The sequence below is a fragment of the Faecalibacterium sp. OF03-6AC genome (assembly GCF_003478175.1).
GTDB classification, from domain to species: domain Bacteria; phylum Bacillota; class Clostridia; order Oscillospirales; family Ruminococcaceae; genus Faecalibacterium; species Faecalibacterium taiwanense.
Genome location: NZ_QUEN01000005.1, coordinates 170,440 through 228,110 on the forward strand (window position 1 = coordinate 170,440; position 57,671 = coordinate 228,110).

At 58.6% G+C, this 57,671-nt stretch carries 51 protein-coding genes and 1 other RNA gene (1 of these 52 running past the window's edge); 15 read left to right on the forward strand and 37 right to left on the reverse strand.

The window, feature by feature from the left end; all coding sequences use genetic code 11:
• The 8 genes from DXA66_RS07740 to DXA66_RS07775 all read right to left on the reverse strand — a co-directional run.
• On the reverse strand, positions 1–817 hold the 5' portion of the coding sequence (locus tag DXA66_RS07740; protein ID WP_118527999.1) for an ABC transporter permease. 101 nt of this gene lie to the left of the window's left edge; only the first 817 of its 918 coding nucleotides appear in the window; the start codon lies at positions 815–817; the stop codon falls past the left edge of the window.
• 1 nt (position 818) lies between these two features.
• Entirely contained in the window at positions 819–1,988 is a 1,170-nt protein-coding gene (locus DXA66_RS07745; RefSeq protein WP_118528001.1) for an ABC transporter permease, read from the reverse strand.
• Positions 1,989–1,991: 3 nt separating this feature from the next.
• Positions 1,992–3,506, reverse strand: a complete 1,515-nt coding sequence (locus DXA66_RS07750; RefSeq protein ID WP_158576349.1) for an ABC transporter ATP-binding protein — start codon at positions 3,504–3,506, stop codon at positions 1,992–1,994.
• 295 nt (positions 3,507–3,801) lie between these two features.
• Positions 3,802–4,977 (reverse strand): BMP family protein, encoded by a 1,176-nt coding sequence (locus DXA66_RS07755; RefSeq protein WP_118528005.1) that lies wholly within the window; start codon positions 4,975–4,977, stop codon positions 3,802–3,804.
• A 280-nt stretch (positions 4,978–5,257) separates the two neighbouring features.
• The gene (locus DXA66_RS07760; protein WP_005940064.1) at positions 5,258–5,704 is read right to left on the reverse strand and encodes a cytidine deaminase; all 447 of its coding nucleotides are present in this window, start codon (positions 5,702–5,704) and stop codon (positions 5,258–5,260) included.
• 90 nt (positions 5,705–5,794) lie between these two features.
• Positions 5,795–6,514: a purine-nucleoside phosphorylase gene (deoD, locus tag DXA66_RS07765; RefSeq protein ID WP_118528007.1), complete on the reverse strand. Its 720-nt coding sequence runs from the start codon at positions 6,512–6,514 to the stop codon at positions 5,795–5,797.
• A gap of 78 nt (positions 6,515–6,592) precedes the next feature.
• Positions 6,593–8,476, reverse strand: a complete 1,884-nt coding sequence (locus DXA66_RS07770) for a M23 family metallopeptidase (RefSeq protein WP_243089056.1) — start codon at positions 8,474–8,476, stop codon at positions 6,593–6,595.
• A gap of 174 nt (positions 8,477–8,650) precedes the next feature.
• The gene (locus tag DXA66_RS07775; protein ID WP_118528009.1) at positions 8,651–9,577 is read right to left on the reverse strand and encodes an RluA family pseudouridine synthase; all 927 of its coding nucleotides are present in this window, start codon (positions 9,575–9,577) and stop codon (positions 8,651–8,653) included.
• Between the two features lie 110 nt (positions 9,578–9,687).
• On the opposite strand from DXA66_RS07775, the gene rnpB reads away from it, so the two are divergent.
• The 4 genes from rnpB (at position 9,688) to DXA66_RS07795 (ending at position 14,256) form a co-directional block, all read left to right on the forward strand.
• Positions 9,688–10,025, forward strand: an RNA gene (gene rnpB, locus DXA66_RS07780) — RNase P RNA component class A.
• 216 nt (positions 10,026–10,241) lie between these two features.
• Positions 10,242–12,167 (forward strand): NAD(+) synthase, encoded by a 1,926-nt coding sequence (locus DXA66_RS07785; protein WP_118528011.1) that lies wholly within the window; start codon positions 10,242–10,244, stop codon positions 12,165–12,167.
• Between the two features lie 3 nt (positions 12,168–12,170).
• Positions 12,171–12,524: a NusG domain II-containing protein gene (locus tag DXA66_RS07790; protein WP_097774802.1), complete on the forward strand. Its 354-nt coding sequence runs from the start codon at positions 12,171–12,173 to the stop codon at positions 12,522–12,524.
• 19 nt (positions 12,525–12,543) lie between these two features.
• Complete coding sequence (locus tag DXA66_RS07795; RefSeq protein ID WP_118528013.1) at positions 12,544–14,256, forward strand: LCP family protein; 1,713 nt, start codon at positions 12,544–12,546, stop codon at positions 14,254–14,256.
• A 189-nt stretch (positions 14,257–14,445) separates the two neighbouring features.
• Here DXA66_RS07795 and DXA66_RS07800 read toward each other — a convergent pair whose 3' ends face one another.
• Positions 14,446–15,624, reverse strand: a complete 1,179-nt coding sequence (locus tag DXA66_RS07800; protein WP_118528015.1) for a phosphopentomutase — start codon at positions 15,622–15,624, stop codon at positions 14,446–14,448.
• Between the two features lie 78 nt (positions 15,625–15,702).
• Between DXA66_RS07800 and DXA66_RS14125 the strand changes: the two genes are divergently transcribed.
• Genes DXA66_RS14125 through DXA66_RS07810 form a run of 3 tightly spaced genes read left to right on the forward strand, consistent with a single transcriptional unit; the run spans position 15,703 to position 18,280 of the window.
• The gene (locus DXA66_RS14125; RefSeq protein WP_158576345.1) at positions 15,703–16,020 is read left to right on the forward strand and encodes a hypothetical protein; all 318 of its coding nucleotides are present in this window, start codon (positions 15,703–15,705) and stop codon (positions 16,018–16,020) included.
• A 36-nt stretch (positions 16,021–16,056) separates the two neighbouring features.
• Complete coding sequence (gene pyk, locus DXA66_RS07805) at positions 16,057–17,811, forward strand: pyruvate kinase (RefSeq protein ID WP_118528017.1); 1,755 nt, start codon at positions 16,057–16,059, stop codon at positions 17,809–17,811.
• 16 nt (positions 17,812–17,827) lie between these two features.
• The gene (locus DXA66_RS07810) at positions 17,828–18,280 is read left to right on the forward strand and encodes an S-ribosylhomocysteine lyase (protein ID WP_005940027.1); all 453 of its coding nucleotides are present in this window, start codon (positions 17,828–17,830) and stop codon (positions 18,278–18,280) included.
• A 78-nt stretch (positions 18,281–18,358) separates the two neighbouring features.
• Here the strand turns inward: DXA66_RS07810 and DXA66_RS07815 are convergent, their stop codons facing one another.
• The 13 genes from DXA66_RS07815 to DXA66_RS07875 form a co-directional block, all read right to left on the reverse strand.
• Positions 18,359–19,135: a copper homeostasis protein CutC gene (locus DXA66_RS07815; protein WP_097778172.1), complete on the reverse strand. Its 777-nt coding sequence runs from the start codon at positions 19,133–19,135 to the stop codon at positions 18,359–18,361.
• A 139-nt stretch (positions 19,136–19,274) separates the two neighbouring features.
• Positions 19,275–20,123 carry an HAD family hydrolase gene (locus tag DXA66_RS07820; RefSeq protein WP_118528019.1) on the reverse strand — a complete coding sequence of 283 codons (849 nt, stop codon included), beginning with the start codon at positions 20,121–20,123 and terminating at the stop codon, positions 19,275–19,277.
• Positions 20,124–20,147: 24 nt separating this feature from the next.
• Positions 20,148–21,137: a LacI family DNA-binding transcriptional regulator gene (locus DXA66_RS07825; RefSeq protein ID WP_118528021.1), complete on the reverse strand. Its 990-nt coding sequence runs from the start codon at positions 21,135–21,137 to the stop codon at positions 20,148–20,150.
• Positions 21,138–21,319: 182 nt separating this feature from the next.
• Entirely contained in the window at positions 21,320–22,120 is an 801-nt protein-coding gene (locus tag DXA66_RS07830; protein WP_179859703.1) for a hypothetical protein, read from the reverse strand.
• 70 nt (positions 22,121–22,190) lie between these two features.
• Positions 22,191–23,225: a hypothetical protein gene (locus DXA66_RS07835; protein ID WP_118528023.1), complete on the reverse strand. Its 1,035-nt coding sequence runs from the start codon at positions 23,223–23,225 to the stop codon at positions 22,191–22,193.
• A gap of 29 nt (positions 23,226–23,254) precedes the next feature.
• On the reverse strand, positions 23,255–25,426 hold the full coding sequence (gene ftsH, locus DXA66_RS07840) for an ATP-dependent zinc metalloprotease FtsH (RefSeq protein ID WP_118528025.1): 2,172 nt from the start codon (positions 25,424–25,426) through the stop codon (positions 23,255–23,257).
• 33 nt (positions 25,427–25,459) lie between these two features.
• Positions 25,460–26,008, reverse strand: coding sequence for a hypoxanthine phosphoribosyltransferase (gene hpt / locus DXA66_RS07845; protein ID WP_118528027.1), 549 nt, complete (start codon positions 26,006–26,008; stop codon positions 25,460–25,462).
• The gene (gene tilS, locus DXA66_RS07850) at positions 26,005–27,462 is read right to left on the reverse strand and encodes a tRNA lysidine(34) synthetase TilS (RefSeq protein WP_118528029.1); all 1,458 of its coding nucleotides are present in this window, start codon (positions 27,460–27,462) and stop codon (positions 26,005–26,007) included. Before tilS ends, hpt begins: the two co-directional genes overlap by 4 nt.
• On the reverse strand, positions 27,462–28,862 hold the full coding sequence (gene dnaB / locus DXA66_RS07855; protein WP_005939997.1) for a replicative DNA helicase: 1,401 nt from the start codon (positions 28,860–28,862) through the stop codon (positions 27,462–27,464). Before dnaB ends, tilS begins: the two co-directional genes overlap by 1 nt.
• Positions 28,863–28,942: 80 nt before the next feature.
• On the reverse strand, positions 28,943–29,398 hold the full coding sequence (gene rplI, locus DXA66_RS07860) for a 50S ribosomal protein L9 (protein ID WP_005939994.1): 456 nt from the start codon (positions 29,396–29,398) through the stop codon (positions 28,943–28,945).
• Between the two features lie 502 nt (positions 29,399–29,900).
• A complete protein-coding gene (glf, locus tag DXA66_RS07865) occupies positions 29,901–31,004 on the reverse strand; it encodes a UDP-galactopyranose mutase (protein WP_118528031.1) in 1,104 nt (367 codons plus the stop codon).
• Positions 31,005–31,027: 23 nt separating this feature from the next.
• Positions 31,028–33,007, reverse strand: a complete 1,980-nt coding sequence (locus tag DXA66_RS07870; protein ID WP_243089057.1) for a DHH family phosphoesterase — start codon at positions 33,005–33,007, stop codon at positions 31,028–31,030.
• A 46-nt stretch (positions 33,008–33,053) separates the two neighbouring features.
• Positions 33,054–34,880 carry a ribonuclease J gene (locus DXA66_RS07875; protein WP_118528035.1) on the reverse strand — a complete coding sequence of 609 codons (1,827 nt, stop codon included), beginning with the start codon at positions 34,878–34,880 and terminating at the stop codon, positions 33,054–33,056.
• A 399-nt stretch (positions 34,881–35,279) separates the two neighbouring features.
• Between DXA66_RS07875 and rnhA the strand changes: the two genes are divergently transcribed.
• Together rnhA and DXA66_RS07885 are read left to right on the forward strand one after the other, a co-directional pair.
• Complete coding sequence (rnhA, locus tag DXA66_RS07880; protein ID WP_005939979.1) at positions 35,280–35,744, forward strand: ribonuclease HI; 465 nt, start codon at positions 35,280–35,282, stop codon at positions 35,742–35,744.
• The gene (locus DXA66_RS07885) at positions 35,741–36,271 is read left to right on the forward strand and encodes a hypothetical protein (RefSeq protein ID WP_118528037.1); all 531 of its coding nucleotides are present in this window, start codon (positions 35,741–35,743) and stop codon (positions 36,269–36,271) included. The genes rnhA and DXA66_RS07885 overlap by 4 nt, the downstream gene beginning before the upstream one ends.
• Before the next feature lie 274 nt (positions 36,272–36,545).
• On the opposite strand, the gene mgsA is transcribed toward DXA66_RS07885, so the two are convergent.
• From mgsA to DXA66_RS07930, 9 genes are all read right to left on the reverse strand, one after another.
• The gene (gene mgsA / locus DXA66_RS07890; RefSeq protein WP_005939970.1) at positions 36,546–36,950 is read right to left on the reverse strand and encodes a methylglyoxal synthase; all 405 of its coding nucleotides are present in this window, start codon (positions 36,948–36,950) and stop codon (positions 36,546–36,548) included.
• Between the two features lie 194 nt (positions 36,951–37,144).
• A complete protein-coding gene (locus tag DXA66_RS07895) occupies positions 37,145–39,448 on the reverse strand; it encodes a penicillin-binding protein 2 (protein ID WP_118528039.1) in 2,304 nt (767 codons plus the stop codon).
• Positions 39,449–39,467: 19 nt separating this feature from the next.
• On the reverse strand, positions 39,468–40,001 hold the full coding sequence (gene mreD, locus DXA66_RS07900) for a rod shape-determining protein MreD (RefSeq protein ID WP_118528041.1): 534 nt from the start codon (positions 39,999–40,001) through the stop codon (positions 39,468–39,470).
• 14 nt (positions 40,002–40,015) lie between these two features.
• Positions 40,016–40,846, reverse strand: coding sequence for a rod shape-determining protein MreC (mreC, locus tag DXA66_RS07905; RefSeq protein ID WP_243089058.1), 831 nt, complete (start codon positions 40,844–40,846; stop codon positions 40,016–40,018).
• 149 nt (positions 40,847–40,995) lie between these two features.
• Positions 40,996–42,018, reverse strand: coding sequence for a rod shape-determining protein (locus DXA66_RS07910; RefSeq protein WP_005939954.1), 1,023 nt, complete (start codon positions 42,016–42,018; stop codon positions 40,996–40,998).
• Positions 42,019–42,178: 160 nt separating this feature from the next.
• Positions 42,179–42,733, reverse strand: coding sequence for a nucleoside triphosphate pyrophosphatase (locus tag DXA66_RS07915; protein ID WP_179859704.1), 555 nt, complete (start codon positions 42,731–42,733; stop codon positions 42,179–42,181).
• Positions 42,734–42,742: 9 nt separating this feature from the next.
• Entirely contained in the window at positions 42,743–43,189 is a 447-nt protein-coding gene (dut, locus tag DXA66_RS07920) for a dUTP diphosphatase (RefSeq protein WP_005939948.1), read from the reverse strand.
• A 77-nt stretch (positions 43,190–43,266) separates the two neighbouring features.
• Entirely contained in the window at positions 43,267–45,342 is a 2,076-nt protein-coding gene (locus DXA66_RS07925; protein ID WP_118528045.1) for a U32 family peptidase, read from the reverse strand.
• Between the two features lie 25 nt (positions 45,343–45,367).
• Positions 45,368–45,799 carry a cell division protein ZapA gene (locus DXA66_RS07930; RefSeq protein WP_118528047.1) on the reverse strand — a complete coding sequence of 144 codons (432 nt, stop codon included), beginning with the start codon at positions 45,797–45,799 and terminating at the stop codon, positions 45,368–45,370.
• A 426-nt stretch (positions 45,800–46,225) separates the two neighbouring features.
• Between DXA66_RS07930 and DXA66_RS07935 the strand changes: the two genes are divergently transcribed.
• The 6 genes from DXA66_RS07935 (at position 46,226) to DXA66_RS07960 (ending at position 53,073) form a co-directional block, all read left to right on the forward strand.
• Positions 46,226–48,631, forward strand: a complete 2,406-nt coding sequence (locus DXA66_RS07935; protein WP_118528049.1) for a glycogen/starch/alpha-glucan phosphorylase — start codon at positions 46,226–46,228, stop codon at positions 48,629–48,631.
• A gap of 75 nt (positions 48,632–48,706) precedes the next feature.
• On the forward strand, positions 48,707–50,563 hold the full coding sequence (locus DXA66_RS07940) for a glycoside hydrolase family 13 protein (protein ID WP_118528051.1): 1,857 nt from the start codon (positions 48,707–48,709) through the stop codon (positions 50,561–50,563).
• Between the two features lie 189 nt (positions 50,564–50,752).
• Positions 50,753–51,202 (forward strand): NfeD family protein, encoded by a 450-nt coding sequence (locus DXA66_RS07945; protein ID WP_118528053.1) that lies wholly within the window; start codon positions 50,753–50,755, stop codon positions 51,200–51,202.
• Between the two features lie 50 nt (positions 51,203–51,252).
• Positions 51,253–52,158, forward strand: a complete 906-nt coding sequence (locus DXA66_RS07950) for an SPFH domain-containing protein (RefSeq protein ID WP_005939926.1) — start codon at positions 51,253–51,255, stop codon at positions 52,156–52,158.
• Between the two features lie 179 nt (positions 52,159–52,337).
• Positions 52,338–52,814, forward strand: coding sequence for a YhcH/YjgK/YiaL family protein (locus tag DXA66_RS07955; RefSeq protein ID WP_118528055.1), 477 nt, complete (start codon positions 52,338–52,340; stop codon positions 52,812–52,814).
• Positions 52,815–52,833: 19 nt separating this feature from the next.
• The gene (locus tag DXA66_RS07960) at positions 52,834–53,073 is read left to right on the forward strand and encodes a hypothetical protein (protein ID WP_118528057.1); all 240 of its coding nucleotides are present in this window, start codon (positions 52,834–52,836) and stop codon (positions 53,071–53,073) included.
• Between the two features lie 59 nt (positions 53,074–53,132).
• On the opposite strand, the gene DXA66_RS14390 is transcribed toward DXA66_RS07960, so the two are convergent.
• From DXA66_RS14390 to dapF, 6 genes are all read right to left on the reverse strand, one after another.
• Positions 53,133–53,291, reverse strand: coding sequence for a hypothetical protein (locus DXA66_RS14390; protein ID WP_187119387.1), 159 nt, complete (start codon positions 53,289–53,291; stop codon positions 53,133–53,135).
• A gap of 1 nt (position 53,292) precedes the next feature.
• On the reverse strand, positions 53,293–53,937 hold the full coding sequence (locus DXA66_RS07965; RefSeq protein WP_118528059.1) for an ABC-2 transporter permease: 645 nt from the start codon (positions 53,935–53,937) through the stop codon (positions 53,293–53,295).
• Positions 53,934–54,779, reverse strand: a complete 846-nt coding sequence (locus DXA66_RS07970; protein WP_118528061.1) for an ABC transporter ATP-binding protein — start codon at positions 54,777–54,779, stop codon at positions 53,934–53,936. The genes DXA66_RS07965 and DXA66_RS07970 overlap by 4 nt, the downstream gene beginning before the upstream one ends.
• A 2-nt stretch (positions 54,780–54,781) precedes the next feature.
• Positions 54,782–55,153: a GntR family transcriptional regulator gene (locus DXA66_RS07975; protein WP_005939906.1), complete on the reverse strand. Its 372-nt coding sequence runs from the start codon at positions 55,151–55,153 to the stop codon at positions 54,782–54,784.
• A gap of 133 nt (positions 55,154–55,286) precedes the next feature.
• The gene (locus DXA66_RS07980) at positions 55,287–56,474 is read right to left on the reverse strand and encodes an LL-diaminopimelate aminotransferase (RefSeq protein WP_097774778.1); all 1,188 of its coding nucleotides are present in this window, start codon (positions 56,472–56,474) and stop codon (positions 55,287–55,289) included.
• A gap of 69 nt (positions 56,475–56,543) precedes the next feature.
• The gene (gene dapF, locus DXA66_RS07985; RefSeq protein WP_097778195.1) at positions 56,544–57,383 is read right to left on the reverse strand and encodes a diaminopimelate epimerase; all 840 of its coding nucleotides are present in this window, start codon (positions 57,381–57,383) and stop codon (positions 56,544–56,546) included.
• Between the last annotated feature and the right edge of the window lie 288 nt (positions 57,384–57,671).

Below are 57,671 nucleotides of genomic sequence, written 5' to 3' on the forward strand. Positions count from 1 at the left end.
TGTTGTAGATGTTGCTGGACCAGTGCAGTTGTGCCAGGAAGGTGGAGTCTGCAATGTTTGCCAGACTCTTGAACACAGCAAAGAACATGGCTGCGCCAAAGATGTTGAAGGGCTTCCACTGGCCAAAAATCATAACAGCCATGGCAAGGAAGCCTGCGCCGGCCACACCCACCTCAAAGTTCCAGGTCTGCACCGGGGGCACGATGTAGGCCATACCGCCGATCGCGCCCAGTGCACCGGAAATGACAACACCGGCATAGCGCATCTTGTAGACATTGATGCCCACAGAGTCCGCTGCCTGCGGATGCTCGCCGCAGGCACGCAGGCGCAGGCCAAAGCGGGTCTTGTACAGCACCACATAGCTGATGATCAGCAGAATGATGCCCAGCGGCACAAAAATGCTCAGTTCCAGCCCGCCGATGCTGAACAGGAAAGGCTTGTTGGAGTAGTTCAGCTTTGCACTGCCGCTCTCGCTGAAATACTTTGCAATGACCACCGCAATAGCAGTAGCCAGCAGGTTCAGGGCTGTGCCGCCAATGGTCTGATCCGCCTTCAGGTTGATGGAGGCAAAGGCCAGCAGCAGACTGTACACCATACCGGCCAGTGCCGCCACCAGAACAGAGATCAGCACCACGAGGAAGACCGGCATACTGGAGGGCAGCATGGTCAGGGTGAGAACACCTGCCACACCGCCAATGACCATGATACCTTCCAGTGCAATGTTGATGATGCCGGAGTGCTCGCTGAACATACCGCCCAGTGCCACCAGCATCAGAACGATGCCATACAGCAGTGTATATTTGATCAGAAGCAGCATATCACTTGCCCTCCTTTTCGGTTGCAGATTTTGCAGGAGCAGCAGGCTCTGCGTTCACATTGGTCTTGTCGGCATTCCTGAACAGCAGTGCGTGGATCTTGCCGCGGAACAGCATGGAGAATGCGCACAGGTAGATGATGATGCCGCTGATCAGGTCCGAGATCTCAGTGGGGTAATACTTGGTGGAAAGGAAGGAGCCGCCCACCGAGATATGGGAAATGAAGATCGCCGAGAAAATGGTGCCAATGGGGTTGGAGCTTGCCAGCAGTGCAACGGAAATGCCGTTGAAGCCCATTGTCGGCAGGCTGGTGGAGTTCAGCGGGTTCCACTGGGACACATTGGACAGATAGTACAGGCCCGCACCAAAACCGGCCAGCGCACCGGCAATGGCCATGGAGAGGATGATGTTCTTCTTCTCGTTGATGCCGGCGTAGCGGGCAGCGCTCTTGTTCAGGCCCACAGCCTTGAGCTCGTAGCCGAAGGTGGTCTTGTTCAGCACCACCCAGATCAGAACTGCCACTGCTGCCGCCAGGAAGATGGCGATGGTGGTGCTGTTGGTCTGGAACAGCTTGTTCAGGCCGAAATCCGGGATGATGGACTGAGCGTAATCGGCGTTCTTGCTGATGTTGATGGTACGGGTGTTGCGCACATCGTACATGGGGCCGGTGCCGTTCTGGTAAATGAGCTCATTGACCAGATACAGGCCGATCCAGTTGAACATGATGGAGGTAATGACCTCGTTGATGTTGAAGTAGGCCTTGAAGAAGCCGGGGATTGCACCCCAGATGCCGCCCAGAATGGTGGCTGCGATCAGACAGACGAACCACGGCAGCTTGAGCATGATGGCGCAGTACAGAGCGCCGTAAGCGCCCAGCGTATACTGACCCGCCGCACCGATGTTGAACAGGCCGGTCTTGAAGGCAAAGGCCACGGACAGACCGGTCATAATGAGGGGAGCCGCATTTGCCAGTTCCTTGCCGACACCGTAGGGCGCGTCATGGAAGCCGCCCTTCAGGATGCGCACAAAGCCGTCACCCCATGCGTGGGCCGGGTTGATGGCCAGCAGCACCAGAAAACCGACCACAAGGCCAATCAGGATGCACAGCAGAGCAGCCAGCACACTGGTGATGGAGCTGTTCAGACTGCTGTGGGAAAGTTTTTTCTTATTCATGTGTTATTTGCTCTCCTTTCCCTGCTTGCGTGCGCCTGCCATATACAGGCCCAGCTCCTGCACGGTGGTGGTCTTGGGGTCAAATTCGCCCACGACCTCGCCCTCGTACATCACAAGGATGCGGTCGGACAGGTTCATCACCTCGTCCAGCTCCAGACTGACCAGCAGCACAGCCGTGCCCTTATCGCGCTCGGCCACGATCTGACGGTGGATGTATTCAATTGCACCAACGTCCAGACCGCGAGTGGGCTGGACTGCCACCAAGAGCTTCGGGTCCTTATCGATCTCACGGGCAATGATGGCCTTCTGCTGGTTGCCGCCGGACATACTGCGCACGGTGGTCACACTGCCCTGACCGCTGCGCACATCGTACTGGGCAATGAGCTTATCGGAATATTCGCGCACCTTATCGCTGCGGATAAAGCCGCCCTTCTGGAATTCGGGCTGCCAGTAGCGCTGCAGCACCATGTTGTTTTCCAGACTGTAGTCCAGCACAAGGCCGTGCTTGTGGCGGTCCTCCGGGATATGGCTCATGCCGTCCTTGGAGCGCTGACGGATGGACTCGTTGGTGATGTCCTTGCCGTCCAGCGTGATCTTGCCGCTGCTGATCTTTTCCAGACCAGTCAGGCCGTAGACGAACTCGGTCTGACCGTTGCCCTCGATACCGGCAAGACAGACGATCTCACCGGCGTGCACCTGAAAAGAGACATTCCGGACTGCATCCTTCTTGTGCTGGGCGTTGTGCATGGTAACGTTTTCCACATCCAGCACCACTTCGCCGGGGTTGGCAGGCTTTTTGTCCACCTGCAGCTGCACATCACGGCCAACCATCATGCGGGAAAGCTCTTCCTTGGTGGTATCCTTGATGTCCACGGTACCCATGCATTTGCCCTTGCGCAGAACTGTGCAGCGGTCTGCCACAGCCATGATCTCGTTGAGCTTGTGGGTAATGAACAGGATGGACTTGCCTTCCTTCTTGAACCCGCGCATGATCTCCATCAGTTCGTCGATCTCCTGCGGGGTCAGCACTGCGGTAGGCTCGTCGAAGATCAGGATCTCGTTGTCGCGGTACAGCATCTTCAGGATCTCAACGCGCTGCTGCATACCAACAGAGATATCGCTGATCAGTGCATCCGGGTCCACGCGCAGGCCGTACTTTTCGCTCAGGGCCATCACCTTTTTGCGTGCCTCGGCCTTCTGCAAAAAGCCCATCTTGTTGGGTTCCACGCCCAGAATGATGTTGTCCAGCACGCTGAAGCATTCCACCAGCTTGAAGTGCTGGTGCACCATGCCGATGCCCAGTGCGTTTGCATCATTGGGGTTGCGGATAGCAACCTCCTTGCCGTTTTTGCGGATCTGACCAGCTTCCGGCTGGTACAGGCCAAACAGCACGCTCATCAGTGTACTTTTGCCGGCGCCGTTCTCGCCCAGCAGGGCATGTACCTCGCCTTTGCGCAGCTGCAGGGTGATATCGTCGTTTGCTTTGATCCCAGGAAACTCCTTGGTAATGTGGAGCATTTCGATCACAAAATCCTCTGCCAATCTGCTCACTCTCCTTTCGTGTCGTTTCGACACCGATACTTCTTTAAGATTCATTATACCTGATTTGCGGCAATTTGCACATGTCTTTTTTGCTTTTTGGCAGAAAGCACAGACAATAGTATTACTTTTGTACTCTTTTCACGAAGAGTACGCTGCATTTTTCCCGCATTACGCCAATAGAAGACAGAAAAAAGCGGGACACCCCGTTACAGGATGCCCCGCTTTGAAAAGAACTATCGATCGTCCGCAGGCAGGCCTGCCGGACAACAGCTTACTGGATGTAGTTGACAGTGGTGAACTCGCTGACGGTGGGCTTGGTAGCGTCGTCGGAGCTGTTATCAACAGTGATCTCGCCGCTCTTGATCTTGCCCTTGACTTCCTCGTACTCGTCGGTGGTGAAGGACTCGAAGTTCCAGCTGTCTGCATCGGTGGGCAGGCCGACATAATCGCCGTCCTCCAGACCGAAGTTGCCGTTGGAAGCTGCGATGTCGCCCCAGCTTCCGGCCTCGATATCAGCCAGAGCAGTGTTGACAGCCTCGGACAGGCCCTTCATAGCGGAGGTGATGAACGGGTTGTAAGCGTAGGTGCCATCAGCAACGCCGTTTGCACCGATGTAGTTCTGGTCAACGTCAACACCGATGACGTAGCCGTTGTTCTTCAGAGCAGCCTCAACAGCGGAGGTGTAGATGCCGCCGCCGCAGGCAAAGACGACCTGAGTGCCGTTGGAGTACCAGCCCTCCATACGGGAGGTGATGTTTGCATCACCGTAGAACTGGCCGCCGTAGAAGTAGTTGATCTCGATGTTCTGGCCCAGCTCAGCAGCAGCGGCATCAGCACCCTGCACGAAGCCGTAGCCGTAACGGATAACAGCGGGAACAGCCATGCCGCCCAGGAAGCCCAGCTTGGTCTTGCCGTCCTTTGCGATGGCGTAGCCTGCCAGATAGCCTGCCTGCTCCTCTTTGAAGGTGATGCAGTAGCAGTTGGCGGGGATGGCATCGGTGCCGATATCGCCCTGCGTCACATCGATGGCGATGAACTTGACATCGGGATACTGGTCAGCAGCCCATGCCAGAGAAGCGCCGTACAGGTAGCCGACGCAGACGATCACATCAGCGCCGTCGTTGACAGCCTGACGGATCATGGTCTCGCGGTCCTCATCGGAAGCGTCAGCCTCGGGAATGTAGTACTGGCAGTCATCGCCCATGTAGCCGGAAACAGCAGTCCAGCATGCCTGGTTGAAGCTCTCATCATCGATCGTGCCGGTATCGCAGGTCAGAGCGACCTTAACGATCTTCTCACCGCCCTCAGCAGCAGAGGAAGCAGTAGAAGCAGCAGCGGAAGAAGCGGTGCTGGTAGAAGAAGCGGAAGAACCGCCGCAGGCGGTCAGAGCAGCGGCAGCGGCAGCAGCACCAGCCACAGCCAGAAAGTTACGACGAGAAATCTTCATAAGAAACTCTCCTTTATTTTAAAAAATCGCGTCAAACAAATAAAATGCGCAGAACTGCACATTTACTGGCTCAAGTATAACGGCAAGCCGTGTCAGATGCAAGCAAATTCCGATTACAAAATCTTTACAATAATTTTGTAAGTTTTTATCAAAAGTAGTATTTATGCACAAATTTGCCGTAGTTCCGGCCATTTTCCGTGCACTCCCTGTGTTTTGGCACACAATGCACGCATTGCCGTTACTTTATTGTCCTGTAGTGCAGCTCTGTGTTTTTATCCCGTTACTTCACGGCACGGTTGCCCGCCACATTGGAGGGGCCAAAGCCGAAGGGCAGCAGTTCGTCCATGCTGCGCTCGATAAAGTCTTCCGGTGTCTTTGCCATGATAACATTCAGTTCCGGCCCGCCGAATTCAAACAGAGCCTGTCGGCACACCCCGCAGGGAGAAGTAATCTGCTCGTTCACCTCGCCGCGGCGGCTGCCCACCACAGCAATGTCGGTGAACTCGGTCACGCCCTCGGCCACCGCCTTGAACAGAGCCGTGCGCTCTGCACAGCTGGTGGGGGTAAAGGCAGCGTTCTCCACGTTGCAGCCGGTAAAAATGCGGCCATCCTTGGCGCGCAGGGCAGCGCCCACCATAAAATCGCTGTAGGGCACATAGGCTTTTTCCCGTGCAGCCAGTGCCATGCGGATGAGCTCCTTCTTTTCTTCCAGGGTCAGGTTTGTCATATCCGTCACTCCTTTTTTGGTTTTCAGCGGTCGAAAACAGCGCGGCAAGCCCTTTTGCAGGCAAACCGCGCTGAAATACGTTTTTAACGCTTAGTATTCTGCACCCAGTGCTACCTTCATCATATCGGTAAAGCTCTTCTGGCGCTGTTCTGCCGTGGTGATCTCCGGCGAAACAAAGCTGTCGGAAATGGTCAGCAGGCAGGCAGCGTTCTTGCCCAGCACCTGTGCATTGGCAAACAGGGCAAAGCTCTCCATCTCCACGCACAGGCAGCCGCGCTCGTCGCGCAGCTTTTCCCAGTAGGTGGGCTTTGCATCGGAGGGCTGACGGTAGAACACATCCGAAGAGTGGATGTTTCCCTCGATGAGGGGGATGCCCTGCTTTGCGGCAGAAGCGCGCAGCTTGTCGTTCAGGCTCTGGCTGGGCAGCGTGATGTCCCCTTCAAAGCCGCTCTGCACACGGGCATAGTTGCTTTCACTCACAGCACCGGCGGCCAGCACCACGTCAAACAGCTTGGCCTTGTCGGTATAGCTGCCGGCAGAGCCAATGCGGACGATGTTCTCTACATCGTAGAACTTGAACAGCTCATAGGAATAAATGCCGATGGAAGGCATACCCATGCCGCTGCCCATCACGCTGATGGGACGGCCCTCGTAAGTGCCGGTAAAGCCTAGCATGCCGCGCACGCCGGTCACCTGACGGACATCCTTGAGGAAGGTGTCCGCAATGAATTTTGCACGCAGAGGATCGCCCGGCATCAGGACGGTCTTTGCAAAATCGCCTTTTTCAGCACTGATGTGAGGGGTAGACATAAGATCATCTCTCCTTTTCTGTTACATAATACAGCAGATGGGCTTTCTCCGGAGAAAAAGCCCTCTGCAAACTTACCTTTACCTATACTTTCTGCGGTTGAACACATTCTGCGGCGCGATGTAGCTGCCGTTGCGGCGGATCTCAAAGTGGCAGTGGTTGCCGCTGGAGCGTCCGGTGCTGCCCACATAGCCGATCAGCTGGCCCTGCTTGACCGACTGACCAGAGTGCACCGCCAGCGACAGACAGTGCGCATACACCGTGGTGTAGCCGCTGCCGTGGCTGATGATGATGGAGTAGCCATAACCCGTACCGGCACCGGCCTTGTTGTAGCCGGCCTTGGTCACGGTGCCGCCCGCCGATGCGTAGATGGGCGTACCGGCAGCCGCACAGATATCCACACCCTTGTGGCTGCCGCCGTACCAGCGCGAGCAGTTCCGGTAGCCGGGCACCGGCCAGATGAACTGACCGCTGCCGGTGATGTAGCTGGTGCTGCTGGTCACCTTTTTGGTGCCCTTCACAATCTTTTCCGTGACAGGCTCCTGCACCACTTCCGTGCTCAGGATCTTCTGGGAAAGCTGGATGCCATCGGTGTTATAAACACGCTGCGCCGTGATCTGACGCAGGCCGTTCACACCGTTCTGCACCGTTTTCTTGGTACCCACCGTGTACTCGTTGGAGGTGGTGGTCTCGGTGGTATAGGGAATCTCCTCCTGCCAGGTCTCCACCTTGGTGATGCGCACTTCCAGCGTAGCTTCCTGCTTGGTCACGATCAGCTCATCACCGGCCTGAATGTTAGATTTCTCGTTCAGGGGCGCGCCCTTGAAATTGGTATTCAGTTCGCACAGCTCACGGAAGGTGAGGTCGTTTTTCTGGGCGATGCTCCATAGCGTGTCGCCTGCGCCCACTGTGTAGATCTTTTCCTGCTGCTGCACACCGGAAAGTTCCTTTTCCACATCCGCTTCGTCCTGAAAGCTGTCGTTGAAGTAGATGCCGTTTTCCATCGTGACTTCCTTGTTGAAGCCCACGGTCACGTTGGAGTTCTCAGGGTCCTCATAGGGTTCCAGCAGGCTGCTCAGGTAGCTCTGCAGGCTGACACCATCGCTGCACACTGCGGTCAACTCACCATCCAGATACAGGGCCGTGCCCTCGCTGATCTCGTCGCTGGCGCTCTTCAGGATCGCGTCCGCCATCTCGTTTTCATCCATGGTCTTGTGGGCCACAGTAACGGTGTAGGTAGGCTCCACGGTCCACTTTGCATGGTCGGTGTCTGCGTAGTTGATACGCTCCTGAACCGCCTCGCGGGCTGAGTTGAACACATCCTCATTGGCCACATAGCCGACGGTCTGGCCGTTCACCTGCACCTCCAGCGCATAAGGCTGGCGGACGGTATGGTTGAACACGGTCACCATAACGGCCAGTGCGCACACCGGCAGCACATACATGGCCATGCGCGGCAGTGTTTTCAGGTTGCGGCGCACGCCGCTGGTCAGGTAATGTACGCTGGCTTTGCAGGCTGCGGCAAAGCCTTTTTCTTTCCGCACCCGTTGGGCGTGCACCAGCAGCGAACCGCAGCCCCGGAAGAACAGCCAGATCGGGCCGAACAGGTCCCGGAACATCTGCGCTGCCCCCGGGAACGCCATTGCCGCAGCATTTGCCAGCAGCGTCGTAAATGCCTGCCACAGCCACAGCCAGCCGCTGCGCAGGCCGCGCCCAACGCGGACGAATACATACTCTGTAGAATAGCCCAGTGCATACAGCGTCTCCCCGATGACTGGCACGGCAGAATTCTGGGCAAGCTTTCTGCCAAAATCATTCACATGATTCTGGGTTTTACGGCGCAGCCGGTGCCGGTGCAAAAGCCCCATGCATTGCAGCTGTGCCCAAAGGGAGCGCAGCCTCTGGCCGCGTTTCGGTTTTACCGGTGAAGCGGGCTGCTGCTCCTTTGTCTTGTCTTCGATCAAAAGGTTTTTCTCCTTCCTTGCCGCCAATGCACACACGGTGCCGGGATAAGACGGCGGCGGTCTTGGGTGCACATGCCCTTTCCAGCAGGCTCATGCACGCAATATTCTTATTTTATTATACACCCTGCCGTCTTTGAAACAAGCATTGTCACAAAATTTGGGCGGTTCTTTCACTTACTTTTCACCAAAAAGCGGTTTCATATCCTGCGGCAGCGGGCTTTCCACCGCAACAGTCTTCCAGTTATTTCCATTCGCCAGACATTCCACCCGGATTCCGTCCTCCACCGGGGTGTACACCGGCACCCGGAAGCTCTGCCTTGCGCAGTGCAGCGCCTGCCGTCCAATGCGCTCCCGGCTCCCGCCGTAAAGGTCATCCCCAGCCAGCGGGTGGCCGATAGACGCAAAATGCACCCGGATCTGATGGGTGCGGCCCGTTACCGGCACACAGGCTGCAAGGCTCAGGCTGTTTTCTGCTTTTAATATGGTATACTCGGTACGGCTGGGCTTGCCGTCCGGGGTCACGCAGCGGCCAATGATGCTCTCCGCCTGGCGGCCAATGGGCGCATCGATCACGCCCGGACCCAGCGGCAGCTCTCCCTCCACAACGGCATAGTAGAGCTTTTCCACATTCCGGGCCAGCAGCGGCGCAGCATAGGCGTGCTTTGCAGCCAGAACAAGGCCGCTGGTGTCCTTATCGATACGGTTCACCGGGCGGAACACCGGGCTGATGCCCTGCTGCGCGGCCCATGCCGCATACCCGTTGGCAAGGGTATCGTAGGGGTAGTTCAGGGTGGGATGCACGGCCAAATGGGGCGGCTTTTCCAGCACCACCGCAAATGCATCCTCATAGACCACGTTTACCGGGATCTCCGGCTGCGGGGCCACGCCTTCCCCTTCCGGCGGCAGCTCAAAGCTGACCGTCTGCCCTGGGTACACCCTTCGGTTGGCAAGAACAGGCTCTCCATCCGCAAAAAAGCCGCTGCCCCGGAACTTGACTGCACGGGCAAGGTCGGTGGAGACGGCACACTGGCGCAGAAAATTGCGCAGAAGCACTCCGTTTTGGGTCTGCAGCGTATCGGGCACCGTAAAAAACAGCCGCATATGCACCCCCACCTCCTGCGCAAAAAACATAAAAATGTATAAGATATTATATCAAAAAAGGCTTCTACTTGCAAATCCTGCTTTTTTATGGTATCATGAGGAGCGGAAAACGAGTGGAACATACGGCGGCGGGGCGGCTTTGACCGCTCTGAGGAAAGTCCGGGCCTCACAGAGCACGGTAACTGCTAACGGCAGCCGAGGGTGACCTCAGGGAAAGTGCAACAGAAAACAAACCGCCGCAGCAATGCGGTAAGGATGAAACGGCGAGGTAAGAGCTCACCAGCGCATGGGTGACCATGCGGCTTTGTAAACCCTACCGGAAGCAACGCCTATATGGGACGTACAGCGCTGCTCGCGTGTCCCGAAGGCGGCACGAGCCTGTCAGCAATGGCAGGTCTAGACAGATCGTCGTTTAATACAGAACCCGGCTTACGGTCTATCTCGTTTTCCATTTTTCAGTCTTTGATTCCCGCACATTTTTGTGTGGGATTTTTTATTTTTTGTCTTGCCCGCTTTCTTCGTCGGGCAGTGCGAGATGGAGAGAGCGCGGCTGTTTTGTTTTTGTCATTGTTCTTTTACTTCCCGTTTGGGTCTGTTTGTGGTATACTATGTGCACTGCAGGAAATTGCAGTCAACTAAGAAAGACAGGATGTGAAATCCTCCGATGAAAGATGGTTTTTTGAAAGCAGCCGCCCTTTCTCCCGCACTGCGGGTGGCCGACTGCGCCTATAATGTCCGGCAGATCACGGATGCTTTGCACAAAGCCGCAGCCCGCGGCGTAAAGCTGGCCGTGTTCCCTGAGTTCTGCCTGACCGGCTATACCTGCGGCGACCTGTTTTTGCAGCGTACTCTGCAGACCGGCGCGCTGGACGCTTTGAGCGCCCTGCTGGCTGAAACGCAGGAGCTGGACGTGGTGGCTCTGGTGGGCCTGCCGCTGCTGGTGCACGGCAAGCTGTACAACTGCGCCGCCGTGCTGTGCCATGGCCGCATTCTGGGCCTTGTACCCAAGACCTATCTGCCCAACTACGGCGAGTTCTACGAAAAGCGTCAGTTCACCCCGGGCAGCACCGAGGTGGAGCTGGTGGAGATGTGTGGTCAGCAGGTGCCCTTTGGCACTTCCCTGCTGTTCCGCTGCCGCCAGATGCCCAGTTTTGTGCTAGGTGTGGAGATCTGCGAGGATCTGTGGAGCGCCCTGCCGCCCTCCACCTTCCACGCGCTGGCCGGTGCGACCGTGATCGCAAATCTTTCCGCCAGCGATGAGACCGTCGGCAAGGCCGAGTACCGCCGGGCGCTGGTGTCCAACCAGTCTGCCCGCCTGCTGTGCGGCTACCTGTATGCTTCCGCCGGGCACGGTGAGAGCACGCAGGACATGGTGTTCGCCGGCCACGACCTGATCACCGAGAACGGCACTATTCTGGCGGAGAACGCTCCCTTTGACGGCGGCTGTGCCGAGACCGAGATCGACTGCCAGCGCATGGAAGCCGAGCGTGCCCGCAACACCAGCTTTGAGCTGAGCGGCGAGGGCTACCAGACCGTGGAGTTCGATCTGGAGCCGGTGGAGACCGTGCTGACCCGCTGGATCGACCCCGCACCCTTTGTGCCCGGCGACCCCAAGCGCCGCGCCGAGCGCTGTGAGCTGATTCTGAAAATGCAGGCCGACGGCCTTGCAAAGCGGCTGGAACACGCCCACGCAAAGACCGCCGTTATCGGCATTTCCGGCGGCTTGGACAGCTGTCTTGCGCTGCTGGTGGCCGTGCGTGCCATGAAGCAGCTGGGCCGCCCCGCCCGGGATGTGCTGGCTGTGACCATGCCCTGCTTTGGCACCACGAAGCGCACCCGCAGCAATGCAGAGATCCTGTGCGATGAGCTGCAGGTCTCCTTTAAAGAGATCGATATCGCCAACACCGTGCACAGCCATTTTGCGGACATCGGTCAGGATGAGAGCGTGCTGGATGTCACCTTTGAAAACGGTCAGGCCCGCGTGCGCACGCTGGAGCTGATGGATACCGCCAACCGCACCGGAGGCCTTGTAGTGGGCACCGGCGACCTTTCGGAGCTGGCGCTGGGCTGGGCCACCTACAACGGCGACCACATGAGCATGTACGGTGTGAACGCCGGTGTGCCCAAAACGCTGGTGCGCCACCTTGTGCGCTACGAAGCCGACATTGCCGCCACCGATGCTCTGCGCACGGTGCTGCTGGATATTCTGGATACGCCCGTCTCCCCGGAGCTGCTGCCTGCCAAGGACGGCGAGATCGCGCAGAAGACCGAGGACCTTGTGGGACCCTACGAGCTGCACGATTTCTACCTGTATCAGGTGCTGCGCTTCGGCTTTGGCCCAGCCAAGATCTTCCGGCTGGCAAAGACTGCATTCGCAGGCCGACCGGAGTACCCGGACAGCGTGCTGTACAAGTGGCTGCGCAACTTCTACTGGCGGTTCTTTGCCCAACAGTTCAAGCGCAGCTGCCTGCCCGACGGCCCCAAGGTGGGCAGCGTGACCCTTTCGCCCCGCGGCGACTGGCGGATGCCCAGCGATGCCTGTGCCGCACTGTGGCTGGCCGAGCTGGAACAATTACAGATCAAGGATTAACGCATGAAAAACAAAAAGCTGCTTGCCAATCTTCTCTTTGCCGTGGTCATTCTGGCCATTGCCGCTGTGCTGCTGGTGGTGCGCCGCGTGCACGCTTCCGGCTCCGGACTGCGGGCCGAGCTGATCTACGGCGACAACAACACCACCATGAACCTGCCGCTGGACGTGGATGAGACCTATGATGTGGACACCGGTTACTATACCGTCCACATCCAGATCAAGGACGGTGCAGCCCGGTTCGTGGATTCGCCCTGCCCGGATCACATCTGTGAAGGCTTTGGCTGGCTTTCCAACGAAGATCAGACTGCCACCTGCCTTCCGGCCCGTGCAGTGCTGACCATTGTACCTGTTTCCTGACAAAAAGGAGTGGTTTTGAATGATGGATGAAAACGATCGTTCCCACGAAGATTACCGTCCTCTGCGGCACATCAGCCGCAAGGAAGGCTCTGAGGATACTGCGCCCATCGAGGTAGACAGCTCGGCGTTTTTTTCCGAGCTGCCGCCGGAACAGCCCAGCACACCGCCTCCGGCCCAGCCTCCCCAGAAGCCGCCGCGCAGCGGCCACAACACACCCGTACCGCCCAAGGCCCAGCCGCCCGTGGATGGAGCCGTGGCAGTACCTTCCAAGTGGGGGAAAATTTTGCTGATCTTACAAGGTATTTTAAGCATTCTGGCACTGGTGCAGCTGTGGCGCACCCAGATGCTGCCGGTGCTGTATCTGGTCATTCTGGCCGCGCTGCTGGCGCTTTTGTGGCTGCTGGTAAAGCGCTGTCAGGAATACAATGTTCCCGGCAAGGTAGCCCGGGTATTCTCGGTGTTCCTGTGCGCTGCCATGGCGCTGGGCTGCTTCTGGGCCCAGCAGGGCCTTTCTGCCTTGGGCAGCATGACCTCTGGCCTGCTCACCGGTGCCGAGGCCAACAAGATCACCAAGGAGCCGTTTGTGATCTACCTCAGCGGCGTGGACACCCGCGGCGAGCTGACCGAAAATGCCCGTAGCGACGTGAATATCCTTGCTGCCGTGAACCCTGTCACCAAGAGGGTAGCCCTGATCAACACCCCGCGCGACTACTACGTAGACCTTGCCGGCACTGACAGCAAGGATAAGCTGACTCACGCCGGTCTGTACGGCGTGGAAACCAGCATGGCCACACTGGGCAATCTGTACGGCGTCAATGTGGACCATTACATCCGCATCAACTTTGCGGGCTTCATCAGCATCATCGATGCGCTGGGCGGCGTGGATGTCTACTCCGATCAGGCGTTCACTTCTGTGGGCAGCCCCGGCTACTATGACCCCACCACCTTTGTGGAGGGCTGGAACCATCTGGACGGCAAGGCCGCTCTGGCCTTTGCCCGTGAGCGTCACGCCTTTGCATCCGGCGATATCCAGCGCGGCATCAACCAGATGAAGGTGATCGATGCCATGCTGAACAAGATCAAGTCCCCTGCCCTGCTGATGGGCTTTTCCAAGATCATGGATGCCGCCTCTGACTGCTTTGTCACCAGCTTTTCACAGGATCAGATCAGTGCGCTGGTACGGATGCAGCTGAGCGACTTTGCCGAGTGGGATATTGAAAGCTATACCGTCACCGGCACAAGCTCCAGCAGCACCAAGTGCTACTCTGCCAAGGGACAGAAGCTCTACGTCATGAAACCGGACGATGCTTCTGTGAGCAAGGCCAGAGAAATGATCGCGTCTGTGCTGGGCGGTGAGGGCACCGTTGCCGACACCACCCAGAAGCCGGAAAAGACCGAGGTGTTCACCCCCACCACCGACCCGAACGCTGCCGTTTCGGAGGTGCCTGCCGAGAGCGTTCCCGAGGAAGTGCCCGCCGACAGCCTGCCGGAAGAGACCGTCCCGGCTGACCAGCCTGCAGATGCAGAGCAGCCTGCCGACACCCAGCCGCAGGAGCCGGCGGTCCCCGCCGAGGGCGAGACCGGCAGCGGTGATACGGCCGGAGAAGCACCGTCCATCTCCCTGCCCACGCAGGAAGAGGTGGAACAGGCTGCATCGTCCATCTACAATGCGGCTTCCTCCATCTGGGATGCCATTCAGGATGCTGCTTCGCAGCAGAACGAAGCAGCGTGACGATTTAAAATGTCCTCTGCGCAAGCCCCGGACTCTATCGTGGAAATATTATTTTATTTGCAAAACAGGAAACAACTGCGGTCGTTTCCTGTTTTGCTTTTTCACCAGAAAGTCCGTGCCGATAAACTGCATAAAAATGCCGCCTGCATCTTGAACCAATGCAGGCGGCTTTCTCATTCTATAAAATCATTATGCCTTGATCTCGTTCCAGACGCTCTTGCCGTCCAGAGAGGAAGCATCCACATCAAGATACTCGCAGATGGTCTGGGCGATGGTGCCAAAGCACAGACGGGTGCCAAGGTCAACGCCGGGCTTCACGCCCTTGCCGCAGATCAGATACGGCACATACTCGCGGGTGTGGTCGGTGGTCTTGGTATAGGACGGGTCGCAGCCGTGGTCAGCCGTCACCATCAGGAGATCGCCCTCCCGCATCCCGGGGATGAAATCTGCCACGAACCTGTCGAACTCCGTAGCAGCGGCGGCATAGCCTGCTACATCGCGGCGGTGGCCGTAGAGCATATCGAAGTCCACCAGATTCACAAAGGCAAGGCCCTCAAAGTCGCGGGTCTGCAGGGCCCTGGTAAAGGCGATGCCGTTGGTATTGCCAGTGGTCTTGATCTTCTCGGTCACACCCTCACCGTCGAAGATGTCAAAGATCTTACCCACAGCGATCACATCCTTGCCAGCATCTTTCAGCAGATCCAGCATGGTAGCGCGGGGCGGCTTGAGGCTCAGGTCGTGGCGATTGGTGGTGCGGTAGAAGGTATCCGCAGTGTGGCCCAGGAAGGGGCGTGCGATCACGCGGCCCACGCCGTACTCGCCCTTGAGCATCTCGCGGGCGATCTCGCAGTAACGGTACAGCTCATGCACCGGCACCAGCTCCTCGTTGGCGGCCACCTGAAATACACTGTCGGCACTGGTGTAGACGATAAGGGCGTTTTCTTTCATGGCCTGCTCGCCGTAATCCTTCAGCACCTGCGTGCCGGAGTAAGGCTTGTTGCACAGCACCTTGTGGCCGGTCTTTTCCTCAAACTCGTGGATCAGCTCATCCGGGAAGCCGTTCGGGAAGGTGGGCAGCGGCTTGGGGCTTACCACACCGGCGATCTCCCAGTGACCAATGGTGGTATCCTTGCCCATGCTCTGCTCCTGCAGGCGGGCAAAGGAGCCGATGGGCGCTGCGGTCTTTTCGCCTGCGGTCACGCCATCAATGTTGAACATGCCCATCTTTTGCAGGTTGGGGCAGTTGAAGTTGGGGTGTTTTGCAATGGCACCCAGGGTGTTGGTGCCCTCATCGCCAAACGCTGCGGCATCCGGCTCTGCGCCAATGCCAAAGCTGTCGAGGACGATCAGAAAAACACGCTTTTCCATATCGTTTTTTCTCCATTTCCTCCGGAGCATGCCCCGGATAAGTGATACTATCTTTACTTATCATTATAAGCAAATCATGTGCCGGATGCAAGCTTTTTTGCTGTGCTGCAAATATCCGTCATTTTCACCAAAATGTTCGTCATTTCGTTCACAATTCGACGAAGCGTTTTGGCGTTTTTATTCGTTGCTGCGTTATTTCATGAAAAAGACATCTTAGCCGCCAAAAAAATTGCAGCGCAGCTTGAATTTTTTCTTGCCCTATTGTATCCAAGCGGGTATAATAGTAAATGGAAAGGTTTTGAACCACAGAATTTTTCCGCTTTTGTACCACAGCACGGGATTTTTCCCGTTGGCCACGCGCAGCTGCCTGTACGACGACAGCCTGCCGCAAAATAGAGAATGTGAAGTTGTAGTTGGAGGTAGTAAAAGTATATGAGAAAAACCAAGATCATCTGCACTCTGGGTCCGTCCACCGATCAGGAAGGCGTTCTGCGCGAGCTGGTCGCCAACGGCATGAATGTTGCCCGTTTTAATTTTTCCCACGGCTCTCACGAAGAGCATCTGGGCCGCTTTGAAAAGCTGAAGGCCATTCGTGAAGAGCTGGGCAAGCCGGTCGCCGCCCTGCTGGACACCAAAGGCCCCGAGATCCGCCTGAAGGACTTCAAGAACGGCACTGAAATGCTGGAAGCCGGCCAGACCTTCACCCTGACCACCCGCGAGGTGGAAGGCACCAAGGAGATCTGCTCCATCACCTATAAGGACCTGCCGCAGGACGTGCAGCCCGGCGGCACCATCATGCTGGACGACGGCCTGATCAAGCTGCAGATCGTCACCGTGAACGACACCGACATCGTGTGCAAGGTGCTGAACAGCGGCAAGATCAAGAACAAGAAGGGTGTCAATGTGCCCGGCGTGCATCTGTCCATGCCGTATATGAGCCAGCGCGACCGCGACGATATCATCTTTGGCGCACAGCAGGGCTTTGACTTCATCGCTGCTTCCTTCGTGCGCACCGCGCAGGATGTGTACGACATCCGCAACCTGCTCAACGAGTATGATTCCGATATCCGCATCATCGCCAAGATCGAGAACCGTGAGGGCGTGAACAACATCGACAGCATTCTGGCTGCAGCCGATGCCGTCATGGTGGCCCGCGGCGATCTGGGCGTTGAGATCGACTTTACCGAGCTGCCCGGCATTCAGAAGAATATCATCGAGCGCTCCTTCTCCTTTGGCAAGCCCATCGTCACCGCTACCCAGATGCTGGACAGCATGATCGTGAACCCCCGCCCCACCCGCGCCGAGATCTCCGACGTGGCGAATGCCATCTATGACGGCACCTCTGCCATCATGCTCTCCGGCGAGACTGCTGCCGGTGCTTATCCGGTGGATGCTCTCAAGACCATGTCTGCCATTGCTGAGCGCACCGAGCAGGAGAACCACGCCCGCTTTGTTCCCCTCACCGAGAACACCGGCAAGATCAGCGTGAGCGATGCAACTGCACACGCTGCCTGCCTGACCGCCAAGGACGTGAACGCCGCAGCCATCGTCACCGTTTCCGAGTCCGGCAACACCGCCCGTCTGCTGAGCAAGTACCGCCCGGAGCAGCCCATCATCGCCTGCGTGATGAAGGAGCAGGTGCAGCGTCAGCTGGCCCTGAGCTGGGGCATCACCCCGCTGATGATGCCTCTGGCACACAGCACCGATGAGCTGATCGAGATGTCCACCTCTCTGGCCAAGGAGAACGGCTACCTGCACAACGGTGAGCTGGCCGTTGTGACCGCAGGCGTGCCTGTGGGCGTGTCCGGCACCACCAACATGATCAAGATCCACATGGTAGGCAACTGTCTGGCTACCGGTGTGGGCGTTGGCCGCGAGAATGCCGACGTGACCAGCGCCACCGGCAAGGCCTGCGTCTGCCGCACGCTGGAAGAGGTGCGTGCAAAGTTCAAGCCCGGCATGGTTCTGGTGGTGCCCTCCACCAGCAACGAAATGCTGAGTTACGTGCGCGATGCCGCCGCTCTGGTGGTGGAAGAGCCGGGCCTGAACAGCCACGCTGCCATTGCCGGCAAGGCCCTGCTCAAGCCTACCGTTGTGGGTGCCGCCGGTGCTACCAGCCACATCCGTGACGGTCTGATGATCGCTGTGGACTGCGCTCACGGCAGCGTGCAGCGCCTGCAGGCATAAGCCAAAGGAGAAGATCATGGAACGCATTGCAAGCTTCTGTGTTGACCATACCAAACTGGACCGCGGCATGTATCTGAGCCGTCAGGACGGCGATGTTCTCACATGGGACATCCGCATGAAAAGGCCCAATCACGGCGATTACCTGTCCACCGGTGCCGCCCACACGCTGGAGCATCTGTTTGCCACCTATGCACGCAACAGCGCCTTTCAGGACAGCGTGATCTACGTTGGCCCCATGGGCTGCCGCACCGGCTTCTATCTGCTCACCCGCGGCCTGACTCCCGCCGAGGCACTGGAGCTGACGGTGGAATCCTTCCGCTTCATGGCAGGCTTTGAGGGCGCTGTGCCCGGGGCCAGCGAAGTGGAGTGCGGCAACTACCGCGATATGGATCTGCCCGCTGCCAAAGCCGAAGCCGCTGCCATGCTGCCGGTGCTGGAAGCACTGACCGGCGACGAGCTGCATTACTAAGCTATCTTCACCCTTCAAATTCATCATCATAAAAAAGCGCTCTTCCGCCGGGGTTTCCCGTGGGAGAGCGCTTTCGTTTTAGTTGTTTTTGATCGCATCCAGTGCCTGCCGTGCAGCACGGATGTTTTCTTCACCCGTCTGCCATACCTCAAACTCTGAAAAGCCCGGCAGCCCCATGGGCACACCCTCGCGGCGGAAGGTCATGCGGCTTTGCAGCACCTGCTTGCCAGAAAGGTGGAACGCATGTGCCCCGGTCTGTGCGGCCAGTGCCGGGATGTTTTGTGCCGTGACACCGGCACCTACCAGAATTTCCACGCTGTCCCCTGCCCGCTCCACCAGTCGGCCGAGAAGCTCCGCTCCCTCTGGGGCACTCGCCGCCTGCCCGCTGGTGAGGATGGTACAAAGGCCCATGCTCCGGACCGTTTCCAGTGCCGCAAAGGGGTCGGCGCTGACATCAAAGGCACGGTGCAGGGTACACGCCACCGGACGGCCTGCCTTTTCCGCTGCCCTGCGCGCCGCCGCATAAATGGGCCGCATGGCCTCCGCATCCAGCTGCCCTTCCGGGGTCAGCACACCGGTCACGATACCATCCGCCCCGGCCTCCACCAGCTCTGCGGCCAGCTGTTCCATCTGGGCAAGCTCGTAGCTGTCGTAACAGAAATCTCCGAACCGGGGCCGCAGCAGAGCGCGCACCGGCAGGCCGGTCTCCGCCTTGACCTGACGCACCAGCGCAAGGCTGGGCGTTGTACCGCCCACGATCAGGTCGGCACACAGTTCCAGCCTGCTGGCACCGCCGCGCTTTGCTGCCAGTGCACTGGCAGTGCTGTCCACACATACTTCCAGAACAGAACGCATTTCAATTCCTCCCTTTTTGCCGGGCTTTGAACCCGGCATTCTGGTTTATTCTATCACGTTTTTCCGTTTTATAAAACCCTGTGGCAGCAAAAAAGCTGCGGCCCGGGTCTTATCCCTGCCGCAGCCTTTGTTGTTTTTTTTAGATCAGACCCAGCGCCTTGAACTCCCTTGCAATGCCGTCCTCGTATACCGAGGGAGCAATGCGGTCGCACCGCTTTTTCAGGTTTTCGGAGCCATTGGCCATGCACACACTGATGCCGACAACATCGGTCATCTGCAGGTCATTATCGCTGTCACCAAAGCCGATGGTATCCGCCAGCGTGCAGCCCAGATGATCACAGATGGCCTTGATTCCGGTGCCCTTATCAAATTTGCGGTTGATGAGCTCACCATTCACAAAGCCATCGGTCAGACGGTCCAGCTTGCTTTCGCAGAACACGAACTGGTCAGCATAGAGCTGCTTTGCCTCGGCAAGGTCGCTCTCGTGGTCGGCAATGAACACGATCTTATACAGCGGTTCCCCTTTGTAATCGGAAAGCGGCAGGATGGCCATGCCCTCTTCCATGGCTTTGCGCCAGCGCTCTGCTTCGCTGTTCAGCGGTGCACTGTTCTTTTTGTGGATAAAGCTCCACCTCTCAGCCATCTTGCTTCCGCCAAAGGTGGCATCCCGGGCTTCCAGCGTGCACTCCACGCCATTGCGTTCCAGCGCCGCGCGCACGCCTTCAGCCTGCTGCGGCTCCATGGGGATATCCACCAGAGTCTTGCCATCGCACAGCACATAGCCGCCGGCGCTGCACACTGCGCCCGCAAAGCAGTCGTGCCGCAGCAGCGGTTCGGTCATGCGGTGGTTGCGTCCGGTGCACAAAAACAGCTTGTGTCCGTTTGCTCTGGCGCGATCCAGTGCAGCCAGAGTGCTTTCCGGGATGAGCATATCACCCGGCGGCAGCAGCGTGCCGTCAATATCCAGAAAAATCAGCTTACGACCCATACTTTTATCCTTTATCCTTTATCATCAAAGGGAGCCTCGCTCCACGATCTGATAGCCCAGCGTCACCTGACGCACAGGCCCGCCGCTCCCATTCTCTTCCAGCATCTGCAGCAGGATCCGGGCAGCCTCCTGCCCCACCTGCTTCTGGTAAAAGCGCACCGTGGCCAGCCCCGGTTCCATCATGCTGCCAGCCCAACTGTCGCCAACGCCTGCAAGACCCACATCCTGCCCCACATGCCGTCTTGCTTCCCGCAGGGCACGCATGGCACCAAAGGCCACCGTGTCAGTCACGCAAACCACACCGTCCAGATCCGGGCAGCGCACCAGCAGTTCCTGCATACAGCGCTGGCCCTCCTCCATGGTAAAGGCGTTGCAGCAGATGCGGGGCATCTGTTCGCCGTTCAGTCCGGCAGCGTTCAGCGCATCCTGCACGCCCTCACGGCGCTGCACGCCGGTGGCATCGTCCCGCTCTGTACCGCCAATATAAACGATCCTTCTGCGGCCATGGTCCAGCATCCGCTGGGCAAGTTCCCGGGCTGCAGTGCGGTCGTCGTTGTACACGCAGGCCACATCCTGAAAACGCTGGCCTGTTACCACCACCGGCACACGGCAGTTTTTCAGCGCCTGCGCCAGCTGAGGGGTATAATAGCTGCCCAGCAGGATGATGCCCGCCACGTGGTTGCGCTGCATGGCAGTCAGATAGCCCAATTCCCGCTGGGCATCCAGCTCGGTGTTTCCCAGCAGCAGCAGATAGTTCTTTGCATCCAGCTCACTGGCAATGCCTTCCGTGATCTGCCCCACCGACTGGGATCCGATGCTGGGAGCGATCACCCCCACCTGATTCACTTTTCCGGTGCGCAGAGTCTGGGCGGCGGTATCCGGGCGGTAGCCGGTCTTTTCCACTACCTCGTGGATGACAGCCCTCTTCTGTTCGCTCAGGGGGCCTCCGTTCAGGTAGCGGCTGACCGCTGCACTGGATACACCCGCCATTTTTGCAATATCGCTGATGGTCATTTGCAGTACTTCTCTCTTTTGGGATGCATTGTTATGTGTAAACGTTTTCATGCTTATTATAAACCGCTTTCACCCATCCCGCAAGATGCGCTTTTCCCGGTTTATTCCGAACGCATTTTTGTTTTTCTGGCAACTGTGTACAAAAGACGGCTTTTTTCTGAGAAGCAGGGCATTACAGACGGTCAGGCTGCGCCCATGCTCCATGCACGCACGGCAAGCCCCAGCAGCAGAACCACCAGCAGAACGATAAACACGGTTTTATTGCCCGTTCTTCTCTGTTTCTTTTTGCGGCCTGCCGTGCTGCGGCTTTTGGCCGAGCTGCTGCGCGCTGTGGTGCTTCTGCTGCCGGAGGAACGGCTTCCGGCCGTTTTGCGGCTCTGGGTGCTGCGGTTCTGGCCCTGCTTTGTGCTCTGGCGGGCTGGCTCGTGCGCAGCCGTTTTTTCTTCCGGCTCACGGCTGGATGCGATCGGCTCCTTTGCGCCGCAGCGTGCCAGATAATTTTCTGCATCGCGGTAATAGCGGGCAAGTTCATTCTCGCGGAAAGCCGTGCCCACATAGCCGTCTTCCAAGCTCTCCACCGCCTCGTTGAACAGGATCGCCGCCTGAGCGGCATCGGTGTGATCGGTGGCGTGGGCGGCTTCGTTGCGGGCGGTGCGCACAGCATTGCAGGCGCGGCGGGCCGCACCCGGATCGCTGGTATTGCCCAGCAGGTCCAGCGGTTTGGCGGCATCCTTTTCCGGGTCCAGCAGAACCCGCATACAAATGGTGGTATCCAGCTGCTGCCAGCTGTTTTTGCCGGAAAGATCCGGCATACGGTCGTAGTAGTCCGGGCTTTCCTGCTGGCGCTGTGCAATGTGATCCAGCAATGCACCCAAGCTGTGCGCGCCGGGTTTGTGCTCCCAGTGCCAGCGCAGCAGGCGGCGGCTGATCTCATCGCAGGCAGTCTTGATCTCAAAGGCAGCCTGTAAGGCTTCTTCCGGCATAATGGTTCTCCCTTCTTCTGGCATACAAAAAAGCGGAGAAGGCATACCGCCCTCTCCGCTGCTGTTTGTGTTACAGCACGAACTGGTAATACACGAAGCCGCACAGTGCCACTGCTGCACAGACAATGGCAGTGATGGGCGGCACCCAGCGGATCAGCGCTTCGGCCACGCTGTCGCGCTCGTCCTCGTATTCTTCCTCGTCGTCATAGGCAGGCTCCGGCTGCTGAGATACCGGCTGTGCACGGCGGGCTGCAGCAGGCATCACACGGGTGCCTTCGTCCGCAGCTGCATGAGATGCCCTGCCCGGGAACTGTGTCCGCATTCCGGCATCCAGCACACGGGTCTGCTCTGCAGCAGGTTCTTCCGGCTGTGGTTCTGCTTCACGGCACGGTGAACCCATGATCCGGGTCGGCTCCTCCTGCACGGGCGCTGCGCCCATAATGCGGGTAGGCTCTTCGGCCTGCGGGGCAAGAGGCGTTTCCAGTTCCGGCTCGGTCTGGGCAGGCTGTTCCGGCTGCAGCAGAGTGTTCAGCGCGTTCTGCAGCAGGATGCGGTCGCAGCCGCACTCCGAGCAGTACACGGTATCCTCCTCCTTCGGGTGGAAGGCACCGCAGGCACAGTACCAGCCATTTTCAAACACCTGCGGCTGATACTTCAGCTCCGGGCGGTTCATGCGGGTCTCCAGCGCCTTTTCCAGCTCAGCAGACAGGCGCTTGGGGGCAGGCAGGCGCACGCGCTTGATGCCGTCCAGATGCACCACCCGCTTGCCGTTGTACACGTTGCACAGCGAAACATCCACGCTGGTGATGGCCTTTGCGGTAACGAACACCGCATCGTCCATGCCAAACAGTTCGCCGGGCTTTACTTCCAAGTCACGGTACTCGAACCGGTCCTCGCACAGGATCACGCCGTCCACGCCCTTGCACTTGAAGTGGATCTCCAGCGCGGTCAGGGTCACCTTGGAAATATTCTTGAAGGTCAGGCAGACCGCGTGCTCCCCGCTGACATCACCCTTGAGCAGCTCCACGCAGACGAACTGCACCGGGCTGCCGGGGGTGTAATAGTTTGCGCGGGTCCGTGCGACCGGGTTAAAATTTTCCTCCACGACACTCGCTCCTTTCCATTTGGATCAAATCAGTTCTGCGGGTCCTGTGCATCCGGCGTTTCCGGTGCAGCGGTCTCCGGCAGCGGCTGGGCCGTTTCGGCCTGTTCGGCAGGCTCAGCGGTCTCTGCAGATTCAGCAGTTTCGGCCTGCTGAGCGGTCTGAGCAGAGGCAGCCTGCACGGTCTGAGCAGGCTGTTCCGGCTTCGGCTCATCGCCTTCACGCGGGGGCAGTGTGCCGCCCGCCATAATGGTGTTGAACTCCTGCTCGTTGAGCTTCTCGCGTTCCATCAGGGCCTGTGCCAGCGCGTGCAGCTGATCGATGTGCTCGGTCAGGGTGCGGCGGCAGGTCTCGTAGGCTTCATCGATGATATCCCGCATCTCGCCGTCGATCTCGGCAGCGGTGGTCTCGCTGTAGCCCTTGCCCTGACCCAGATCGCGACCCAGGAAGGTCTCCTCCTGCGAGGTTCCGTACACCACAGGGCCAAGCCGCTCCGAGAAGCCGTACTTGGTGATCATCTGGCGGGCAATGTTGGTGGCCTGCTGCAGATCATTGGAAGCACCGGTGGAAATATCCTCCAGGATCAGCTGTTCGGCCACGCGGCCGCCCAGACTGGAAACGATATCCTCGAACATTTCGCCCTTTGTCACGTAGCTGCGGTCTTTCTCGGGCAGGTACATGGTGTAGCCGCCAGCCTGACCACGCGGGATAATGGTGATCTCGTGCACACGGGGATGATGCTTGCAGTAGAAGCCCGCCACCGCGTGGCCTGCCTCGTGGTAAGCAGTCAGCTTCTTTTCCTCCGGGGTCACAACGCGGCTCTTCTTCTCCGGGCCAGCCATCACCTTCATGGAAGCTTCCTCGATATCCTCCATGGTAATGGCCTTGCGGTTGCGGCGTGCAGCCAGCAGGGCCGCTTCGTTGACAAGGTTCTCAAGGTCTGCGCCCGCAAAGCCTGCGGTGCGCTGTGCAATGACCTTGAGAGAGACATCCGGGGCCAGCGGCTTCTTTTTGGTGTGGACCTTGAGGATCTCCTCACGGCCCTTGACATCCGGCAGGCCCACATAGACCTGACGATCAAAGCGGCCCGGCCGCAGCAGGGCCTTATCCAGAATGTCGGCACGGTTGGTGGCCGCCATGACGATGATGCCGTCGTTGGCCTCAAAGCCGTCCATTTCCACCAGCAGCTGGTTCAGGGTCTGCTCGCGTTCATCGTGGCCGCCGCCCAGACCGGCACCGCGCTGACGGCCCACAGCATCGATCTCATCAATGAAGATAATGCAGGGCATGGACTTCTTTGCCTTATCGAACAGGTCACGCACGCGGGATGCACCCACGCCGACGTACATTTCCACAAAGTCAGAGCCGGAAATGGAATAGAAGGGCACACCGGCCTCGCCTGCGCAGGCGCGGGCCAGCAGGGTCTTGCCAGTGCCCGGAGGGCCTACCAGCAGTACGCCGTGGGGAATGCGTGCGCCCAGAGTGTTGAACTTCTCCGGGCTTTTCAGGAACTCCACGACCTCTTTCAGCTCTTCCTTTTCCTCGTCCTCACCGGCAACATCGGCAAAGGTGGCTGTCTTTTGGTTCTCGTGCTCGTCCTTCACCTTGGCTTTGCCAACGTTCATGATCCCGCCGCCGCCAGCGCCGCCGCGCATCATGGAGAACAGCAGGAAGCCGGTGCAGCCCAGCATTGCCAGATAGAACAGGATCTCCATCCATGGGATGCTTTCCTTGACAGGGGTATAATCGTACACCATGGGAGCATCCGGGTTTGCGGCATCGTAGGCGGCAATGTAGTCGCCTACATACTTGACGAACATGGATGCATAGGGCAGCTTGTAGCGCACAGTCACAGTGCCGTCGCTGTTCTTCTGCGCAGCAGTATCCTCATCCGAGGAGGACAGCATACCGCTCAGCAGTCCGCCGGTGGCCTGCGTGGTGCTCTGGGACGTGGTATCGGGCAGGGGCAGGTTGTTCTTGCCGCCTTCCTTGAGGTTCATGGTGATGACACCGGTGTTCAGGTCCAGCGAGAACTGCGTGACCTGCAGGCTTTCAAAGTAATGCACCACCGTGGAATACTCCATGGAAGAGCTGCTGGCAGAGCCGGTGCCGCCCAGCACCGACCAGACCATCAGCACCGCCGCCAGCGCCAGAGCAAGGATCAGCGGATTGAAACGGGGTCTTTTGGATTGCAAAAAAATCAACTCCAGTTCTTGGATGAATTATAGTGTGAGAAATCACTTCTCGTAGACTTCAGGCTTGAGCACACCCACATAAGGCAGGTTGCGGTATTTTTCATCGTAGTCCAGACCGTAGCCCACCACGAACTCGTCCGGCACCTGGAAGCCCTCGTAGTCGGGCTGGATATCGGCCTTTCGGCGGCTGGGCTTGTCCAGAATGGTGCAGATCTTTACCGAGTTGGGGTTGCGCATCTTGAGCATGGGCACAAGATTCGAGAGGGTGACGCCGGTATCCAGAATATCCTCCACGATCAGCACATCCTTGCCGGACAGATCACCGTCCAGATCCTTGATGATCTTTACAAGGCCGCTGGTAACGGTGTTGCTGCCACCGTAGCTGGACACCACCATAAAATCGATGCTGCAGGGAATGCTCACCGCACGCATCAGGTCGGCCATAAACACCACCGAGCCCTTGAGGATGGATACCAGAACAAGGTTCTTGCCCTCGTAATCCCTGCTGATCTGGGCACCCAGCTCAGCAACCTTTGCCTTTAACTCTTCTTCACTGACCAGAACGGTCTTGATATCATCATGCATGCTCATGTTATTTCCTCCCTATGTTCCATTTCCATCTGCAGCACCTGCGCAGTGTCTGCATCCGGGGCAAGGCCCTCGGCAAAGCCCGCACCGCAGACCCACAGTACTTCGCTGCCCGCCGCCAGCAGCGGCAGCTGGTCACGCAGCTGCGCGGGGATGCCCGCTTCGTTCATCCACTTGCGCAGCCGGTTGTGCACACTTCGCCCCGCCGGGCGGTATACATCTCCCGGCTGGCGGGTGCGCAGGACAAGACCAGCATACAACGTAGTTATTCTAGCATAATCCGCCTGATTTTTTAAGTCTTTTTTATGAACGACTTGTATTTTTTCTTCAAAATCAGCCGTAAAAAGCCCTGCAGTCACCTTCCAGCCGCCCGCAAGGCAGTATTCTGCCTGTTTTTCCGGCTGAAAGGGCTGGCTTTCCGGCCGTTTGTCTTCCTGCTGCCGGGGCCGTTCCGGCACAATCTCCTGCCAGAAGCATCCGTCTCCGGCACAAAAGCGCACCCGGTCAGTCAACTGTACCGCACCGCTGCCGCGCCGCACAAGGCCGCACAGCAGCTGCACATATTTTTCCTCTGCGTCACGCACGGGAGCCGTCAGCGAATGCATGGCTGCTTCCAAAACAAGCGCATCCGCATCGGAAAGCGGGCCCAGCCGCCACACTGTGCAGGCTTCCGGGCTTTTGATGGCAGCCTGTGCCGCATCCAGACGTGCAGCGGAAAGCAGCTCTTCGGCCTTCCGGGCAAAATAGGCATCTGCGCGGGCTGCCTTCTCGCAGAAGCGGGCAAGGTTTTCCACCGCTGCGCCGTTGGTGCTCTGCAGCGCAGGCAGCGCCGCACGGCGCACCCGGTTGCGGGCATAGGCATCGGTCGCGTTCGTCTCATCTGTGACCCATGCCTGCCCGGCTGCACGGCAGAAGCTTTCGGTATCCTGCCGGGTAAGGGCCAGCAATGGCCGCAGATAGCACCCGCGCTTTGGCCGGATGCCTGCCGCACCGTGCAGCCCCGTGCCCCGGGCCAGCCGCAGCAGCAGGGTCTCAGCCTGATCATTTGCAGTATGGGCCGTTGCAACGACATCTATCCCCTCCCCGCACAAATGCGCAAAGCAGGCATAGCGCAGGCGGCGCGCCCAGTCCTCCCCGGCATGTTCCGACGGCAGGCCCACTTCGTCGGCCATCTCTGCAGCATGGAACACCCGCAGCGGCACACCCAGCCGGGCGCATTCCGCCCGCACAAAGGCTTCGTCCCGGTCGGCGTTCTCGCCGCGCAGGCCGTGGTTCACATGGCAGGCCGAAAGCACAAACCCGAACTCCGGCTGCAGGGCCAGCAGGATGCGCAGCAGTGCCATGCTGTCTGCCCCGCCGGACGCTGCCGCGGCCAAGTGCAGCGGCTCACCCGGACAAAGCAGCTTTTCTCGCAGGACAAACATGCGCACATGCGCCAGAATTTTTTCATTGTTCATCAGCGTTTAAAGTCCACATCCATAAAGCGGGTGTGGGCACCATCCCAGCCCAGCGGCACCGTGCTGGTCTCGCCGTGACGGTTCTTCGCCACGATGCACTCTGCCGTATCGGCATCCACCTCAGCGCCGTCCGGGTTCTGGCTGGCATAGTAGGAATCGCGGTACAGGAACAGAACGCAGTCGGCATCCTGCTCGATGGAACCAGAATCGCGCAGGTCGGAAAGCTGGGGCCGGTGGCTGGAATTGTTGCCCTGCTTTTCCACCGCACGGGACAGCTGAGAAAGTGCGATGATGGGCACATTCATTTCCTTTGCCATGATCTTGAGGTTTCGGGTGATGGAGCTGATCTCCTGCACGCGGTTCTCGCTGCGCTGGCCGGTGGTCATCAGCTGCAGATAGTCGATGACGATGAGGCCCACATTCGGGCGGGTGGGGTCCTGATTCACCCGGCGGATCTTCGCCTTCATCTCAGTGATGGTGATGCCGGAGGTATCGTCCATATAGATGGGTGCATCGTGCAGCTTTTCGGTGGCAAGGGCCAGATATTCCCAGTCCTCGGCGCGCAGGGCACCGGTGCGGAATGCCTGACTGTCGATGCCGGCCTCAGCAGAAAGGATGCGGTTCGTGAGCTGTTCCTTGGTCATTTCCAAGCTGAAGATCGCCACCGGCACCTTCTGCTGCATGGCCACGCGGGTGGCGATGTTCAGCGCAAAGCTGGTCTTGCCCATACCGGGGCGGGCCGCAAGGATGATGAGGTCGCCGCGGCCAAGGCCGGTGAGCACCGTATCCAGCAGGCGGAAGCCTGTGGGGATGCCCTTGTATTTGTCCGCATCCGGGCCGCTGATCTTCTGCAGGTTGGTCAGGGTCTCCACCATGCTGGAGGAAAGCGGTGTCAGTGCGCTGGAATCGCGGCCGGAGCGGATCTCATAAATGCGCTGCTCCGCGTTTTCCAGCAGCAGGTCGGCATCCGGCTCATCTCCGGCATCCTGCAGGATGTCCTTTGCAACGCCCATCAGCTGGCGCACCAGATACTTTTCCTGCACGATCTGGGCATAGGCCTTCACGTTGGAAATGCTGGGCACCGTCTCGGCAAGGCCGGTCAGGTACACCTTTGCTTCGTCGGCACTGGGGAACACGCCGTCCGAGATAACAGCGTCCAGCAACGTCACAAAGTCGATGGTCTGGTCGGCGGTGAACAGGCGCAGCATTTCGGAGTAGATCTGCGCATTCTGCCGGGTGTAGAACATCTCCGGCCGGATGATCTCCACCAAGTCGGTGAGCGTTTCCGGTTTGAGCAGCACCGCACCCAGTACGCTCTGCTCTGCCTGCATGTTGTAGGGCAGGTTGATGCCCACGCTTTCCAGATTCAGTTCATTGGAATAATGTCGTTCGTTCGGCATGGTAGTTTATCCTTTTGCATCATTTCGCTGAAAAGCCAAAAAGCGCCCCCTGCTGTGAGGGGGCGCAGATGGCAGAAAAATCAGGCCTGTTCCACTTCCACCATGATCTTGAAAGAAGCGACCACACCAACGTGCAGACGGACCTTGCCGTTGAACACACCGGCATCCTTGATGTCCTTGGTCTCCAGCTCGATCTTCTTCTTATCGATGGGTGCGCCTGCCAGCTGAGCCAAAGCATCGGCAACTTCCTTGCCGGTGACTTTGCCGTGCAGACGGCCGGATGCACCGCCCTTGGCCTTGATGGTCACGGTCTTGCCCTCGATCTTTGCGGCCAGATCCTTGGCAGCAGCTACGGTCTCAGCCTCGTGGAAATCGGCAGCAGCTTCCTTGCTGCGGGCAACGTTCACAGCGCTGGCATCTGCCACAGCGGCCAGCTTGCGCGGGAACAGATAGTTGCGGGCGTAGCCGTCGGAGACCTCGTGGATCTCGTCCTTCTTGCCAATGCCCTTGATATCCTGCTTGAGAATCACTTTCATGATAGTATCCCTCACTTCTCACCGGAAAACCGGTGCAGTTGTTGTGTTTATAGTATAGCGCATTTGTCGCTTTTGGGCAAGAGGAAGCGCCTGACCATTTAAAATGGCCGCCGCTCCGCTCTGGCCATATTCAGCGGGAATTTTATTTTTAATTTGTAAATCAGAAAAATCTGCGGATTTTTCTGATTTACTTTTTCACGGGAGGGGTCGTAACGGCAAACGACATATGCTGCTGTCGGCCTGCGGCCGTCGCGCAGCGACTTTAAATCGGCGTAACACAAAAAATCCTTTAGCGCAGCGACTTGGATTTTTTGTATGGAGCCCAACCGCTTTGGGATTATTAAGGGCGTGCAGCCCTTAATTCGTGCCTCCCGCGCCTCGAAAGTAGCGGGTGCTTTTCTGGTTCTCTTTTGGCACACAAAAGAGAACGTACCCGGCGGCCATGCTTCTTGCAAAAGGCAAAAAGCCTGCCCCACACGACCACATTCTGCCCGGGAAGCGGTTACGCCAGTTCCTTTGCAGCCACGTCCAGAGCCACCTCAATGACCTTGTCCATGTCATAGTACTTATACTCGCCCAGACGGCCGCCAAAAATCACGTCCGGCTCCGCATCGGCCAGCTTCTTGTACTCGGCATACAGGGCACCGTTCTTCTCGTCATTGACGGGGTAGTACGGCTCATCGCCCTTCTTCCACTCAGCGCTGTACTCGCGGCTGATGACTGTTTTGGGCTGGGTGCCGAACTCAAAGTGCTTGTGCTCGATGATGCGGGTGTAGGGAGTTTCCGCGTCGGTATAGTTGACCACCGCGTTGCCCTGATAGTTGTCGGTGTCCAGCACCTCGGTCTCAAAGCGGACGCTGCGGTACTGCAGAGCACCCAGCCTGTAGCCAAAGTAGGCATCCACCGGGCCGGTGTAGACCACCTTCTCGGCCAGAGCGTTCAGATTTTCGCGGTCGGCCAGATAGTCCACATTCAGGCGCACCTCGGTGCCGTCCAGCATCTTTTCCACCATGGCGGTGTAGCCGCCATTGGGAATGCCCTGATACAACGCATTGAAGTAGTTGTCGTCGTAGGTGAAGCGCACCGGCAGACGCTTGATAATGAAGGCCGGCAGTTCGGTGCAGGGGCGGCCCCACTGCTTGCCAGTGTAGCCCTTGATAAGCTTTTCGTAGATATCGGTGCCCACAAGGCTGATGGCCTGCTCTTCCAGATTCTGCGGGTCGGTGATGCCTGCTTCCTTCTTCTGCTCTTCGATCTTGGCCTTGGCTTCGGCAGGGGTAACAACGCCCCACATCTTATTAAAAGTGTTCATATTGAAGGGCAGGTTGTAGATCTCGCCGTGGTAGTTTGCCACCGGGCTGTTGGTGTAGCGGTTGAACTCTGCAAACTGGTTCACATACTGCCACACAGCCTTGTTGTTGGTGTGGAAGATATGTGCACCGTAGCGGTGGACGTTGATGCCCTCCACCGGCTCCGTGTAGATATTGCCTGCAATGTGGCTGCGCTTATCGATCACAAGGCACTTCTTGCCTGCCTTTTTTGCTTCCTGTGCAAAGACCGCGCCGTAAAGGCCGGCACCAACGATCAGGTAATCGTACTGCTTCATGGGTGTGATCCTCTCTGTTCCGTTTATTTTCCTTCTACATCGCCCTTTTTCTGCGATGCATAGTATTTGTCGATGGCATCTTCGATGCGGGCGCGGGCTGCTTCCGGCGTGATATGCTTGAGCTGTGCTGCTGCCATGGTCTGGTGGCCTCCGCCGCCCAAAGATTCCATGATCACCTGCACGTTCACGGCACCCAGACTGCGGGCCGAGATGTTCACGCCTGTGCCCACCTGCACTGCCACAAAGCTGGCATCCACGCCCTGAATGGTCAGCAGATCGTTTGCCGCCTGTGCAATGGCCACGCGGGCTTCCGGTGCCACCTCGCCGCTGACGGAGATCGCGCAATTTTTGTACATGCGTGCTTTTTCCACCAGATCAGCCTTGGCATTGTACTCCACCATGGTCACATCGAACAGCTGGCGCACCCGCTCCGTCTCCGCGCCATAGCGGCGCAGCGCAGCGGCAGCTTCAAAGGTACGCACACCGGTGTGCAGGGTAAAATCGCGGGTATCCAGCATGATGCCGGACAAAAGGCCCTCGGCCTCCACACGGTTGGGCTTGTCGTCGCGCTCGCCCACGTACTGCAAAAGCTCCGTGACCAGCTCACTGGCCGAGGAAGAATACGGCTCATGGCAGACCAGCGCCGGGTTCTCGATGTAGCCCACGCCCTTGCGGTGGTGGTCGATCACGGCTACCTTGCCGCATTTTTCCAGAATATCCTTGCTTTCCACAAGGCCCACCTGATATGTATCCACCACGATGCACAGGGTGCGCTTGGAGATGATGGGCAGTGCGTCCTTCGGGTCGATAAAGTCGTCCTTCTGGCCTGCACGGCACAATGCATCGATCAGGCTGCCCGCAAGGGTAGCGTCACGCCGCACCGCGATCACCGCCGGGACATCGCATATTTTGCAGATGCGCAGCACGCCCTCGGCGGAGCCGATGGCATCCAGATCGCTCATGCGGTGGCCCATGATGACCACATGGTCGGCTTCCTTGATCAGCTTTACCAGCTGGTCGGCCACGATGCGGCTGCGCACCTTGCTGCGCTTTTCCACTCCGTGGCTCACGCCGCCGTAGAACGTAAAGCCGTCCGGTGTCATTTCAGCGGCCTGATCGCCGCCGCGGCCCTGCGCCATATCCAGCGCCTGCACGGCCATATCCTGAGCTTCCCGCAGGGTCTTGGCCCCGCGGCCAATGCCGATGGACAGCGAAAGGTTCACGCTGGGATCCAGCGCACGGATCTTGTCCAGCACATCGTAGCCGCGGTTGGCGAACTGCTCCATCTGGCGCTCTTCCACCACAGCGATATAGCGGCCGCTGGCCACACGGCGCAAAAAGCCGCTGCCCCGGCCGATCATATCCTCCAGCGTGCGGTTGATGCCTTCCAGCAGGCGGGCACGCTCGCTGTCCAGCATGTCACCGAACACATCGTCGTAGCCGTCCACCAGAAACACCAGATAGCCCGGACGGCTGGCTTTGTATTCCGCCTCCACCTTGCGCAGGGCGGTCTCCTCGTTCAGCACCAGCAGGGTCATGCTCTCCGCATCGCCGGGCACCGTGGAGCTGTGTACGCTCCACATACCGTCCGCGAGGGTCAGCAGCTGGCCCTCCTGCCTGCGGCACTGCTGCAGATCAAGGCCGGGCAGCACCTTCTGCACGCGGCTCACCAGCGCATCCTGCCCGTTCAACAGGCGGGTGCGGAACTGTGCATTGTACCACAGCACCGTCTCACCGGAAAGCAGCGCGGCCGGCTGAGAGAGCGGTTCCAGACTGAACTGCAGCTTGGAGCCCTCAAAGCTGCCGCCGCACATCCACCGGGCCACCCACTTGCGCAGCTGGCAGCGGAACAGCACCACCACAACGCCCCACAGCACCACCAGTGCCAGCAGCGCCGGCCATGCCGTGGGCCGCTGGACCAGCAGCACCAGCACCAGCAGGCCGCACAGCACGGCCAGACTGGCGGTGAGCATCTCCAATGTCCATCTTGGTTTTTGTTTCATCAAATCTCCTGCCTTCCGCCGCATTGTTTGCGGCAGTGTGCCCGGATCAGACCTCCATCAGGATGGGGAGGATCATCGGGCTGCGCTTGGTGCGCCGATAGATATAGCTGCTCAGTGCCTCGCGCACGCGGGTCTTGACGCTGTTCCAGTCGCGTACATGTTCATCCACGCAGCGATCCAGCGCATTTTCCACGATGCTCTGTGCACCGTCCATCAGGCTCTCGTTCTCGCGCACATACACAAAGCCGCGGCTCACAAGGTCGGGGCCGGCCAGCACCTTGCCGGTCTTGCTGTCCACGGTGGCCACAATGATGACCAGACCGTCCTCGGACAGGTGCTTGCGGTCGCGCAGGACCACATTGCCCACGTCGCCCACGCCAAGGCCGTCCACCATCACTGCACCGGCGGTGACAGGCTCGCCCAGCTTTATCTCGTCCTGGCTGAGAATGACATTGGAGCCGTTCTCCGCGATCAGAATGTTGCTGGTAGGGATGCCGAGGCTTGCGGCGGTGAGGGCATGCTTTTTGAGCTGCTTGTACTCGCCGTGCACCGGCAGGAAATACTTGGGCCTGGTCAGGGTGAGCATGAGCTTCTGCTCTTCCTGACATGCGTGGCCGGAAACGTGCACATCGTACATGCTCTCGTAAATGACCTCTGCACCCAGCAGCAGCAGACCATTGACGATCTTGGTCACGCTCTTCTCGTTGCCGGGAATGGGATTTGCCGAAATGATGATGAAGTCGCCGGGGCCCACCCGCACCTGACGGTGGCTGCAGGATGCCATACGGGAAAGGGCACTCAAGGGTTCGCCCTGGCTGCCGGTGGTAATGAGCACTACCTGCTCCGGAGGATACTGGTTCAGCTCATCCACGCTGATGAGGGTGCCCTCCGGGATGTGCATATAGCCCAGCTCCTGCGCCATGGCGGTGTTGTTCACCATGCTGCGGCCGCTGAAGGCCACCTTGCGGCCATCCTCCACGGCCAGATCGATGATCTGCTGCACGCGGTAGATGTTGGAAGCAAAGGTGGCAATGATGATCCGCTTGTTGCGTGCGCGGGCAAACAGATTGCGCACGCCTGCAGCCACCTTCTGCTCGGTGGCGGTAAAGCCCGGACGCTCGGAGTTGGTGGAATCGCTCAGCAGAGCCAGCACGCCGTGCTGACCGTACTCGGCCAGCGTGGACAGGTCGGTGACGCCGCAGGCCAGCGGGGTGTAGTCGATTTTAAAGTCGCCGGTCTGGATGATGGTGCCCGCCGGGCTGTCGATGGCAAAGGCCACCGAATCCGGGATGGAGTGGTTCACATGGATGGGCTCAATGGTAAAGCAGCCCAGCTTGATCTTCTGTCTGGGGGTGATTTCCACGAACTTGGTCTTGCCTGCCAGACCGAACTCCTCCAGCTTGTTGCGGATCAGGCCGCAGGTCAGGCGGGTGCCATAGATGGGCAGATCGAATTTCTGCAGCAGATACGGGATGCTGCCGATGTGGTCTTCGTGGCCGTGGGTGATGAGCAGACCCTTGATCTTATCCTTGTTCTGCACCACAAAGGTGAAGTCCGGGATGACCATGTCCACGCCGTACATGTCGCTGTCCGGGAATACCAGACCGCAGTCCACGATGATCATGTCGCCGTTGCACTCGTACACGGTCATGTTCTTGCCCACTTCGCCCAGACCACCCAGCGGGTAGATGTGGATGGGCACCGCGGCCTCTCTGGGCTGCTGCGGGCGGCGGGGCCGACGGTTATAATAAGGGCGGCGGGTGGTGCGGGGGCGCTTTTCGCCCGTCTGCGCGGCAGGTGCGCCCGCATTCTGATTCGCTGCTGCGGCCTTGCCGCGTGCGGAAACATTGGTATTTTCTTTCGACTGTGCCATTCTGACCTCCAAAATAATTACAGCGCAGGCCGTCCCCGCTTGTGGGAACAGCCGCGCTGTGCATGGGAAGCACCTTGAAAAATCGCATCGGCTTCCGTTGGATGCACCGTATAGAATTTATTTCTCAGCGTGTTTTTTGCAAACCGCTGCCTGTTCCGTAAGAGGTTTTGTGCCAGATAAGTCCATCTGCTCGATGCGACCGTGGCTTTTCTGTTGGAACGCCCGGGCACACGCCTGCGGTGCGCCCCTATACGCATTTTGTTAGGATAAGTATAGTATTTCCCGGCGTTTTTGTCAATTCCAAGGTTTGGCAGCTCCGGCACGGAATATACATTCGCACTTGACAGAAGCCGGAAAATAGCGCTAAATAGAAGCAACCCATTTTAGAAGGAGAACCGCATGAAGCAGGTTGAAGTGTACACCGACGGCGCATGCAGCGGCAATCCCGGCCCGGGCGGCTGGGGTGCCGTGCTGCGCTACCGTTTTAACGGCAAAGTTTACGAGAAAGAGCTGAGCGGCGGCGACGACAGCACCACCAACAACCGCATGGAGCTGACAGCCTTTATCGAAGCACTGCGCCAGCTCAAGGAGCCGTGCGAGGTACGGCTGTGCTCCGACAGTCAGTATGTCATCAACGGGCTTCAGAAGGGCTGGGCCAAAAACTGGCAGCGCCGGGGCTGGAAAAAAGCAGATGGCTCCCCTGCCCTGAACCCGGACCTCTGGGCACAGGCACTGGAGCAGGAAGCCCGGCACAAGATCACCTATGTCTGGGTCAAGGGCCACGCAGGCCACCCGGAGAACGAACGCTGCGACCAGCTGGCCGTGGCCCAAAGCAAAGCACATGGAGGGAGGCAGGGAACATGAGCGACACATTTTTGCCCGGCAGTGGGTTCGACACCTACGAGAGTCAGGATAAGGTTCTGGTGCAGATGGACGGCAGCAGAGAATGCGCCGTAGCTGTGCGCATTTTACAGCAGCAAGGCTTTGCCGTGGCGGGCGCTGCCGTGCGGCTGGCAGCAGAACAGACCGCCGATGCGGAAAGCGCCAAAAAGGCAGCAGAGGCCCTTGGCATCGAGTGCATCGTGCTGAACGCCGAAGCACTGGCCGGGCAGGACGCAGACGTTCTGGGCGAAGGCGGCACGCCGCTGTTTGCCGCCCTGCTGACGGCTGCAGACAAGCTTGGGATGCAATATGTGGCAACCGCTCACCGTGCCCGGGTGGAGACCGGTGCAGACGGCGTATACACCGTCTGCCCACCCGCAGGCACCGGCAGTGATGACAGCACGATTCTTGCAGCTCTGCCGCAGGAAACGCTGGCACGGCTGATCTTGCCGCTGGGCGATTTTGCCCCGGAAGATGTGGCGGAGATGGCCGAGGATTTTAAAGTTTAGCGGAAACATTATTTTTATATTAGAATTCCGGAAAATCTGCGGATTTTCCGGAATTCTTTTTTCACAGGCAAGGCCGCTGCAGCACACGGCATCTGCTGTTTTTGCTTCCTGCGGAAACAGCCGCACGGCGGCAGAAATGCATTCTGCGGTTCGGACCCCATTCCCGTGAAAATGAAAATCGGGAACATCCGCAGACGTTCCCGATTTTCGCATTATCAATATAGTTTCCGCTGAATATGGCGCAGCGCACGCGGAGCCATTCCAAATCGTTTTGTCAGTTCTGGGGATGCACGATATCGCGCCAATCCAGATCGCCGCGCTCCAAGCCGTGGATCAGTACCTCGGCAGTGGCAATGTTGGTGGCCATGGGGATGTTGTGCACATCGCACAGGCGCAGCAGCGTCATTTCGTTGGGCTCGCTGGGCTTAGCGTTGATGGGGTCGCGGAAGAACAGCAGCAGGTCGATCTCATTGCAGGCGATGCGGGATGCGATCTGCTGGTCGCCGCCCTGCACACCGGCCAGAAAGCGCTGCACCTGTAAACCGGTAGCCTCAGCGATCAACTTACCGGTCGTACCGGTGGCCACCAGTTTATGCTGGCTCAGGATACGGCAGTAAGCCGTACAAAACTGAACCATCAGCTCCTTTTTGGAGTCATGCGCAATGAGTGCAATCGTCATCCGTTACCCTCTCCTCTTCCTAAACGATTGGAACGCTTTTGTAAAAAAGTCCTTTGCCTGAAATGATATCACAAAATCCAATCTTTTACAACTGGTTTTTATACAAAATATTCAATTTTGTTTTCTTTTCAGGGATGTTTCCATTCAAAACCCCGCTGCAGTGCCCTTTCCCGTGTCGGTTTTGTCTCCCGTTTTCAGTTCTCCGGCGCAATGGCATCGGGGTTCTGCTCGGTGGCTGCGGCGGGCTGCTGCTCGTCCTGCACGGCAGGCTGGGCTTCCCCTTCTGCTGCCGTTTCCGGCGCAGCAGTGTCTGCGGCGGGTGCCATCTGTGCAGGCTGGGCTGCGGCATTGCCGGTGGTCTGGCCTGCAGCGGCCTGAGCTGGGTCAGTGGTCTGCGCCTGATCTTCCTGCTGGGCCTGCTCGGCTTCCTTTTCCGCTTCAGCCTGCTGGGCAAGGCTGCCATCCTTCAGGGCAAAATAGGCATTTGCAATGTCCACCACCAGATCACCGGTACGGGCACCATAGCCGCCGTACTCAATGCTAATGCCAATGGCGATCTGCGGATCATCCGCCGGGAGGTAAGCCACCATCATGGCGTTCAGATAGTGCTTACCGGGCGCATAGGTCTCGCTGCGCTGAGGTGTACCGGTCTTGCAGGCGATCGGCACCGGATAGCTGGAAATTTTGCCGCTGATGGTGCTGGGCACCTGCTTCATGCCCTGCCGCACCAGCTCAAAGGTGTTGCCGGTGCCTTCGATCACATCCATGACCTCGGGCTTGGTCTCGCTGAGCACCTCGCCGGTGTTGGTGTCCAGAATGGCCTTGACGAAATGGGTGCGGTAACGGGTGCCGTTGTTGGCCAGCGTTGCCGCGTAGGTAGCCAGCTGGATGGGCGAGACCACCGTGTTGCCCTGACCGATGGCGGCCTGCACATCCAGCGATGCCGTATAGTTGGAGTCGCTCTTGGTGGTCAGACGGCCCACGGCCTCGCTCACCTCCACACCGGTGCGCTGGCCAAGACCCAGCTTGTAGGCATAGGCATCGTACACATCGCTGGTCAGGCGGCGGCCAACATCATAGAAGAAGATGTTGCAGCTCCACTTGATGGCCGTTACCACATCAATGTTGCCGCTGTGGCCATGGCGGGTACAGCGGGGGTGGTAATCCTTGAAGTAGTTGTACACGCCGTTGCAGTAAACGGTAGAATACTGGTTGATGAGGCCGCTGTCCAGTGCAGCCACCGCCACGGCGGGCTTGAAGGTAGAACCCGGCGTATACAGGCCCTGCAATGCGCGGTTGAACAGCGGCAGGCTCGGGTCGGAGCTGTACTCGCTATAGTTGGCGGCATACAGGTTCTGGTCATAGCTGGGATAGTTGGAAGCAGCCAGCACACTGCCGTCCTTCACGTCCAGCACCACCACCGCACCGGCGGCAGCTTTCATGGTGCCGGTATTGTACACGCGGTTGATCATATCAATGTTGTCCGCCAGTGCCTTGTCCACGGCACGCTGGAAGTTGCTGTCAATGGTCAGCTGCACGGTATGGCCCGGCTCCGGCACAGTGGTGAGCTTTGTATCCACGATCACGCCGTCCGAATTGCGGGTGATGGTCTCCACGCCGTCCTTGCCGCGCAGCTCGTCCTCAAAAACGGATTCCAGACCGGAAATGCCCAGAACATCGTTCATGTTATAGCCTTTTTCCCGCAGCGGATAGGTCACCTGACCGTTAGAATCGGTCACCTTCCACTTTTCCGCCGTGATCTTGCCCACACGGCCCAGCACCGCCGGGATGATATCGCTCTGGTCGTAGCTGCGGGCGCTGGTTTCCACGATCTCCACACCCGGCAGCTGCAGGCTGTGCTCCTTGATGGTGGCCACCGTTGCTGCACTGACGTTTTCTGCCATGACAAAGTTGTTCACATTGGAGAACGCCTGCCGGTCCATCTCGTAGTGGATGCCGGCCAGCACACGCTGCCATTCCGGCGAAAAATCCTGCAGATCGTTCTTTTCCACCAGCATTTCCATTACATCGTTGGCGGTGGCGTACTGCTGCAGACCAAGCGTTTCCTTCATGTCTGCCAGCTGCTTCTGGTCGCTGGTGGACGTGTCATCGTCCGTAAAGGCGTAATTGCCTGCTGCGTCCGCCTGACCGATCAGCAGCGTATCATTCCAGCTCTCGCCATTCGCACGCAGCAGCTCCACGATCTGCTGCAGCATGGTGTCCAGATCCCGGTCGCCCATCAGCAGTTTGTTGAGGACCACATTGTAGCTGGTGGCCGTGGTGGCAATGCGCCGCCCGGCGCTGTCCACGATATCGCCGCGGGCCGCCGTGACCGTAAAGTTATAGTCGGTGGTATTGGTGGCCTTGGCCTTGAAGTCGTCGCCGTTGACCAGCTGCAGAAAGATCAGCCGCATCACGTACAGGCCCATGATAACACATGCCACTGCAATGAGCAGGATCATCCGGCGCACAACGGTTTTTCGTTCGTTTTGGTTCATCCGCGTTTCCTCCGGCGGTTCAGACTACGCCGTTGTCGATTTTGAATGCGCTGTAAATGTGCCGCACCAGACTGAACAGCACCAGCGACGGCACCAGCGTCATCATGGCCGAAGGCAGCACAAAGGTCAGCCAGCGGCTCAGCGCCCAGCTGTAACCGGGCATGTAGTAGAAGAACAGCCAGTCCAGCGAGAGCACCACAAGGGCCGTGCCGGTGCTGATGAGCGCAAAGTTCCATGTGCTGCCCTGCAGATACACCTGAACCAGCACCGAAAGCGCAAAGCAGAGCAACAGCAGTTCCAGCGCCAGCATACCCACGGTGCGCCCGGCAGTGTAGTCCCACAAAAGGCCGCTCACGGCACCAAACAGCGCACCTGCAAACTCGCCTTCATACACGGCCACAGCCAGACACAGCGGCAGAATGAACAGCGGCTTTGCCTGCCCCAGCTGGAACAGGCCGGGGGTCGTCTGCAGTGCCGCGCACACAAACAGTGCCACCGCGTAGCAGACCCATTTCAGGATCTGGCTGCGGCTGCGCATGCGGCGTGATTCCATACAAATGCGCCCCCTTAATAGTCGGTAATAACGAATACGTGCTTGACCGTGCGCGGGTCTGCACCCGGGCGCACCACTGCAATGGAAGATTTGCCGCTGACTTCCGGCTCCACCTTCTGCACGGTTCCCACCAGCAGATCCGGCGGGAACACTCCGCCAAGACCGGTGGTGATCACCTGATCGCTCATCTTCGTCTCAGTGGCGCGTTCCAGATTGGTCAGCACGCACAGGCCGTCACCGGCATAATCGGTGCTGCCATTGATAATGCCGTTTTCCCGCGTGCGGGATACCACGCCCGCAGCGCTGAAGCTGGGATGCAGAATGGTCATCACTTTGCAGCTGGTGGTGTCGGCTTCCACCACCATGCCGATCAGATAGCCCTTATCGCTGATCACGGCATCGTTCACGGCTGCGCCGTTCACCGTGCCGCAGTCCAGCGTAAAGCCTCCGAACTCATCCAGTGGGTCGCGGCCGATCACAAAGGCAGAAATATAGCTTGCTTCGGTGTTAGAATCCTGAATGCGGGCCAGTGCCTTGTAGGCTTCGTTCTCCGCCTTGATGCGGTCGTAGTCCACCATCTGCTGGCGAAGCTCGGCATTCTCCGCTTCCAGCTGTTCGTTCTGTTCCATGACTTCATCGATGCTGGTGTATTTTTCCCACACCGAGCCAATGCCGCCGCTCAGTGCCGATGTGACCTTCTGGAGCGGCATCAGCACCACGCCCAGCAGCTCCTGCGGGGCAGCGGTCAGCCGTCCGTTGGCACCGGCATAGGCCATGATGCCCACCAGAAACACCGCCACGGCTACCAGTATTTTAAATTTCCATGTGTCAAAAAAATCCTTCAAGGGAGTACCCTCCTGTTTCGGGTGGATGCCATGCCATAAGAAAAGCGCGGACAGCCCTGCCATCCGCGCAAGAGACATTGTTTGCAGCGGAAATCAGCGCAGACGTTGCGCAAAAGAGCCTTTTTCCGCAAGTGTGGGCCTTGCCCGTGTTACATGTGGCCGCCGTCGGTGTCCAGCACGTCATGCAGGACATCCACATGATCCAGCACCGCACCGGCACCCTTGGCCACGCAGTCCAGCGGGTCTTCCGCAATGTGTACGTCGATGCCGGTCTCGCTCTGGATCAACTGATCCAGACCGCGCAGCAGTGCGCCGCCGCCGGTCAGAGTGATGCCGCGGTCGATGATATCCGCACTCAGCTCCGGCGGGGTGCGCTCCAGCGTTTCCTTGATGGCGCTGGTGATCTTGACCAGGCATTCAAGCAGAGCTTCGCGCACATCCTCCGAGTGGACGACGATGTTCTTGGGCAGGCCGTCCACGAGGTTACGGCCCTTGATCTCCATGGTCATTTCGGGGTCCAGCGCATAGGCGGAGCCGATCTCGATCTTGATCTGCTCTGCGGTGCGCTCACCGATTAGCAGGTTGTACTTGCGCTTGATGAAGGCGATGATGGCCTGATCGAACATATCACCTGCCATGCGCACGCTGCGGGAGGCCACGATGCCGCCCAGAGAGATCACAGCGATCTCAGCCGTGCCGCCGCCGATATCCACGATCATGCTGCCGGTAGGCTCGCTGATGGGCAGGCCCGCACCGATGGCTGCCGCCATGGGTTCCTCAATGACGGACACCTGACGGGCACCGGCCTTCAGGGTAGCTTCGCGCACAGCGCGGCGCTCCACCTCGGTAACGCCGGACGGGATGCAGATGACCACGCGGGGGCGGGAGAACATGCTGTTGCCGCATGCCTTCTTGAGGAAATTTTCCAGCATGTTGGTGGTGATGTCAAAGTCAGCGATCACGCCATCCTTCAGCGGACGCACAGCCACGATGCTGCCGGGGGTACGGCCAATGACAGCCTTTGCCTCGGCACCCACACAGCGCACCTCGTCGGTCTTGGTATCCACAGCCACGACCGAAGGCTCCCGCATGATGATGCCCTTGCCCTTCATATATACCAGAGTATTTGCGGTACCCAGATCGATACCTACATCTTTAGAAAACAGGCCCATTGTAAAAATTCTCCTTATGCTTCCCATTTTATCTATAGCGCCAGAACATCCGGCAGCCCTTTTGTGCCGCCTTTGCGCAGAATAACACGGTTCTATTATAGCCGCAAGGCAATGATTTCTCAAGCGTTTGCGCAAGTTTTCTTCGTTTTTTCCAGTTTTATCACACAAAATGTGCCAGCAGCTGTACGGTGCGGCTCACCGGCAGACCCATGATGGTGTAGTAGTCGCCCTCAATACGGTCCAGCCAGAGGGCCGCCCGCCCCTGAATGGCATAGGCACCGGCTTTATCGTAGGGTTCGGCGGTGGAAGCGTAGAAGTCGATCTCCTCTTCACCCAGCGGGAAGAAGGTAACGCGGCAGCTGTCCACAAAGCTTTCAGTGCGCGCACCGTCCGAGATGCACACGCCGGTGTGCACCTCGTGGGTGGCACCGGAAAGGGCGCGCAGCATCCGCTTTGCATCCTCTTCGCTGTGGGGCTTGCCGAACACCTCGCCGTTCACATCCACCACCGTATCACAGCCGATGACCACAGCGCCCGGATGCTGGGCCGAAACAGCAAGGCACTTGCCCCGGGCCAGCTGTTCCACCAGATGGGCAGGCGTAGCGGCCTGCACTGTACTTTCGTCAAAGTCGCTGACGCAGACGGTGAAATTGGTGGTATATAAGGAGAGCAGCTCCCGCCTGCGCGGGCTGCCGGAAGCTAAGATCAGGTTCATGATTCCATCTCACTTTCCGGTAGAGCCAAAGCCGCCCTCGCCGCGCTGGGTATCGCCCAGCTCTTCGGCAGGCACAAAGGCAGCGGTGTACACCGGTGCAATGCACAGCTGGGCCACACGCTCACCGGGCTGAATGGTGTAGGCTTCCCTGCCCAGATTGACCATGGGCACCTTCAGCTCGCCGCGGTAATCGCTGTCCACCACGCCCACGCCGTTGGCCATGCACAGGCCGTGCTTGATGGAAAGGCCGCTGCGTGCGTACACCAGTGCCACGCTGTGGGGGCCGGGCAGCTCGATGGCAAGGCCGGTGGGCACCAGTGCCCGCTCCATGGGGGCAAGGGTGAGCGGCGCGTCCAGTACGGCGCACAGGTCGGCGGCAGCAGAGCCGGGGGTTGCGTAAGAGGGCACCTTGGCACGGGTGTCCAATACCTTATATTTTACTGTGATGGGTTCCATAGTATACCTCGTTTTGATTTTATAGCAACTCCTTCAGGGAGGGAGCTGGCATTGCGTCAGCAATGACGGAAGGAGTTTCAGTTCGTACCTTTAAAATACAACCCACGGGTAAAATCACCTTCAAAGGGTGCATGGGTGCGGATTATCTCCAGAATTTTGGCCGCTTCCTCCCGGCTTTCCAGCGTGAAGTAAGCCACACCGTAGTCCACCGTCAAAGCGCCCGGCTTATCCCCCATATAAATAGGTACAGGGTTATAGATGGTGCGCACACCAAGGCCGCACCGCACTGGGAACTTCTTGGCCTTGCGGTCGGTCAGCACGCCGGTCTTGTCGCAGTGGGCGCAGTCGTGGATGTTCTGCAGCGGGCAGGCACGGGTGATCATCAGCGGCATATGGCCGTACACCAGCACGCCGGTGGGCACCGGCCTGCCGTTATGGGTGGGCGCAATGGTGCTGATGTCGCTGTCCTTCACCTCGGGCAGGATGAGCATGGAGCCAAGGCCGTTGTCCGCGTAGAACTGCGCGGCCAGCTGGTTCGTGATGTTCAGGCCAAAGCTGCCGCTCATGGGCAGGCCCCGGCACAGGCGCAGGTGGGCGATATTGCTCACCTCATAGCCTGCAAAACCGGCATCCTGCGTGGCCGCGATGCGGCGGGCGGTATCCTCTTCCAGCTTGCCAAACATGACCCGGGGCAGTTCCAAAAGGGTCTTTGCCCGCCATTCCCGGGGCACGCGGTCGGCCTGCGCAATGGGCAGGATGAGATACTCGATGCCGTCAAGCGCCCGCTCCGGCACCTGCTCCCAGCTCTCAAACCGGGCACGCAGGGTACGGTGGGGCGGCAGGGTGCGCAGCGGCAGGGCAGGCACATGCTCCTCGGTGGTGGGCCACGGGCGCAGCACTTCCCGCTTTTTGAGCAGGGCATCCAGCGCTTCGCGGCGCAGCTCGTTCACCGCACCGCCCGGGATAAACCACGGCCCGCCGTCCATTTCCACGGTAATATCCTGATCTTCCACCGCAAAAGGCGTGCCGCCGGTCTTGGCAAGGCTGCGGTGCAGACTTTCGGTGGGATCAGTACGGGCAGGCTGCGGCTCTGCATCCCCATAGGCAAAGGCCTTGCTGCCGTCTGCATCGGTGACAGTGAGCTTTTCGCCGCCCTCTTCAATTTCCAGCTTCATCTTTACCGGCACGCGGCTGCGCTCACGGCGGTAAAGCTCCCGCAGCATGGGCAGGGTCTTTTTGGTCTGTTCTGCATCTGCTTCGCTGCGCACGCCGAACATGGTGCCGTCGATCTTTCCATCCAGATAGCCGGAGGTGAAGCCGGAACGGCTGAAAGCATTCTTCAACAGGTCGCAGTCGTAGGCGCGGCCCTCGCGGCCTGCCAGACAGGCGCTGACTGCCGCCGCCACATACTCCGGCGTGCGCAGACGGCCCTCGATTTTTGCCGATGCCACGCCAAGCGCCTGCAGCTTGTCCAGCTTATCAATGACCGAATTATCCTTTAAGGACAGGTGGTGCAGGCGGCCCGGCTTGCCCTCCGGCAGGGCATTTGCCTCAAACGGCAGGCGGCACGGGCCGGCACAGGAACCTCGGTTGCCGCTGCGTCCGCCCAGAAAGGCCGACATGTAGCACTGGCCGCTGACGCACATGCACAGCGCGCCGTGCACGAAGCACTCGGTCTCGATGCCGCAGTGCTTTGTGATATGCTCCACCTCGGGCATGCTCAGCTCACGGGCCAGCACCACGCGGGTGAAGCCCAGCTCCTTGAGCTCCAGCGCACCCTGCAGGCTGTGCACGCTCATCTGGGTGGAGCCGTGGCGCGGCAGCTGCGGTGCAATTTTACCGATCAGCGTTGCCACTGCCAGATCCTGACAGATGACCGCATCGGCACCGCTGGCTGCAACGGCACGGATGGCCTGTTCCAGCGCGGGCAGTTCGCCGCCATAGACGGTGGTGTTCAGCGCCACATGCACAGCCACGCCCCGCGCATGGCAGAAGGTGACCGCATCTTTCAGCGTATCCGCGTTAAAATTGTTGGCACTGGTGCGGGCATTGAAACCCGAAAAACCCAGATACACTGCGTCGGCACCGCTGAACACAGCGGCACGCAGCATTTCTTCGTTGCCCACCGGGGCAAGGATCTCGATCTTTGACATACTTCTCCTTTATCCTGTAAACGGCTTATTCCGCCTTGTCCGCTTCGTCCTCGGCAGCAGACTGCTGTGCCGCCTGCTGGGCGCGCTCCTCGCGCCGTGCTTCCTTATTGCGCATCTTTTCCAGCTGTTCGCGCAGGGCGGCAGCTTCCCGCCGCAGCACCTCATTCTCTGCTTTGACCTTATCTTCCGCCAGCTTTGCGCGGGCGGCATCCGCAATGTAATCCTGGATCTGGCTGCGCATATTCTCAGCACTGCCGGTGCTCTTGCGGTATTCGTCCAGATAATCCATGGCGCAGAACACCGCCGCCTTAGTCACCGAAAGATTCGCATTGTCGTCCAAAAGCTTGGTGATGTCTTCATCCAGCTTTTTCGCCAGCGACAAAATATATTTTTCCGGGTCCGTCGTAGCAATGGCATACGGCGTACCTGCAATGTTCACCCGTACCTTGTTGACCATATCTGTTTCCCCTTTTTATCCTTTTCTGCCCGCAGCGGGCAGTGATCTTCTGATTTTTGCCGGGAAACGGCACCGTTCCCGGTACCGTTTTGGTGTCTTGTCACCCGCCGGGCGAGTTACCCGGCACATTTCTCCCGGAGTTTGTCCCCGAAAATGTTTCGGAACACAGCTTTCTTTCCCTATTATAATATAAATAAGCATCAAGAAAAAGTGTATTTTTTGAAATTTTGGCATATTTATCAGAAAGTTCAATAAAAAAATGTCAGTTACGGAAAAAATCCCCTGATTCCTTGCATTTGTCATTCTGCCATATTATAATATCTTTGTTATGTTGGCGGCAGAGCAAGTGAGGGAAAGTGCCTGCAGGCGCCAATTGTTTCAATTATTTTAGCAAAGCTGAAAACTTATGCGGATAGGAGTACCTTTATGACATCGAAAGAATTCGGTAAACTTCTTCAGGACAAGCTCACCAGCGAGTACGGCGTGGAGCTGAGCGTTGCTTCCAACCAGCAGATCTACCGCTCTCTGGCTCTGATCTGCCGCCAGATGATGAGTGAGAACCACAAGAAGTTCCAGTCCAAGGCCATTGGCACCGGCACCAAGCAGGTGTATTACCTGTGCATGGAGTTCCTGATGGGCCGCAGCCTGAAGACCAGCCTGCTGAACCTGGGTCTGGACGAGGTGGCAAAAAAGGCCCTGTCCGACGCTGATATCAGCATTGACAGCATCTTTGAGGAAGAGCCGGATGCAGGTCTGGGCAACGGCGGTCTGGGCCGTCTGGCTGCCTGCTATCTGGACGGCATGGCCACCACCGGCATCTGCGGCACCGGCTACTCCATCCTGTACGAGTACGGCATCTTCAAGCAGAAGATCGTGGACGGCTGGCAGCAGGAGCGTGCCGACAACTGGCTGCCCGGCGGTCAGGTCTGGCTGAAGAGCCACCCCGATCAGGCTGTGGAAGTGCGCTTTGACGGCGAGATCCACGAGAACTGGGACAACGGCTTCCACTATATCCAGCACACCAACTACAACAGCGTCATGGCTGTTCCCTCTGATATGTATGTGCAGGGCTACGACGGCAAGGGCGTTGCAAAGCTGCGCCTGTGGCAGGCAAAGGCCCCGGACTTTGATATGTCCAGCTTCTCTCTGGGCAACTACAACACTGCAATGAGCAAGAACGCCAATGCAGAGCTGATCTCCAAGGTGCTGTACCCCAACGATAACCATGTTGAGGGCAAGATCCTGCGCCTGCGCCAGCAGTACTTCCTGTCTGCCGCATCCATCGGCGATATCGTCCAGAACCACCTGTCCAGCTATGCGACCCTCGAGAATCTGCCCGACAAGGTGGCCATCCAGCTGAACGACACCCACCCCACTCTGGCCATCCCCGAGATGATGCGCATTCTGCTGGATGAGTGCGGCTTTGGCTGGGACAAGGCATTCAACATCTGCCAGAAGGTCTTCTCCTACACCAACCACACCGTCATGGCTGAGGCTCTGGAAAAGTGGAACGTGGACATCTTCAAGATGACCCTGCCCCGCATCTACCAGATCGTGGTGGAGATGGACCGCCGCGCCCGCGCAGAGCTGGAGAAGGTCTTCCCCGGCGACAAGGGCAAGATCGACTATATGGCACTGATCGGCGACAATCAGGTGCGCATGGCAAACATCTGCGCCTACACCGCCAACAGCATCAACGGCGTGTCCAAGCTGCACAGTGAGATCATCAAGGACAGCGTCTTCCACGATTACTACCTGTTCAAGCCGCAGGCCTTCAAGAACGTGACCAACGGCATCGCTTACCGCCGCTGGCTGCTGGCCTCTAACCCCGGCCTGTGCAAGCTGCTGGACGAGACCATCGGCGACGGCTACAAGCATGATGCTTCCGATCTGTCCAAGCTGAACAAGTTCGAGAACGACAAGACCGTTCTCAAGCGCCTGAACGAGATCAAGCTGACGAACAAGACCAGCTTTGCCAACTATCTGGCAAAGAGCACCGGTCAGGTCATCGACCCGAACTCCATTTTTGACTGTCAGGTCAAGCGTATGCACGAGTATAAGCGCCAGCACCTGAACGCGCTGAACATTGCTGCCCAGTACCTGTACCTGAAGGAGAACCCCAACGCCGACTTCATCCCCAAGACCTATATCTTCGGTGCAAAGGCTGCTCCCGGCTACTACATGGCAAAGCAGATGATCCGCATGATCTGCAAGCTGGGCGACCTCATCAACAACGACCCCGCTGTGCGCGACAAGCTGCGCGTGGTCTATCTGGAAGAGTACTGCGTCTCTCTGAGCGAACACCTGATGCCCGCTGCCGAGGTCTCTGAGCAGATCTCTCTGGCAGGCACCGAGGCTTCCGGTACCGGCAACATGAAGTTCATGCTGAACGGCGCTATCACTCTGGGCACTCTGGACGGCGCAAACGTGGAGATCGCAGACGCTGCCGGCAAGGAGAACGAGCTGATCTTCGGTATGCTGACCCCCGAGGTGAACAACCTCAAGCAGGTGGGCTACCATCCCAACGCCTTTATCACGGGCGACGACGTGGCCAACTACACCCTGAACTTCCTGGAGCGCGGCTGGAACGGTGAGAACTTCCACGAGGTGACCGAGAACCTGCGCACCAGCGACCCGTACATGGTCATGGCCGACTTCAAGGATTACCGCCGTGCACAGGCCGACCTGCAGAAGCTGTATGGCGACCGTGAGAAGTGGGCACAGATGAGCCTGAAGAACACCGCCAACAGCGGCATCTTCAGCGCCGACCGCGCCGTGCTGGACTACGCACGCGACATCTGGTACGCTTCCCCGGTGCCCATGGGCAAGTAATTTTCCCTTAAAAAATCCATCTGCCCCGGCGGCGTTTGGCCCGCCGGGGCTTTTTTGAGAAAGGACGACCCTGCTTTGTCTTGTCTGTTCAATAGCTACGACCCCTATTTCAAGCAGCCCTTTGGTGCAGTGCGGGCCGGGCAGTCCGTGCACCTGACCCTCTGCATCCCGGAAGAGCTGGGCTATGTGGACCCCCATCTGGTGCTCCAGAAGGAGGGAAAATATGACGTGCCGGTGCACTACCGCATGAAGTTCGACGGCCAGACCCCCCAGCAGAACCACTTTTCCGTGGAGCTGCCGCTGAACGACCCGGGCCTGTACTTCTACTACTTCGACCTCTACACCGACTTCCGCCGCATCTACCGCGGGCCGGACAACTGCGGCGTTGTCAGCTGGCAGGAAGGCGAAAAGTGGCAGATCACCGTCTACGATGCCGGTTTCCAAACCCCGGAGTGCATCAAGGGCAAGGTGTTCTATCAGATCTTCCCGGACCGGTTCTGCGAGGGCATTGAGAACAAGCCCATGCCTTTCCCGGACCGGCTGTATCAGGCCGACAAACACGCCGAACCCTTCTGGCAGCCCAACGAGACCGGCGGCCATCTGAACGAGGACTATTTCGGCGGCGACTTGGAAGGCATCCGCATCAAGCTGCCCTATCTGCGGGAGATGGGGGTGGATTACCTTTACCTCAACCCCATCTTTGAGGCGCACTCCAACCACCGCTACAACACCGCCGACTATCTCAACGTAGACCCGCTGCTGGGCACCAACGAGGAGTTCGAGGTGCTCTGCCGCGAGGCCGCTAAGTACGGCATTGGCATCGTGCTGGACGGTGTGTTCAGCCACACCGGTTCCGACAGCCGCTATTTCAACCGCGAAGGCCGCTATGGTGACGGCGGTGCTTACCGCGACCCCAACTCCCCCTACCGCAGCTGGTACGATTTTGACCCCAAGTATAAGGGCGGCTACCGCAGCTGGTGGGGCTTCGAGACCCTGCCCGAGGTGAACGAAGAGACCCCCTCCTATGTGGAGTTCATCACCGGCGAGGGCGGTGTCATTGACACATGGCTGCGGCGCGGTGCCGCAGGCTTCCGTCTGGATGTGGCCGACGAGCTGCCGGACGATTTTATTGAAAAGATCCGCGCCGCTGTCAAGCGGGTCAGCCCGGAGAAGTTCCTGCTGGGCGAGGTGTGGGAGGACGCCACCACCAAATACGGCTTTGGCCAGCGCCGCACCTATCTGCTGGGTAAGGGGCTGGACAGCGTGATGAATTACCCCTTCAAGAACGCTGTGCTGGACTTTGTAAAGGGTAAGCCCGCCGAGCAGGCCATGGGCGAAATTCTGTCCATCTGTGAGCACTACCCCGCCCCTGCCATGGACACTGCGCTGAACTTTCTCTCCACCCACGACACCGAACGCGCCCTCACCGTGATCGCGGACGAGCCCGCCAACGGCCGTGGCCGCAAGTGGCAGAGCGGCCGCTGTGTGGCCGGCGAAGCCTACGAGGAAGGGATGCTGCGCCTGCGCATGGCCTATGCCATCATCTACACGCTGCCCGGCGTGCCCTGCCTGTACTACGGTGATGAGATTGGGATGCAGGGCTACCGCGACCCCTTCAACCGTGCCTTCTTCTGCTGGGACAGCCACGAAAAGCGCCTGAAGCCGGTGCTTGCCCAGCTGGCGCAGCTGCGCCACACCTGCGAGGCCTTCCGCACCGGCGAGCTGCGGGTGCTGCGGGCGCAGGACGGCATCCTGCACTACCAGCGCGTAGGCGAAGCGGAAACAGCCGAGATCATCGTGAACCGCTCGGAGCACATCATCGTGGAGCCGCTGGCTTCCGGCAAGCACACGGAGGTGAACCCCATGGGCTTTACCATCGTGGTGGAGGAGAACGGGCATAACCCGAACCACAGCTATTACGATATCACCTGATTTGAGAAAAGCCGTTGCACATATTTTGTGCAGCGGCTTTTTCACTCCTTCCGTCATCACTGACGCGGAAAAGCCGTGACTGAGGGAGTTTTTGTTCTTTATTTCGTTTTCTGCGCAACGTTCCAGTAAAAAACGCTTGACCTTCCACCCGGGGGATACTCTATAATAGGGGCATAAGGAGGGAGAACCATGAATCCTGTTCCATTTCTCTGGCTGGCTGCCGTGGTGGGCTTTTTGCTGTTGGAGGCTTCCACCTTCAGCATGACCTCCGTCTGGTTCGCCGTCGGCTCAGCTGCCGCCCTGCTCACCTGCCTGTTCACGGATTCGTTCCGGGCGCAGGCCCTGGTGTTCATCGTGGTAAGCATTCTGTGCCTGCTGGCGTTCCGGCCGCTGGCCGCAAAGCTGCGCCAGAAAACCACCCCCACCAATGGCGACCGCAACCTTGGCCGGGAGGCCACCGTGCTGACCACGATCACCGCCGACCTGCCGGGCCGTGTGCGGCTGGACGGCGTGGACTGGAATGCCCGCTGCGCCACTCCCGGCGACATTCTCACCCCCGGGCAGCGCTGCCGTGTGACCGAACTGCACAGCACCCTGCTCATCGTGGAGCCCGTATTGACCGAAAGCCGCAGAGCGTGATCTGCGTTCTGCGCTGAAACGTTGCACCTATCTGAAAAAGGAGAACCACTATGGTCATGTTTTTTCTGATCCTCGCGCTGGTCTTTGTCGTCCTGCTGGTGATCATCACCAATATCGTCATCGTGCCCCAGTCCAAGGTGTATGTCGTTGAACGGCTGGGCAGCTACTCCGACACCTGGTCGGCAGGCCTGCACATTAAGATTCCCTTCATCGAGCGCATCGCCAAAAAGGTGAGCCTGAAGGAGCAGGTGGCAGACTTTCCCCCTCAGCCGGTCATCACCCGCGATAACGTTACCATGCAGATCGATACCGTGGTGTTCTTTCAGGTGATGGATGCCAAGCTCTACACCTACGGTGTCAACCAGCCCATTGCGGCAATCGAAAGCCTGTCCGCCACCACCCTGCGCAACATCATCGGCGAAATGGAGCTGGACCACACCCTGACCAGCCGCGATGTCATCAACGGCAAGATCACCGCCATTCTGGATGAAGCCACCGACAAGTGGGGCATCAAGGTGAACCGCGTGGAAGTGAAGAACATCATCCCACCGCGTGAAATTCAGGAAGCCATGGAGAAACAGATGAAGGCTGAGCGCGAGAAGCGCGCCGTGATCCTGAAGGCCGACGGTGAAAAGCAGGCCGCCATTACTGCCGCCGAGGGCGAAAAGGAAGCCGCCATCCTGCGTGCGGACGCGGTGAAGCAGCAGCGCATTCTGGAAGCCGAGGGCGAAGCACAGGCCATTCTGGCCGTGCAGAAGGCCAACGCCGATGCCATCCGCCTGTTGAACGAAGCCATGCCCAGCGATAAGGTTCTGGCCATCCGCAGTCTGGAAGCTCTGGCCAAGGTGGCCAACGGCAAGGCAACCAAGATCATCATTCCTTCGGAGCTTCAGAATCTGGGCGGCGTGGTGCCCAGCATCAAAGAGCTGATGACCGACCCGAAGGACGCAGAATAAAGAATTTTATAAAGGACAGCTTCCTCGCCCTCTCAGTCTCACTTCGTTCGACAGCTCCCCCAAAGTGGGAGCCCTTGGCAGAATGATAAAGTCTCCGGTTTTGCCAAAGCCTCTCCCTTTGGGAGAGGTGTCACGGAACGTGACGGAGAGGGCGAGGCCGCTTGTGGAGGAGCACCACTATGATCTACGATACCCTGAACAACCTGCCCAACTATCTGGGCGTGAGCGACAACCTCGACACCGTCATTGAGTATATCATGGCGCGGGACATCACCACCCTGCCCGCCGGACGCACCCGCATCGACGGCGAAAAGGCTGTGGTCACTGTGAGCACCGTCACGCCCCAGACCTCCGACAAGGCTCTGTTCCAGCGCCACGACAACCACATCACGCTGGAGACCGATCTGGACGGCAGCGAGCTGTTTGAGGTGAGCCTTGCAGAGCTGACCCCGACAAAGCCCACCGACGAAGCCACCGACACCACCGTGGGTACCGCAGGCACCAGCATTGCCGGAATGCTGTGCGAGGGGCGGTTTGCCCTGTATCTGGCCGGAGAGCCCTATAAATCCGGCCTGAAGGCGCAGGGCTGCGGCAAACTGAAGAAAGCCGTGTTCAGCATCGAGCTGGACCCGGACGAGGAAGAAACGGAAGAATAACCGAAAGGAGATTTTCTGTATGGGATTTTTTGCTGTACTGGTTGCAAGCCTGTTTGCCGTGTTCCTCTTTACCGTGTTCGGCGGCTATTCGTTGCTGCTCTGGTGCCAGCAGTCCCTGTGGATGGTGGTTCCGCCTGCGGTGGTGCTGGCTGTTCTGGTGTGGACGTTCCTGAAAATGGACGACAAGATCACCGCTCTGCAAAAGCGGGTGGAGGAACTGGAAGCCTCACAGAAAAACGCCGAAGAGTCCGAGAAATAAATACAGCGACGCCCCTGCAGAAAAAGCTTTTCCTGCAGGGGCGTCGCACTTTTTACACCTTACTTTTTATCCTGTGGGGCATCCAATCCTTTGAACATCACCATGCCCAGAATTGCAAAGCTGGCACCCAGCACAAAACCCACTGTCCCCAGCGACACGCTGAACAAAACGCCCATAGCAACACCGAACAGGATGCCCGCGATCTGACTTTTCTTCATTTTACTGCTCCGCCTTTCCGTACCATGCAACAGACAGCCGCCACGAGAGAGCATACAGCGTCAGAGCCGCCACCGCAATACCCAGCAGCCCCAGCGACGAGATGCTCTGCGGAAGAAGGTTTCTCACAATACCGTCCTCGTTTGCGGCCACGGAAAAGCCCATCAGGGCCGCGAGCGCACCAACTATGAAATAGAACCCAACCTTTGCCTTTTCGTAGCCGAAGCGGTAGCTCAGCGGCAGCAGGATGGTGCTGCTGAGCAGGGTGGTCATGCCCACCTGCACCAGCGTAGAGATCACGAGCGCACCATCCACGGCTACCCAGTGCAGCTGTGCCACGCCAAGCGCCGCGGCAGCAAATACCTCTGCCAGCACCAGCCCGCACAAACCAACAATGTATTTACACCCCACCAGCTGCTCTTTTGTGGCCGGAAGCGCGGCACTGTATTCGTTGAAATTGCTGGTTTGGTCGTATGCCAGCAGTGTCATGGGCATCATACCCAGCAAAAAGCCCGCATAGACAATGAAGAAATTGGCCCCGTTCATCATCGAGATCACGCCCGCACCCATCATGACTACAGTTGCCACAACGACCATTTTTGCGTAATACCATGCCTGATATGCGTCCTTTAACAGCAAGCCTTTCATTGTACATTCTCCCCTTTCACCATCAGCACAAACAGCTCCTCAATGCTTACCGGGGTAAGCTCTGCCCCGGCGGGCATTGCATCCCGGCGCACAAGCGCCTCGACTCCGTAGGGGGTGACCCGCTTGCCGTACACCCGCGTATCCAGTGCCGCCAGCTGCGCCGCCGTGCCATGCCACAGGGCGTATTCCTCCCGCAAGGCGTCCTTTTCCTCACAGAGCAGCAGCCTGCCCTTGTGCAGGAAGGCGATGGTATCGCACAGCTTTTCCAAGTCGCTGACGATGTGGGAGGAGATAAGGATGGAGTGGTTTTCGTCCCGGGCAAAGTTCAGCAGCAGGTCGGTCACCTCGTCCCGCACCACCGGGTCCAGCCCGTTGGTGGCTTCGTCCAACAGCAGCAGCTTGGGGTGGTGCGCCAGCGCCACAGCAATGCACAGCTTCCTCTGCATTCCAGCGGAGTAGTCCTTATACTTTTTCTTTTCCGGCAGCTCAAATTTTTGGCAAAATTCTGTGTAGGCAGCGGCATCCCAATTGTGGTAGATGCCCGCCATCACCTTGCCTGCCTGCACTGCGTTCAGGCACAGGGGGATGCCCTCGCTGCCCAGAACCACACCGATTTCTTCCTTGGTGTGTACAAGGTCGGTGCGGTTGTCCCTGCCCAAAATGGTCACGGTACCGCCGTCCCTCTGCAGCATGTCCAGAATCAATTTGATGGTGGTGCTTTTGCCTGCGCCGTTCTCGCCGATCAGGCCGCAGATGGTGCCGCCGGGCAGTGTCAGATCCAGCGGCCCAAGGGTAAAGTCCTTATAGTGCTTTGTAAGTCCCCGCAGTTCCAGTGCGTTCATGTTCAGCCCTCCCACAGCAGTTCCAGCATCTCCCGCAGCTCTTCCCTGCTCAGCCCGCAGGATGCGGACAGCTTCACAGCTTCGGTGAGGTGCGCTTCAATTTTTTTCAGGTTCTCTTCCCGCAGCAGCTCGGTGTTTTTAGGGGCTACAAAAAAGCCCTTTGCCGGTACTGCGTAAAGGAAGCCCTCTTTTTCCAGTTCATCGTAGGCGCGCTTGGTGGTAATGACGCTGATGCGCAGATCCCGTGCCAGCCCCCGGATGGAGGGCATGGCCTCGTCCGGCTGCAAAGCCCCGCTGATGATCTGCTGCTTGATCTGGTTGTAGATCTGGTCATAGATAGGCGCGCCGCTTTTGTTGTTGATAAACAGTTCCATCGGCTGCTCCTTTGGCTCTTATGTTTTGTCTGTATATGCACAGTATATACAGTAGATACAGATTTGTCAAGAGAATGCGCAAAAAAAAATACACCCGCCGTCCAAAACGGACAGCAGGTGCATTTTTTAGGTTTTACAGTGCCTTGATGGCGGTCTTAATGCGCTCGGCGGCCATCTTGGTCTTTTCGGCGTCACCGAAAGCGGTCAGGCGGAAGTAGCCCTCGCCGCACTCGCCGAAGCCCACGCCCGGGGTACCGACCACGCCGCAGTTTTCCAGCAGCCAGTCGAAGAACTCCCAGCTCTTCATGTTACCGGGGCAGCGCAGCCAGATGTAGGGGCTGTTCTTGCCGCCGCAGTACCACACGCCGCACTCGTCCAGAGCGTCCGCGATGACCTTGGCATTCTTGCGGTAGTAGTCCAAATTCTGCTGGATCTCGGCCATGCCGCTCTCGGTGAACACCGCAGCGGCGGCGCGCTGCACCACGTAAGGCACACCGTTGAACTTGGTAGTCTGGCGGCGCAGCCACAGCTTATTGATGTTCATGCCCTCGCGCTCCAGCTCCTTGGGCACCACAGTGTAGCCGCAGCGGGTGCCGGTGAAGCCTGCGATCTTGGAGAAAGAGCAAATTTCAATGGCACACTCGCGTGCACCCTCGATCTCGAAGATGCTGCGGGCGAGGTTCTCGTCGGAGATGAAGCACTCGTATGCAGCATCGTACAGGATGATGGCATCGTTCTTCTTGGCGTAGTCCACCCATGCCTTGAGCTGGTCGCGGGTGTAGGCGGCACCGGTGGGGTTATTGGGGCTGCAGATATAGATGATGTCAGCCTTCACATTCTCATCCGGCATCCCCAGGAAGCCGTTCTCCTGACTGGTGCGGCTGTAGATGATCTTGCGGCCATCGGTCACGTTATCGTCCACGTAGGTAGGATAAACGGGGTCCGGCACCAGCACGGTGTTGTCCACATCGAACAGGCCCAGTACGTTGGCCAGATCGCTCTTTGCACCATCAGAGATGAAAATTTCATCCTCTGCCAGCTGGGTGCCGCGGCCTGCGTAGTAGCCCTGAATGGCCTGCTTGAGGAAGGGGTAGCCCTGCTCCGGGCCATAGCCGTGGAAGCCTTCCTTGGTGCCCATCTCATCGGCTGCATCGTGCATGGCCTTGACCACGCACTTTGCCAGCGGCTGGGTCACATCGCCAATGCCAAGACGAATGATCTCCTTCTCCGGGTGTGCCTCCTGATAAGCGGCCACCTTGTGGGCAATGTCCACAAACAGGTAGCTTGCCTTCAGCTCGTTGTAATGCTTGTTCATCTTCATGGTTACTTTCCCTCGATTCATCTTTGTATCATGTTCTCCGCCGCCGGACGGCGGCAGCGAACATTCTTTTTAAACTTCTGTGATACCTTCGCACACGGTCTCGGCGGCGCCGGTCATCAGCAGCTGTCTGCCGGGCAATACCCGGATGGTCAGCACACCGCCGCGCAGCTGCACATGGATGTCCTCGCCTGCCGGGCAGATGCCAAGCTCGGTCAGGGCCGCCACGGTGGCGCAGGTGCCGGTGCCGCAGGCCCATGTCTCGCCGCTGCCGCGCTCCCACACCCGCATCTTCAGGTGGGTGGCATCCACCACCTGCACGAACTCGGTGTTGATGCGCTCCGGGAAGTTTGCGTGGTGCTCAAAGGCCGGGCCGATCTCTTCCAGCTTCAGGCTGTCCACATCCTCCACCACGGTCACACAGTGGGGGTTGCCCACACTGATGCAGGTCACATGCCACGTTTTGCCGTCCACGGTCAGTTCTTTGTCCACAAGCGGTTCTTCGCCCATGTTCACAGCAGGCAGGCTGGCAGGCATGGCACTGTAAGCGCCCATCTCCACCTGCCACAGGCCCGCACCCTTGTGGGTGACGGTCTTCAGGCCGCTGAGGGTATCAATGGCAAGGGTCTCTTTGGCAATGCCGTGGGTGTACAGCCATTCAGCCACACAGCGGATGCCGTTGCCGCACATCCTGCCCTCGCTGCCGTCTGCGTTGAAGATGCGCATCATGCCGTCCGCACCCGCCGTCTGCGCAGCGCAGATGCAGATGATGCCGTCCGCACCAATGGAAAAATGCCGCCGGGACAATTTTTCGGAAAGGGCTGCAATGTTCTCCGGCACACCGCTTTTGCGGCAGTCCAGATAGATATAATCGTTAGCGCAGCCCTGCATTTTGGTAAATGAAAGCTTCATGCTCAAAACTCCTTCATGGGACTTGTGGTCAGTCCCTATAAACTCGCTACTCTATAATGATAAGAAACCGGGGCGCTCCTGTCAAGCGAAAATGCACCTTTCCGGCAATTTTTCGCAAAGGAATCTGTCAGAATGGAAAACAGGGCTTGACAATACGCATGGCATGGGATATAAAAAAAGAGAGAGTTTTGTACAGTCCGGGGCCGCGCAGCATCTGCGGGTGCATCCGTCACGGCAGCCGCACGCACGGCACCGGTGTACAGGACAGGCAAAACAACTGCAAAAAGG

What these genes read in the sequence shown, in the direction of transcription:
- deoD (WP_118528007.1), bottom strand. Translation starts at nt 6,514, where the DNA reads ATGTCTACCCCTCACATCAGTGCTGAAAAAGGCGATTTTGCAAAGACC.
- DXA66_RS07875 (WP_118528035.1), bottom strand. Translation starts at nt 34,880, where the DNA reads ATGGCACAGTCGAAAGAAAATACCAATGTTTCCGCACGCGGCAAGGCC.
- DXA66_RS07970 (WP_118528061.1), bottom strand. Translation starts at nt 54,779, where the DNA reads ATGAACGCACTGGAACTGCGGGGACTTACAAAGCACTATAAGGACTTT.
- DXA66_RS07895 (WP_118528039.1), bottom strand. Translation starts at nt 39,448, where the DNA reads ATGAACCAAAACGAACGAAAAACCGTTGTGCGCCGGATGATCCTGCTC.
- DXA66_RS07960 (WP_118528057.1), top strand. Translation starts at nt 52,834, where the DNA reads ATGGGATTTTTTGCTGTACTGGTTGCAAGCCTGTTTGCCGTGTTCCTC.
- DXA66_RS07820 (WP_118528019.1), bottom strand. Translation starts at nt 20,123, where the DNA reads ATGGGTCGTAAGCTGATTTTTCTGGATATTGACGGCACGCTGCTGCCG.
- tilS (WP_118528029.1), bottom strand. Translation starts at nt 27,462, where the DNA reads ATGAACAATGAAAAAATTCTGGCGCATGTGCGCATGTTTGTCCTGCGA.
- mreD (WP_118528041.1), bottom strand. Translation starts at nt 40,001, where the DNA reads ATGGAATCACGCCGCATGCGCAGCCGCAGCCAGATCCTGAAATGGGTC.
- glf (WP_118528031.1), bottom strand. Translation starts at nt 31,004, where the DNA reads ATGAAGCAGTACGATTACCTGATCGTTGGTGCCGGCCTTTACGGCGCG.
- dapF (WP_097778195.1), bottom strand. Translation starts at nt 57,383, where the DNA reads ATGAAGCTTTCATTTACCAAAATGCAGGGCTGCGCTAACGATTATATC.
- DXA66_RS14390 (WP_187119387.1), bottom strand. Translation starts at nt 53,291, where the DNA reads ATGAAGAAAAGTCAGATCGCGGGCATCCTGTTCGGTGTTGCTATGGGC.
- hpt (WP_118528027.1), bottom strand. Translation starts at nt 26,008, where the DNA reads ATGAGCATGCATGATGATATCAAGACCGTTCTGGTCAGTGAAGAAGAG.
- DXA66_RS07870 (WP_243089057.1), bottom strand. Translation starts at nt 33,007, where the DNA reads ATGAAACAAAAACCAAGATGGACATTGGAGATGCTCACCGCCAGTCTG.
- DXA66_RS07760 (WP_005940064.1), bottom strand. Translation starts at nt 5,704, where the DNA reads ATGACAAACCTGACCCTGGAAGAAAAGAAGGAGCTCATCCGCATGGCA.
- DXA66_RS07950 (WP_005939926.1), top strand. Translation starts at nt 51,253, where the DNA reads ATGGTCATGTTTTTTCTGATCCTCGCGCTGGTCTTTGTCGTCCTGCTG.
- DXA66_RS07830 (WP_179859703.1), bottom strand. Translation starts at nt 22,120, where the DNA reads ATGCCGGAAGAAGCCTTACAGGCTGCCTTTGAGATCAAGACTGCCTGC.
- dnaB (WP_005939997.1), bottom strand. Translation starts at nt 28,862, where the DNA reads ATGCCGAACGAACGACATTATTCCAATGAACTGAATCTGGAAAGCGTG.
- DXA66_RS07975 (WP_005939906.1), bottom strand. Translation starts at nt 55,153, where the DNA reads ATGGAACTGTTTATCAACAACAAAAGCGGCGCGCCTATCTATGACCAG.
- DXA66_RS07810 (WP_005940027.1), top strand. Translation starts at nt 17,828, where the DNA reads ATGGAACGCATTGCAAGCTTCTGTGTTGACCATACCAAACTGGACCGC.
- DXA66_RS07980 (WP_097774778.1), bottom strand. Translation starts at nt 56,474, where the DNA reads ATGAAGATGAACAAGCATTACAACGAGCTGAAGGCAAGCTACCTGTTT.
- pyk (WP_118528017.1), top strand. Translation starts at nt 16,057, where the DNA reads ATGAGAAAAACCAAGATCATCTGCACTCTGGGTCCGTCCACCGATCAG.
- DXA66_RS07825 (WP_118528021.1), bottom strand. Translation starts at nt 21,137, where the DNA reads ATGACCATCAGCGATATTGCAAAAATGGCGGGTGTATCCAGTGCAGCG.
- DXA66_RS07750 (WP_158576349.1), bottom strand. Translation starts at nt 3,506, where the DNA reads ATGCTCCACATTACCAAGGAGTTTCCTGGGATCAAAGCAAACGACGAT.
- DXA66_RS07775 (WP_118528009.1), bottom strand. Translation starts at nt 9,577, where the DNA reads ATGCGGCTGTTTTTTACGGTGCCCGATACGCTGCAGACCCAAAACGGA.
- DXA66_RS07935 (WP_118528049.1), top strand. Translation starts at nt 46,226, where the DNA reads ATGACATCGAAAGAATTCGGTAAACTTCTTCAGGACAAGCTCACCAGC.
- DXA66_RS07910 (WP_005939954.1), bottom strand. Translation starts at nt 42,018, where the DNA reads ATGGGCCTGTTTTCTAAAGATGTAGGTATCGATCTGGGTACCGCAAAT.
- DXA66_RS07945 (WP_118528053.1), top strand. Translation starts at nt 50,753, where the DNA reads ATGAATCCTGTTCCATTTCTCTGGCTGGCTGCCGTGGTGGGCTTTTTG.
- DXA66_RS07965 (WP_118528059.1), bottom strand. Translation starts at nt 53,937, where the DNA reads ATGAAAGGCTTGCTGTTAAAGGACGCATATCAGGCATGGTATTACGCA.
- DXA66_RS07930 (WP_118528047.1), bottom strand. Translation starts at nt 45,799, where the DNA reads ATGGTCAACAAGGTACGGGTGAACATTGCAGGTACGCCGTATGCCATT.
- DXA66_RS07955 (WP_118528055.1), top strand. Translation starts at nt 52,338, where the DNA reads ATGATCTACGATACCCTGAACAACCTGCCCAACTATCTGGGCGTGAGC.
- mgsA (WP_005939970.1), bottom strand. Translation starts at nt 36,950, where the DNA reads ATGACGATTGCACTCATTGCGCATGACTCCAAAAAGGAGCTGATGGTT.
- DXA66_RS07915 (WP_179859704.1), bottom strand. Translation starts at nt 42,733, where the DNA reads ATGAACCTGATCTTAGCTTCCGGCAGCCCGCGCAGGCGGGAGCTGCTC.
- DXA66_RS07800 (WP_118528015.1), bottom strand. Translation starts at nt 15,624, where the DNA reads ATGGAAAAGCGTGTTTTTCTGATCGTCCTCGACAGCTTTGGCATTGGC.
- rnhA (WP_005939979.1), top strand. Translation starts at nt 35,280, where the DNA reads ATGAAGCAGGTTGAAGTGTACACCGACGGCGCATGCAGCGGCAATCCC.
- DXA66_RS07925 (WP_118528045.1), bottom strand. Translation starts at nt 45,342, where the DNA reads ATGTCAAAGATCGAGATCCTTGCCCCGGTGGGCAACGAAGAAATGCTG.
- DXA66_RS07885 (WP_118528037.1), top strand. Translation starts at nt 35,741, where the DNA reads ATGAGCGACACATTTTTGCCCGGCAGTGGGTTCGACACCTACGAGAGT.
- dut (WP_005939948.1), bottom strand. Translation starts at nt 43,189, where the DNA reads ATGGAACCCATCACAGTAAAATATAAGGTATTGGACACCCGTGCCAAG.
- DXA66_RS07790 (WP_097774802.1), top strand. Translation starts at nt 12,171, where the DNA reads ATGAAAAACAAAAAGCTGCTTGCCAATCTTCTCTTTGCCGTGGTCATT.
- DXA66_RS07745 (WP_118528001.1), bottom strand. Translation starts at nt 1,988, where the DNA reads ATGAATAAGAAAAAACTTTCCCACAGCAGTCTGAACAGCTCCATCACC.
- DXA66_RS07815 (WP_097778172.1), bottom strand. Translation starts at nt 19,135, where the DNA reads ATGCGTTCTGTTCTGGAAGTATGTGTGGACAGCACTGCCAGTGCACTG.
- rplI (WP_005939994.1), bottom strand. Translation starts at nt 29,398, where the DNA reads ATGAAAGTGATTCTCAAGCAGGATATCAAGGGCATTGGCAAGAAGGAC.
- DXA66_RS07785 (WP_118528011.1), top strand. Translation starts at nt 10,242, where the DNA reads ATGAAAGATGGTTTTTTGAAAGCAGCCGCCCTTTCTCCCGCACTGCGG.
- DXA66_RS07795 (WP_118528013.1), top strand. Translation starts at nt 12,544, where the DNA reads ATGATGGATGAAAACGATCGTTCCCACGAAGATTACCGTCCTCTGCGG.
- DXA66_RS07755 (WP_118528005.1), bottom strand. Translation starts at nt 4,977, where the DNA reads ATGAAGATTTCTCGTCGTAACTTTCTGGCTGTGGCTGGTGCTGCTGCC.